This window comes from Shinella sp. M27 (genome assembly GCF_049199905.1).
GTDB lineage: Bacteria > Pseudomonadota > Alphaproteobacteria > Rhizobiales > Rhizobiaceae > Shinella.
Genome location: NZ_JBLZPK010000024.1, coordinates 1 through 44,311 on the forward strand (window position 1 = coordinate 1; position 44,311 = coordinate 44,311).

At 61.4% G+C, this 44,311-nt stretch carries 38 protein-coding genes and 3 pseudogenes; 23 read left to right on the forward strand and 18 right to left on the reverse strand.

Translation table 11 applies throughout. From position 1 onward, the window contains the following. Positions 1-123 precede the first annotated feature (123 nt). Positions 124-424 (forward strand): annotated as a pseudogene (locus ACOZK4_RS08940) (aldehyde dehydrogenase family protein); the annotation flags it as partial. 374 nt (positions 425-798) lie between these two features. Here ACOZK4_RS08940 and ACOZK4_RS08945 read toward each other — a convergent pair. Together ACOZK4_RS08945 and ACOZK4_RS08950 are read right to left on the reverse strand one after the other, a co-directional pair. After that, positions 799-2,481, reverse strand: a complete 1,683-nt coding sequence (locus ACOZK4_RS08945) for a caspase family protein (RefSeq protein ID WP_421591585.1) — start codon at positions 2,479-2,481, stop codon at positions 799-801. A gap of 53 nt (positions 2,482-2,534) precedes the next feature. Next, positions 2,535-2,750, reverse strand: a complete 216-nt coding sequence (locus ACOZK4_RS08950) for a hypothetical protein (protein ID WP_421591586.1) — start codon at positions 2,748-2,750, stop codon at positions 2,535-2,537. A gap of 388 nt (positions 2,751-3,138) precedes the next feature. On the opposite strand from ACOZK4_RS08950, the gene ACOZK4_RS08955 reads away from it, so the two are divergent. The 4 genes from ACOZK4_RS08955 to ACOZK4_RS08970 all read left to right on the forward strand — a co-directional run bounded on the left by ACOZK4_RS08955 (position 3,139) and on the right by ACOZK4_RS08970 (position 8,550). Then, complete coding sequence (locus ACOZK4_RS08955) at positions 3,139-4,851, forward strand: heparinase II/III domain-containing protein (protein WP_421591587.1); 1,713 nt, start codon at positions 3,139-3,141, stop codon at positions 4,849-4,851. Between the two features lie 35 nt (positions 4,852-4,886). Then, positions 4,887-5,309 (forward strand): hypothetical protein, encoded by a 423-nt coding sequence (locus tag ACOZK4_RS08960; protein WP_421591588.1) that lies wholly within the window; start codon positions 4,887-4,889, stop codon positions 5,307-5,309. Further along, positions 5,297-6,418, forward strand: coding sequence for a hypothetical protein (locus ACOZK4_RS08965; protein WP_421591589.1), 1,122 nt, complete (start codon positions 5,297-5,299; stop codon positions 6,416-6,418). The genes ACOZK4_RS08960 and ACOZK4_RS08965 overlap by 13 nt, the downstream gene beginning before the upstream one ends. Before the next feature lie 86 nt (positions 6,419-6,504). Then, entirely contained in the window at positions 6,505-8,550 is a 2,046-nt protein-coding gene (locus tag ACOZK4_RS08970; RefSeq protein ID WP_421591590.1) for a caspase family protein, read from the forward strand. A gap of 39 nt (positions 8,551-8,589) precedes the next feature. Here ACOZK4_RS08970 and ACOZK4_RS08975 read toward each other — a convergent pair whose 3' ends face one another. The 6 genes and pseudogenes from ACOZK4_RS08975 to ACOZK4_RS09000 all read right to left on the reverse strand — a co-directional run bounded on the left by ACOZK4_RS08975 (position 8,590) and on the right by ACOZK4_RS09000 (position 16,860). Next, on the reverse strand, positions 8,590-9,897 hold the full coding sequence (locus tag ACOZK4_RS08975; protein ID WP_421591591.1) for a twitch domain-containing radical SAM protein: 1,308 nt from the start codon (positions 9,895-9,897) through the stop codon (positions 8,590-8,592). 106 nt (positions 9,898-10,003) lie between these two features. Beyond that, complete coding sequence (locus ACOZK4_RS08980; protein ID WP_421591592.1) at positions 10,004-10,672, reverse strand: methyltransferase domain-containing protein; 669 nt, start codon at positions 10,670-10,672, stop codon at positions 10,004-10,006. Positions 10,673-10,700: 28 nt separating this feature from the next. After that, entirely contained in the window at positions 10,701-12,953 is a 2,253-nt protein-coding gene (locus tag ACOZK4_RS08985) for a glycosyltransferase (RefSeq protein WP_421591593.1), read from the reverse strand. Then, positions 12,950-13,540: a hypothetical protein gene (locus ACOZK4_RS08990; RefSeq protein ID WP_421591594.1), complete on the reverse strand. Its 591-nt coding sequence runs from the start codon at positions 13,538-13,540 to the stop codon at positions 12,950-12,952. The genes ACOZK4_RS08985 and ACOZK4_RS08990 overlap by 4 nt, the downstream gene beginning before the upstream one ends. 448 nt (positions 13,541-13,988) lie before the next feature. Then, positions 13,989-14,396: pseudogene (locus ACOZK4_RS08995) on the reverse strand (electron transfer flavoprotein subunit beta/FixA family protein); the annotation flags it as partial. 22 nt (positions 14,397-14,418) lie between these two features. Continuing rightward, a complete protein-coding gene (locus ACOZK4_RS09000; protein ID WP_421591595.1) occupies positions 14,419-16,860 on the reverse strand; it encodes a GcvT family protein in 2,442 nt (813 codons plus the stop codon). Between the two features lie 94 nt (positions 16,861-16,954). Here ACOZK4_RS09000 and ACOZK4_RS09005 point away from each other — a divergent pair, with 94 nt between their 5' ends. Further along, positions 16,955-17,890 (forward strand): LysR substrate-binding domain-containing protein, encoded by a 936-nt coding sequence (locus tag ACOZK4_RS09005; protein WP_421591596.1) that lies wholly within the window; start codon positions 16,955-16,957, stop codon positions 17,888-17,890. Between the two features lie 6 nt (positions 17,891-17,896). Here ACOZK4_RS09005 and ACOZK4_RS09010 read toward each other — a convergent pair whose 3' ends face one another. The 7 genes from ACOZK4_RS09010 to ACOZK4_RS09040 all read right to left on the reverse strand — a co-directional run bounded on the left by ACOZK4_RS09010 (position 17,897) and on the right by ACOZK4_RS09040 (position 24,107). After that, positions 17,897-19,180 carry an NAD(P)/FAD-dependent oxidoreductase gene (locus tag ACOZK4_RS09010; RefSeq protein ID WP_421591597.1) on the reverse strand — a complete coding sequence of 428 codons (1,284 nt, stop codon included), beginning with the start codon at positions 19,178-19,180 and terminating at the stop codon, positions 17,897-17,899. A gap of 21 nt (positions 19,181-19,201) precedes the next feature. Beyond that, positions 19,202-20,341 carry an aldo/keto reductase gene (locus ACOZK4_RS09015; protein ID WP_421591598.1) on the reverse strand — a complete coding sequence of 380 codons (1,140 nt, stop codon included), beginning with the start codon at positions 20,339-20,341 and terminating at the stop codon, positions 19,202-19,204. 34 nt (positions 20,342-20,375) lie between these two features. Continuing rightward, a complete protein-coding gene (locus ACOZK4_RS09020; protein WP_421591599.1) occupies positions 20,376-21,110 on the reverse strand; it encodes an aspartate/glutamate racemase family protein in 735 nt (244 codons plus the stop codon). A 66-nt stretch (positions 21,111-21,176) separates the two neighbouring features. Then, a complete protein-coding gene (locus ACOZK4_RS09025) occupies positions 21,177-22,016 on the reverse strand; it encodes a substrate-binding periplasmic protein (RefSeq protein ID WP_421591600.1) in 840 nt (279 codons plus the stop codon). Between the two features lie 23 nt (positions 22,017-22,039). Further along, on the reverse strand, positions 22,040-22,702 hold the full coding sequence (locus ACOZK4_RS09030) for an amino acid ABC transporter permease (protein WP_421591601.1): 663 nt from the start codon (positions 22,700-22,702) through the stop codon (positions 22,040-22,042). Continuing rightward, a complete protein-coding gene (locus tag ACOZK4_RS09035) occupies positions 22,702-23,346 on the reverse strand; it encodes an amino acid ABC transporter permease (RefSeq protein WP_421591602.1) in 645 nt (214 codons plus the stop codon). The genes ACOZK4_RS09030 and ACOZK4_RS09035 overlap by 1 nt, the downstream gene beginning before the upstream one ends. Further along, complete coding sequence (locus ACOZK4_RS09040) at positions 23,343-24,107, reverse strand: amino acid ABC transporter ATP-binding protein (RefSeq protein WP_421591715.1); 765 nt, start codon at positions 24,105-24,107, stop codon at positions 23,343-23,345. Before ACOZK4_RS09040 ends, ACOZK4_RS09035 begins: the two co-directional genes overlap by 4 nt. Positions 24,108-24,441: 334 nt before the next feature. Here ACOZK4_RS09040 and ACOZK4_RS09045 point away from each other — a divergent pair. The 4 genes and pseudogenes from ACOZK4_RS09045 to ACOZK4_RS09060 all read left to right on the forward strand — a co-directional run. Further along, positions 24,442-24,675: pseudogene (locus ACOZK4_RS09045) on the forward strand (TonB-dependent receptor plug domain-containing protein); the annotation flags it as partial. A gap of 210 nt (positions 24,676-24,885) precedes the next feature. Continuing rightward, positions 24,886-26,232 carry a TonB-dependent receptor domain-containing protein gene (locus ACOZK4_RS09050; RefSeq protein WP_421591716.1) on the forward strand — a complete coding sequence of 449 codons (1,347 nt, stop codon included), beginning with the start codon at positions 24,886-24,888 and terminating at the stop codon, positions 26,230-26,232. Between the two features lie 62 nt (positions 26,233-26,294). After that, positions 26,295-26,582 (forward strand): DUF2218 domain-containing protein, encoded by a 288-nt coding sequence (locus ACOZK4_RS09055; protein ID WP_421591603.1) that lies wholly within the window; start codon positions 26,295-26,297, stop codon positions 26,580-26,582. A 207-nt stretch (positions 26,583-26,789) separates the two neighbouring features. After that, positions 26,790-27,692, forward strand: coding sequence for a siderophore ABC transporter substrate-binding protein (locus tag ACOZK4_RS09060; protein ID WP_421591604.1), 903 nt, complete (start codon positions 26,790-26,792; stop codon positions 27,690-27,692). A gap of 42 nt (positions 27,693-27,734) precedes the next feature. Here the strand turns inward: ACOZK4_RS09060 and ACOZK4_RS09065 are convergent, their stop codons facing one another. Next, positions 27,735-28,349: a TetR family transcriptional regulator C-terminal domain-containing protein gene (locus tag ACOZK4_RS09065; protein WP_421591605.1), complete on the reverse strand. Its 615-nt coding sequence runs from the start codon at positions 28,347-28,349 to the stop codon at positions 27,735-27,737. Between the two features lie 125 nt (positions 28,350-28,474). On the opposite strand from ACOZK4_RS09065, the gene ACOZK4_RS09070 reads away from it, so the two are divergent. The 9 genes from ACOZK4_RS09070 to ACOZK4_RS09110 all read left to right on the forward strand — a co-directional run bounded on the left by ACOZK4_RS09070 (position 28,475) and on the right by ACOZK4_RS09110 (position 39,039). Beyond that, complete coding sequence (locus ACOZK4_RS09070; protein WP_421591606.1) at positions 28,475-30,526, forward strand: FAD-dependent oxidoreductase; 2,052 nt, start codon at positions 28,475-28,477, stop codon at positions 30,524-30,526. 97 nt (positions 30,527-30,623) lie between these two features. Then, positions 30,624-31,241 (forward strand): helix-turn-helix domain-containing protein, encoded by a 618-nt coding sequence (locus ACOZK4_RS09075; protein WP_421591607.1) that lies wholly within the window; start codon positions 30,624-30,626, stop codon positions 31,239-31,241. 45 nt (positions 31,242-31,286) lie between these two features. After that, a complete protein-coding gene (locus tag ACOZK4_RS09080) occupies positions 31,287-32,357 on the forward strand; it encodes an extracellular solute-binding protein (RefSeq protein WP_421591608.1) in 1,071 nt (356 codons plus the stop codon). A 60-nt stretch (positions 32,358-32,417) separates the two neighbouring features. Then, complete coding sequence (locus tag ACOZK4_RS09085) at positions 32,418-33,320, forward strand: ABC transporter permease (protein ID WP_421591609.1); 903 nt, start codon at positions 32,418-32,420, stop codon at positions 33,318-33,320. 3 nt (positions 33,321-33,323) lie between these two features. Next, positions 33,324-34,109: an ABC transporter permease gene (locus tag ACOZK4_RS09090; RefSeq protein WP_421591610.1), complete on the forward strand. Its 786-nt coding sequence runs from the start codon at positions 33,324-33,326 to the stop codon at positions 34,107-34,109. A 2-nt stretch (positions 34,110-34,111) separates the two neighbouring features. Beyond that, on the forward strand, positions 34,112-35,227 hold the full coding sequence (locus tag ACOZK4_RS09095; protein WP_421591611.1) for an ABC transporter ATP-binding protein: 1,116 nt from the start codon (positions 34,112-34,114) through the stop codon (positions 35,225-35,227). 18 nt (positions 35,228-35,245) lie between these two features. Continuing rightward, on the forward strand, positions 35,246-36,631 hold the full coding sequence (locus ACOZK4_RS09100) for an NAD(P)/FAD-dependent oxidoreductase (protein WP_421591612.1): 1,386 nt from the start codon (positions 35,246-35,248) through the stop codon (positions 36,629-36,631). Positions 36,632-36,652: 21 nt separating this feature from the next. Then, on the forward strand, positions 36,653-37,012 hold the full coding sequence (locus tag ACOZK4_RS09105) for a cupin domain-containing protein (protein ID WP_421591613.1): 360 nt from the start codon (positions 36,653-36,655) through the stop codon (positions 37,010-37,012). Between the two features lie 32 nt (positions 37,013-37,044). After that, the gene (locus ACOZK4_RS09110; RefSeq protein WP_421591614.1) at positions 37,045-39,039 is read left to right on the forward strand and encodes an FAD-dependent oxidoreductase; all 1,995 of its coding nucleotides are present in this window, start codon (positions 37,045-37,047) and stop codon (positions 39,037-39,039) included. Between the two features lie 6 nt (positions 39,040-39,045). Here the strand turns inward: ACOZK4_RS09110 and ACOZK4_RS09115 are convergent, their stop codons facing one another. Then, complete coding sequence (locus tag ACOZK4_RS09115) at positions 39,046-39,207, reverse strand: hypothetical protein (protein ID WP_313523166.1); 162 nt, start codon at positions 39,205-39,207, stop codon at positions 39,046-39,048. A gap of 86 nt (positions 39,208-39,293) precedes the next feature. Beyond that, entirely contained in the window at positions 39,294-39,980 is a 687-nt protein-coding gene (locus ACOZK4_RS09120; protein ID WP_313523167.1) for a GntR family transcriptional regulator, read from the reverse strand. Positions 39,981-40,237: 257 nt separating this feature from the next. Here ACOZK4_RS09120 and ACOZK4_RS09125 point away from each other — a divergent pair, with 257 nt between their 5' ends. From ACOZK4_RS09125 to ACOZK4_RS09140, 4 genes are read left to right on the forward strand one after another with little or no spacing between them, the layout of a single operon-like run. Next, positions 40,238-41,335, forward strand: a complete 1,098-nt coding sequence (locus ACOZK4_RS09125) for an ABC transporter ATP-binding protein (RefSeq protein ID WP_313523169.1) — start codon at positions 40,238-40,240, stop codon at positions 41,333-41,335. Positions 41,336-41,337: 2 nt separating this feature from the next. Then, positions 41,338-42,264, forward strand: coding sequence for an ABC transporter permease (locus tag ACOZK4_RS09130; protein ID WP_313523171.1), 927 nt, complete (start codon positions 41,338-41,340; stop codon positions 42,262-42,264). Next, positions 42,257-43,069 (forward strand): ABC transporter permease, encoded by an 813-nt coding sequence (locus ACOZK4_RS09135; RefSeq protein ID WP_313523172.1) that lies wholly within the window; start codon positions 42,257-42,259, stop codon positions 43,067-43,069. Before ACOZK4_RS09130 ends, ACOZK4_RS09135 begins: the two co-directional genes overlap by 8 nt. Positions 43,070-43,086: 17 nt before the next feature. Continuing rightward, on the forward strand, positions 43,087-44,121 hold the full coding sequence (locus ACOZK4_RS09140) for an extracellular solute-binding protein (protein WP_421591615.1): 1,035 nt from the start codon (positions 43,087-43,089) through the stop codon (positions 44,119-44,121). Positions 44,122-44,311: the final 190 nt, after the last annotated feature.

Consider the following 44,311-nt stretch of genomic DNA (forward strand, 5'->3'; position numbering starts at 1 on the left):
TTCTTTCGTTAAAACAGGGGGCGATCCGAAGACCGCCCGTTCAAAAGATCGCGGATTTGATTACTTGGCCAGATGCCAAACGCCCCCGTCTTGTAGCCAAGGTACTTGCGGCGTGTCGTGTTCATGCGGATCGCTCGTGAAGAGATATTCCCCGGTTCTTTGCGTGATCCTCTATCGGGACGCCGCCGAGACAATCGCGATTGCCAACGACACCGACTATGGGCTCACCAGCTATATCCAGTCGTCCGATCTCGAACGGGCAAAGTGCGTCGCCGGCCAGATCGATGCCGGCCGGGGTCACGATCAACGGGGCACGTCACGAACTGCTCGCCCCCTGCGGCGGCTTCGAGCAATCTGGCCGCCCCGGGAGTTCGGTGCATTCGGGCTGGGATCGCTTCTGGAACCCCGGGCGATCCTGTCCTAGTATTTGGTTCGCCCGAGACACGAGATCATCTCAGACGAGGAACGGCAGCGGCGACGCAGCAAGCGCAGGCCGATCACAAACCTTACCCGACAGCAACTCGACGTTGGGTTAAGGTACTCTAGGCGAAGCGGCAGTGGCTCTTGAAACGGCGCGAACGCAGCTATCTCGTTTCCATTAGTTGACTGCAGACCTCAGGGGTTGAGCCTCAAACCCCACAGGAGAGTTTAATCACATTCCGGTCGTAGAAAAAAAACTGAACTATCCGATCAGCCGGATCGTTGACATCAAGCCGCTGAATGCATGTGATAATGGCTTATACCGGGCTCCGGGCAGCGCAATCTGATAGCGGCGCAGGCGGTTACTCTCCTCGAAATTTACCCGAACTTCTGGCGCGTCCAGTCGTCCAGCCGCTCGGTGAGCTGTTGGCGCTCGTCTTCAGAGAGCGAAGCGAGAATGACCTGAAGCTGCTTCAAGGCCTCCTCACGCCCCTCGCGCGAGGCGAGAGTGTACCAGAACGCCGCCTCCATCGGGTCCGGCTTCACGCCCTTCCCTTCATTGTAGATATTCCCGAGATTCATATAGGCCGCAACGGCCCCGAGACGGGCAGCGCGGGTGAAGATATCGCGTGCGATCGCGTTGTCCTGTTTGACGCCGTTGCCCTGCATGTAAAGCGTGGCCAGATTGACCATGGCGTTGCGGTCGCCCAGATTGGCCCCTCGCTGGAAAAAGTCGAGGGCTTTGGCGACGTCGGCCTTTGTTCCGAAACCGTTTAGATAGAGGAGGCCCATCTTGTCCAGCGCCGGCGCCCAGTTCTGGTCCCCCGCCATTGCCAGCCATTTCATCGCCTGCTTGTAGTCCTGCTTCACGCCTTGGCCCTGCATATACATGTACCCGACGTTGCCCTGGTCTTCCATATGACCGAGCTCCGCGGCATGTAGATACAGTGCGAACGCTTTCGATACGTCTTTTTCGACACCAAGGCCCTTGCGGTAGAGATTGCCCATGTTGTGGTAGCCGGCAAGATTGCCCGCCTTCATCGCAACCTCGTTAAGCGCGCGCGCTTCATCGCCACGCCCCGCCTTGTCGAGTGCCCGCGCCAACAATGTCTTGAACCGCATGGTCGACGGAGATTGCTTGATCGCCGCTTCGCATGCCGGGATCGCGACGTTGGGATCAAGATTGGCGTAATCGACGCTCGGCCCAATCCGCTCAGGATCGGAGGGGTGCGCGGCTGCCAGATCGCAAGGTGTTGCTTCAATGATCGCTTTTCCACCGGCTTGCGGCTGCAATACGATATCGGTGACCAGCGACGAATTTTCCCAAGGAAGCTGCTTGCCTTGCGTCGTCTTCACGACTTGCGCGCGGGCGCGCTTGAAAACAGATTCGATTGACTGTCCCGGTTCAAGCAGCGCTGTCGCAAGTGCTTTTGTATAAGGGCTATTCTTACCATCGCCATCCTGTGCCACCGAGCCCGGTGACGTCGAAAAGGCGATCAATGTTCCGATCTTGTTGCTGTCGATCCGCGCAAGGCCACGCGTCGGTGCGCCGCCAATCGACCGGCTGGCCGTCTGGAAGGGATTGTCCCTGCAGGCGTCCAGAATGAAGATCAACGAGCCGGCCTGCGAGGACTCGAACTGCCGGACCACTTCGTTTGCCGCAATTGCGAACCAGGGCAGGTCATCGGCCGATTTCACGGCAGCATCGACAGGAATGAGGTAGTTTTCCTCATTCGCCTGCACGCCGTGACCCGCAAAGTAGATCAATACGATATCGTCTGGCTGAATCTGGCCGCGAAAGGCGGCCATTGCACGGCCCAACGCAGTCTTGTCTGCATCGACAACCCGCGTCACTTCGAATCCCACTTTCCGCAAGGCGCCGGATATCAGTTCGGCGTCTGCGATCGAGTTCTTCAAAGCTGGTAACGATTTGTAGTCCTTGTTGCCGATGACCAACGCGATCTTTCGAACCGGTTTATCGCTTTCTGCAGCGAGGACACTGGTGCAAAGAACGATAAGGACCACCAGAACGGACGATATCAGCAGCCTGACGAGCTTCACTGGATGACCTCTTCACTTGGGCCCGCCGTCTGAAGACGCGCCTGAGAGACACATCAATAGTTGGACCGGCCAGTCTCCTTGGCAGCGACATGTTTCTTCGTCTGCCGATGCGGCTTGGGCTTCGGCTCCACACAGCGCTGGTTCACGACGCCCGCGTCCGTCTTGCAGATTTCAGGCTTGCCGGCCGAAGTCTCACATCCGCTCAAAACGGAGGTCCCTGCCAGCAGAGCGGCCAAGGCAGTGATTTTTCCTGTCAGAAACTTCGTCATAACGCCCCGAGCAATGTGAGGGAGAATAAATACGGAATTCAGAACAAATTGCGCATTCTCTAATAGATTGTGCTGAGCAAAACGAATTCTGTCAATCGGAAATAGACCAGCGACCGGATGCGTGGTTGGCCGAAAATGGGTGGAAATTGCAGGTCTATGCTGCGGAACGCAAGCACAGACGGCGCGTCGTCCGCGTCAAGGATTCAACTTGTTTCCCCCCGCCAGGCTTGCGTCGATCGATTTTTTCGCTATCGCCCGACCGCAAGGAACGACATCATCGCGAGGCGGGCTCCTCTTCAAGCCGTCATGCGCCCACCGCTCGGTCTGGATTGTGGAGTTACCGATCCATCTATAGTTTCGCTTAGGCGGGAAAATTCTGGAGGACAGCGTGCTGCTTCTAACGGGCAATGATGCCGGCGCGCTTCGCCGACGTATCGTGCATGATCCGCATGCCGCAGCCTTGGCGCAAACCTTTCTGGACAAGGCGCAAGGAATTCTTTCCGAACCACTTATGGAACGCCGTTTTGAAACGGGACGCCGCGTCATGCTTCCGACATCGAGACTGATGTCAGATCGTGTTTTCCTTCTGGGCATCGCGTTTTTCCTCACCGGCGGACAGATATACCGGCGGCGGCTGATCGACGAGATGCTGGCGGTCTCGGCTTTCCCTGATTGGAACGAGATCCATTTTCTCGACACCGCCGAGATGCTCACCGCGGTCGCCATCGGCTACGACTGGTGCGCATCGCTGCTGACTGACAGCGAAAAGCGCGTCATAGGTACCGCAATCATGGAATTTGCCATGATTCCGGGCCTGCACGCGCTGATCGACAATTCAAAATGGACGCGGATCCCTACCAATTGGAACGTCGTATGCTCCGCTAGCCTCATCATCGGAGCGCTCGCCGTTGAGAAGTCGAGCGGGGACATCAGTGCGGAGGTGATTGAAAAGGCCAGTAAAGCCATTCGGGTGGGCCTTTCCGCATATGACGGAGACGGCGGGTGGCCGGAGGGTATCAGCTACTGGGAGTATGCCACCCGCTTTGCCGTCTTGGCACTTGCCGCACTGGAGAGCAGGGACTGTACCTTGTTGACGATCAACGACTTTCCGGCGCTCCTCAAAACCTGGCGTTTCGGACGGGCGCTGACTGCGCCGTCCGGCACGGCCTTCGATTCAGGCGACAGCGTCGCCGTCACACGCCGTCTGCCGGTCTATGGTTGGCTCGCGCAGAAATGCGGCGATGTCGACGCCGCCGATTGGCAATGGCGGGCGCCGGGAGACCTGCATCCGCTCGACCTGTTGTGGTTCGCGCCCGTTCCAATCAACCATGTGGACACACGGCCCCGTGTCGAAAAATTTCATGGTGCCGGTTACGCGACCGTGACGTCACGGCAGGGCGATACCTATCTGGCGATCCGTGGCGGGTCGAACAGTACCAACCACGCCCATCTCGACCTCGGTACCTTCATTCTTGAATACGAAGGCATCAGGTTCGTCAGTGATCTGGGCCGTGAAGATTACGCTGCTCCCGGCTACTTCAAGGCCGAGACGCGATTCACCTACTTCCTCACGCAAACCCGCGCACATAACACGATACATTTTGCCGGACACAGTCAGTCGCTCGACGCCAGTGCTGATTTCGTGGAACGTGACAATGCCAGGCAGATTGCTTGCCTTATCCGGGATCACGACGCCCCCTTCGATCATGTTCGCGCCTTCAGCCTCTCGCGCGACAATTCCGCCATCGTCGTCGATCGCCTTTCGCCCGCAAAAAAGATTGCTGCGCCCGTCGAAGTCATATGGAACCTTCACACGCAGGCGGAGGTAAGCATTTGCGAAACAGGGCTCAAACTGACGCTGGGCGGCACGACGATACAACTTGCAATCAGCCATCCGCCAAACGCCACATTGACTGTCAGTCCGGTTTGCGAGTTGGCTTCCTCCAAGCCTGCCTTCAACCGCATATCGCTAAAGCTAGATGCAATGAGCGAAGTAACGATTGCCGCGGTCTTTTCGACAAAACCGGATCATGATGCGGCCAGCGACATAGCCAGCCTGGAGCGATGGCTTGAAGAATTGATGCAGCCGGCCTTACTATAGACGCGTGTCGGGTGCGTTCATAAAGGAAGCTTTGAGTGCGACTTTTCGGTTGGTTATTCAAGGCCGCCCGTCAGCACAGGGAATCCCTGGAAGTTGATAGGCCACTATCCGCCCCTCCCGCCGAGCGGCAGGTGCTGCTGGTGACCATGTTGGGTGTGGAGCAGGCGAGCATTGCCGACATCGTCGACAGGACATCGGCGGCCGGCATCAAGGTTGTCTACTTGACGGACACACTCGATTTCGCAGTTTTTCGACACCGAAAAGCGACCTTCGAATATATTCCACCGCTTTCCGAACAAAGCCGGCATGCGGGAGCCATGAACTGGCCTCGGTATCTAAGGCGTCGCTGGGCACTCATCGAAGCGAAGTGGGCGCCGACGCAGTTACATGCTTACGGAATGAACTTTGACCGTTTTCTGACCGCTGCCGAACGAGCGGACGCTTCTTGCAAACCCTAGAGCATTTCCAGCCATCACAGATGATCATGCGCCCGGACAACATCCTTTTCGTCTCTTCCAACGGTATCGGCCTCGGCCATCTGGCTCGCCAGATGGCTGTTGCGGATAGGATAGCGAAGGGGCAACGCAGTGTCTTCCTGACCATGTCTTATGCGGCGGCGACATTGAAGCAGGCGGGTTATCTCTGCCTGATGACATCCCACCACCGCAACAACGGTATGGAAGTCGACGCCTGGAACCTCGCGCTGGAGCAGGAATATCTGGTGACGATCGAGGAATTGCGACCGAAAGCCCTCATCTACGACGCGACCGCCGTCTTCGGCGGCGTGGCAGAAATGCTTTATCGCGTCCCGGACCTGACGTCGATCTGGATCAGGCGGCCGATGTGGCGCCCGATCCATGCGCCTTTTCTGGAGCATTCCTCCCGATTCACCCTCGTCATCGAGCCTGGTGAGTTGGCCGACGAGCTGGACGACGGACCGACGAAAGCGGTGCAGTCAGAAACCATGCGGGTCCAGCCCATCCTTCATACCGATCCATGCGACCGCCTGACCCGTGAGGCGGCACGGCAGGCTCTTGGTCTGCCTCTCGATGCAACAGTCGTCTGCGTGCAGATGTTCAACGGTGGCGAGTACGATCTCGGCAGCGTCCGCGCAGCTGTCATCGAACGGCTGCTGGCCCGGGACAATGTCTATGTCATCGAGTTTCATTCCGCGCTCGTGCCGGCAGCCCGGGCCACCGACAGCCCCCGGCATCTGACGATGAATCTATTTCCGACCTTTCGCTATAGCAACGCGTGGGATGCGGCGGTATCGGCAGCCGGCTATAACAGCTTTCATGAAAACGTAATCGGCGCCGTACCGACACTCTTCGTGCCCAACGAAGGCGACGAGATGGACATGCAGAAAACGCGGGCAAGGTGGGCGCTGGAGAAGGGATGCGGATTGATGATGTGCCGCGACGATGCCGGGCAATTGAATGGCATCCTAGAGAGATTGCTCGATAACGCCGAACGCGAATCGATTGCGCGCCGCTGCCAGGCGATTGACTGGACCAACGGCGCAATCGCCGTCGCCCGTCATATCGACGCCCTGCCCTCGGTGGCATGACGGAGCCTCCGCGACGGGCGGAAAACAACGAGCCTTTATAAGAGAGTGACATGGTAATCTCGAGAATTGCTCTGGCCCTGTTTTCATTGCTGCTGGCGGCGACTGCCGCGACGGCAGGGGATAGCGCAAGGGTTGCCCTGATCATCGGCAATTCGGCCTACAAGTCGCTGCCACAGCTCCCGAATCCCTCCCGCGATGCGCGCGTGATGGACGATGCGCTGAAAGCAGTGGGCTTCGAAACGATAACCGTCATAGACGCAACTCGAGAGGACGTCGTCAAAGCGATGAAGACGCTCACGTCGAAGATAAGGCCTGACAGCAGTGTCGTTATCTTCTACGCCGGCCATGGCATACAGTTCGACGACGAAAACTATCTAATCCCCGTCGACAGCGAATTGTCGGACGAGGCCAGCCTGCCCTTCGAAGCGTTCAGCCTGAAACTCGTCACCGACCAGATCGACCGGGTGAAGCCGAAGATCGCCATTTTCATTCTTGACGCGTGCCGCAACAATCCTCTGGAAAAGAAGAGCCGGTCGGCCGGTGCCGGCGGCATGGTGCGTGGGCTGGCGCGCGCCACCGGCCCGCTCGGCACCTTCATCGCCTTCGCGACAGCACCGGGAGAAGTGGCGACCGACGGCCAGGGCAAAAACAGCCCTTTCAGCCGCGCGCTGGCGCAGGTCATTGCGACGCCGGGCCTACCGATCGAACAGGTGTTCAAACGGACACGCGAACGGGTCGTCAAAGAGACCGGCGGCGCGCAGGTTCCATGGGACAATTCCTCTTTGATCGATGATTTCTTCTTCAAGGCGGCCTTGTCGGACGAACCGCAATTTTCAGCGCAAGCGGCGCAAGACGCGCAAGCATGGCAGATCGCATCAACGACCGACACCCAGGCAGCCTACGGCACATATCTCGGAGCGTTTCCACAAGGCCTCTTTGCGGACATAGCCTCGACGCGATTGACGACGGCCAATCACAAACCCATGGAAGAAACGGAGGATGTCGCCGCGCTCTCGCTTGCTCCCAACCGAACCACGGACGCCACGACCGATCTCCTGACCTGGAATGCAATTTCGACGTCTGACGATCCGGTACAATACAACGACTATCTCGCCAAATACCCGGAAGGACTTTTCGCCAATCTTGCTCGCTTGCGGTTGGCCGATCTGTCCAAGGGCAGCGTCGCGGAGGTCACCAATCTGAAGAAGAAACTCTCGCCGCGCTTCGCCGAATTCGAGGAAACGCCGCTCTATCCCGAAATCACCGAATGCGATCGACTGGCAGGACATGTCCAGGAAATCGCCGATCCGTCCGTCGGCGTTTATTTCAGGGAGATCGTGCCGGAAAAAGCCATTCCTGCTTGCCTCGGCGCACTCAAGCAGTTTCCCGACAGCCTGCGCATCCTCGTCAACTACGCGCGGGCAATCGACGCCGCCGGACGCCACGACGAGGCGCGTGAGATTTATCGCATGGGCGCCGAGAAAGGATTTCCCATTGCACTGCGTTCGCTTGGTGACGTCTACCGTGATGGCCGCGGTGTCGACAAGGATCTCACCGAAGCTCGATACTGGTATGTTCGCGGCGCGGCCAAGAACAACGTCTTTGCCGAATACAATCTCGCGCTCATCTTCCTTGAGGGGAAAGGCGTCGCGCAGAACAAGGAGAAGGCTGTTTTCTGGTTCTGGCGTGCTGCCCGCCAAGGTTTTGGGCCGGCCATGCAGCGCCTCGCCAATTTCTACATATCCGGCGATGTGGTAAAGAAGGACGAGCAGCAAGGGCGGATCTTGCTGCAGGGCGCCGCCGAAATGGGGGTGAACGCGGCAAAGCTGCGCTACGGCGAATTGCTGCTCGACGGGATCGGCGGCGAAAAGGATGTCGAGAGCGGCAGGCAATGGATCGAGAACGCCGCGCATTCCGGCGATGGGTCAGCACAGGCAAAACTCGGCACGATCTACAAGGACGGCATCGGCGGTAAACGCGACCTGCAACAAGCTCTGAACTGGCTCGTTCTCGCAGAGAAGTCCGGGGCGTCCTACGCCAAGGATGCCGCGTTGCCGCTGGAGATGGAACTCGGACAGGCTGGTTTGAAGAAGGCACGGAAATTCGCCGAAAGCTTCACGCCGAAGTCTTAAACCCGACGCGCAACAGGGCAAGATTAACCTCGATTAGGCTCACGGAGAGTGTTGCGCCAAGGCAATGTTTTGCTCGCGCCCCGCGGTTTCCGCTATCGGCAGAAAATTCACCAGCCGGTCGTCGACTTCAAGCAGTTTCCTGTACGTGTGCTGATCGCCGCGGGTTTTTTCGAAGACGGTGATGGAGCCGGCGCCTGCGGCAACGGTAGCCGCGTCGAAGGACCGCCGACGCAACGCAATGTCGAGAGTGTCATAGAGCGCATCCAGCAGCTTTTCATGGTCGTTGCGGATGATCCAGTCCATCCATCGGCGACACCAGTCGTCCTTGACTGCCTGCGGGAGAAATTCGACGGCCATGAAATTCGTCACCTTCCGCGGGAACATCAGTTTCGACGTCACTCCAAGGCGCCGGTCGACGGCAAACTGCAGGAGATCGCCGAGATGCAGGAGACCGAGCGACGTGAGAGTGACATCCAGCACGATGGCGATCGTCGGCGACTGCTGCGCCATTGCGGCCAGCGCATCCATATTTTCGGAGAAATGTGCCGTGCTAAAACCGCTCCGGATATATTCACCCGCCGCGCCGACCCCGTCGATCGACGCCTGCACCGTAACATGCGGAAAATGCGGCCAGATGTCGGCGACCGTCTGACCCTTGAACTTCAGCATGGTCAGGTTTGTGTTGTAGACGACATCGACATGCCGGGCATTTCCGGTCCTGACGAGTTCATTCATGACAGACCAGTGGGTCTCGTCGAAAAGCGGCTCTCCCCCGGCCCAATAGAGATGGCGGATCGTTCCCGCCCGTGCGGCCGCCAAAAGCTCGTCGCGCGCGATGGACTGCGCGCTGCTTCGCGCTTCCATATAGCCTTTGCCCCATAGCATCGGATCGGGATCGAATTGCTGCAGTTCCGGGTTGCGGCGTATTTCCATTTCCAATGTGGTGGAATAACGCGGACCGCAGATCCGGCATTTCAGATTGCAGGTCGAGGAGCGATAATCGAACGTAAACGGCTCAAGACTTGTGGAACCATCTGCGCTCGTCGCAGCTATAGCAGGGCCAATCCAGTCGTGCCAGCGCGCCAGCATCTGATCGCGATATGTCACGGCCCGAATGGGGTGCTGGCTGCAATTGTTGCAACGTTGAAGCAGCTCGCCAGCCAGCATCTGCCGGCGCACCTGCTTCATCTCCTGGGAGTTCCAATAGTCCTTCAGATTGCTATCGGCGGAAACCGGCGCATCACCAAGATTGATCGAATCGACGCAACAGAGCTTACGGCGCCCTTGCGCCGTCACATGCGCATGAATCCAGGGAATGAGGCAGAAACCTCTTGGGACGTCATACATCCTTTGCTCCGCTGTCACTCGCCCAGGCATCCATCTGTTGAAGTAGAATGATCTGCCAAAAGTATGTCAGCGCGAAAAATCAAGTCAACGTGCTGCTGACGGCCTTTCAATCGACGCTGCGCTGTAAGAAAAAAACGGAATTGTTGTTAAACCCCCGCCACGTACTCTCCGGCATGTTCATCGCCCTCAATCGATCCGGCGGGAGAAGTTGCGTCGCGTCATAACTCTCGGGCAGCGGCATGACAGCGCCAAGCGTGTCCTGAAGGTCGTCAGGCGAGAAGACGCGCCGATGATCCCACTGTCCGCAATTGGCAATGCACCAGTCCTCGCCGTCCTCGGGCGAGGCCTCCCGATATCCTCCCGGCATGAACGGAATGGAGAAAATATGCCAACCGCCGGGCTTGACCAGCATATCAAGCTTCCGAAGCACCGGGCGATAGTCGCAAAGCACGTGTTCGATTACATGATTATGGATGACGAGATCGAAGGAAGCATCAGCGAACTTATCCAGGTCATGGCAAAGATCCAGCTCCATTGCGCCACGATCGCTGTAGTGACCGACATGCTTGTCGCCATGAATGTAATTTTTCCCGAAGCGGGCTCTGAGGATCAGCGCCAGACAAGGTTCAGGCGCGATATGCAGGATGCGCCTGTTGCCACTAAGCAGCCCCCTATCCTTGAGAAAGGCAAAAATCAGCCGATGGCGTTCGAGCGACCGGCAGTTTTCGCAAACGACACCCTTGCGCACGAAGATGCTTCGATCCGTCTGGCGCATGTCGACGAAGGTTCCGTGACCACAGATGTTACACGTCGCCTGCATCAACTTTCGCGAAACCCGCCTCTACCGCTCGCCCCGTTATGTCCCAATCGGTCCTCACCAGCCGCGCGTGATCCTCGATGTATTGTGCAATCTCTCTCGCACCGTTCTTCCATTCTATAGCCCGGCACCGCGTAGAGATTCGCGCCCGCTCCACCGGGTCGAGCAATTGATCGATATGTGTGCGGACATGGGCAAGATCGTAGTCGCGGCGCATCAGCAGCCCGTGGCCCGTCAGCTCCGCCCAGCGGGCACGGTTCAGCTGCAAATCCATCTCTTCGGCCTCGTTCGGCACGAAGAGCGTAGGGATCGCGCCGAGCACCTGTTCATGAAAGGCATTATAGCCTGCAGCGGTCACGGCCGCATCGAAAGCCCGGCTGTGACGAAAGCTCGGGAAGAGTTCGACGACGCGATGGCGCGGATGTCTCGGCGTCATCGCCTCGGCCGCGGCAGCAATTGGCGAACGCAGGTCGAGAAGCAGCGTGTCGGGGCGCTCCAAAACCGCCTCAATCACCGCCTGGCGCACCGGCGCCATATCGAAATTCGCACCCGAACCGAGTTGCAAGGCAACGACCAGCAAGTCTTCCGGCAGATCGAGAGCCGCACGCGCCGCGGCCCGGCTCATGCGCTCATCCGGTTCGACATGCAGCACCGGCTGCACAAGCAGCACTCTGTCGCGCTCCGCCGCAGTCGGTCCGTGGTCGAAATCCTGCGCCAGTTCGGCCGGCTCGATAATGGCGTCGAAATGATGCGACATCGCGAGGAAAGGTCGATGGACTTCTCGCCACATTGGCCGTCGCACCCATACGGAAAAAGTATTCGGGAACATTTTCAAAGCCTGCACAACGCCGTCGAAAACAGCGGTCGCGTCGTACGCGAAAACCGATGGTCGCAAATGCGACAGGAGATCGAAAATCTCTTCGGCAAGCGTACGGTTCCAGTCGTCCGAATCCGCATCCAGGTGGCGATGATAGGTAAGGAAATGCGCCTGGTACCCCTCCTGCACAGCAGCCTTCATCGAGTAGGACATGGTTGCGAAGACGGAGCGCAGATCCATCGGCAGATGCCGCGCGATTGCAAGCTGTTGGGCCAGATGCCCGACACCGATGCCATTTGACGAGGCAAACAGAACGTTTCGTATCGGCAAGGGTGCGGTAATTGAGCTGGGCTGCGGCTCCGGAACACCAAAGGCGTCGCGCAGGCGCGCAACGCGTCCGGAATAGATGTCGGCAGAGCACATATTGGTCGCAAAACTGCGCGCTTTGCTGCATTGAGAGCGATAGGCCTCGGGATCTGCAACGAAGCGATCGATGACCTTTTCGACATGCGCTGGCACGGCGTAAACGGCGGCTGCCCCGAATATCCTTTCGAAATGCGGCGGCAGGATCACCACAAGTCCCACCGCGAGCGCTTCGAGAATGGTCCGGCCAAAGGCTTCTGACCACCTCTCGTCATGATAGTAGACATAGAAATCCAGGGTCGACAGGAAATCCGCCACTCCGGTCCAGGCAAAGGGAACGAGTTCCCAGTTGGTGGGAATCTCGCCGTACATCTCGTGCAGATAGTCGCCAGCGCCGAGAACGCGGACATGGTACCGTCCTCCATCCGGCGGATAGGCCCAGAGCGCTTCCTGCCTGGTCGGCCATTTCAGTTTGTCCGGACGCGAATGCCGGCCGATCACGATTGGCTTGCCGATTAGCCGTGCGCCGCGCTCGGGCCAGTCATCGAGGTCGATCAGGTTCATCCAATCCTCGTCGAGAACGGACATCTGCGCCTGCATGGCACGCGGCAGGCTGTCGCGGACGACACCGCTGACCGGCGCGAATGCCGGCGCGAGGCCGAAAGCGTCCTGGCAATGACGGCCAATCGCTGCGAGATCGTACTGTTGCGTGCCCTTCCGATCGTACATCGGGTGATGCAGCACAACGACCAAAGCACCAGTCTGGACACGTATGACATCCGTCGGGCGGTTCGCCATGATCGTTGGATGGTGGATCAGAACGATTCCGGCACGTGTCGGCACCAAAGGGTCCACACGCTCGATCACCCCATCCTCCAGCAGCCGGCGTATATCCGGGTGCATCGGAAAGGGAAGGCCGAGCAGCGGGCCCTTGACGGTCATCAGTCCACAGCGCATGCCGGCGCGCGCCGCCGCTCGCATCTCCACTGCGACCGCGGTTGATGTGCCACCCTCGAACCGCGCATCGGCCACAAACAGAATATCGAAATCAGCGCTCATGACAGGGGGCTCCCCGCGAGGCCGGTCGTTGTCGACGCGAGATAGGTGTCTGCATTTTGACCATAGGCCAGAACATGCGTCGGTTGCCACTTGGTCAGCAGCAGCTTCCATCTGCCCCTGAGATAGCTGTGCCAGTTCATGCTTTCGGCATGCATGCGCTGCTCATGTACTGGCGGGAGATATTCGAACATGACGCCTTGATGGCGGAAGCGCATGAAATCGAGAGTGTCCGTGACGTAAACAAGACGATGGCCGCTCGAGAACCTGGCCTTTGTCACGGTGATAATTTCATCGATATGAACAGGATCCACACCGAGAACTGTAATCATCACCACGGAAATCCCGGGGCGCGATGCATAGATATACAGAGATCCCGGCTCCAACTCATCATGCTTCGATTCTGCTTCTTTTCCAAATCGAAAGAGCCATTCAGAAATCATGCTTACTTCCCGCGCCCAACAAAAAAGCTCTGGAGGTTTAGACCATGCATGTTGAAAGCAGTAAACTGCATATTGTGGAATCCTGGTCATCGCCGCGACAATGACATGTAAGCACCTCTGCCAGATGATCGCCGCGAGCACGATCATCTGGCAATTCGAACAATGCGCTCATTCGAAACTGAATGCTCCAAGGTCTTGAATGAACACAAACCGTCGCTTGCTCACCGAACGCTGAGCGAGACAACGACTTGATCGACTGGGCATGAAGTGTCCTGCGCAGTCGGCCATGAGGTCGCGTGTGCCGGAGAGGTGGACGAAGGTGACTATTCCTTTGCCTCGGCGCGGATCTGATCGCGGTGGAGGCGCTTGAGGGCCGAGAATGATTATACCATCCGGTTCGGCGAGCCTCTGGCCGACAAGTATGAGCCATGGCCGGCGGTCATCGTCGGTGAGTGGTTCGCCTTAGCTCATCTTTGGCGACGTTTATCGGCGGATGCAGGTCGTCGCCGTCGATACAGGTCGCGCCGATGCTGGCAGCGAGCGCTGCGCCGACGGCGGACTTGCCGCAGCCGGCGACTCCCGTAAGGACGATGCGGCCGAGCAGCGCCGACAGCATCTGGTCGGTCTGGTTCGAGTCGTCGTCGATCGCCTGCTTGCCGACGATGATCAGGCCCGGCTGTTCGGCTTCCGCGACGCCCTTGAGGATCTTGGCGACCGCCAGCGGCTCGACGCAATCGTCCGTCTCGACCAGCACGGCGCGGTCGGCGCCCATGGCGAGCGCGGCGCTCAGCGTCTCTTCGGCCTTCGCAGGACCGATCGACACGACGACCACTTCCTCAGCCTTGCCGGCTTCCTTTAGCCGAAGCGCTTCCTCGACCGAAATCTCGTCGAACGGGTTCAGCTACATCTTCACGTTCGCAAGTTCGACACCAGATTCATCCGACTTAACGCGGATCTTCACGTTGTAGTCAACAACGCGTTTGACTGGGACCAAGATCTTCATCGGGAAACTCCTCTCGGGTTCGTTACATGCGGCCGCGCAGGGCTTCCGGATCGTAGGGCGATTCCGCGATCACCCGTGCCTTGCGGCGCTCGCCGAGGATCGGCACCTCCAGTTCCGTTCCAGGTGTGCCGAGTTCGACCGGCAGCAGCGCGAAGGCGATGTCATAGCCGACCGTGTAAGCATAGCTGCCGGAGGTGATGCGCCCGACGAGTTTGCCGTCGTGATAGACGCCCTCATGGATAAGCGAGCTTGCATCCTCCGTATCGATGGCAATCGTCACCGAGCGCTGTTTCACGCCTTCCTGCTGCTGACGCACCAACGCTGCCTTGCCGATGAAGTCGCCCTTGTCGAGGCGGATGAAGCGGTCGAGGCTACTCTCCCAAGCCGTCAATTCAGGGTTCATATCGCGATACATGGCGCGGTAGGACTTTTCGAGACGAAGCGATTCCAGCGCGTGATAGCCGACAAGGCGCAGGCCGTGCGGCTCGCCGGCTGCTAGGATCGCCTGCAGCAGCTGGCGCTGGTAAGGCAGCGGATGATAGAGTTCCCAGCCAAGCTCGCCTTCATAGTTGATGCGCAGCATCCGCACGTCGGTCGCAAGGCCGACCGTGCCGGACTTGACGCCGAACCACGGGAAGGCCTCGTTTGAAAGGTCCATCTCGGTAAGGCCTTGCAGCACCTCGCGGGCCTTGGGACCGACGACGGTGAAGCAGCCGCGCTCGTTGGTGACATTGCGCAACTGTACGCTGCCGTCCTTCGGTAGGAGTTTCGACAGATCGTCGAAATTCCAGCGCTCGGCGCGCGGCGTCGAGATCAGGTAAAAGCTGCCGTCATCGAGGCGAGCCACCACATATTCGGCTTGCACGCCACCATTCTTCGTCAGGTGATGGCTGAGATTGACGCGGCCGGCCTTTGGCAGGCGATTGGCAAGGATTCCATCGAGCCAGGCTTCCGCACCGGGGCCAGAGACTTCGAACTTCGTCATCGGCGTCATCTCGACGAGGCCGACGGCGGTGCGCACCGCCTTCACCTCTTCGGCGACGTAATGGCCCTTCTGCGTCCAGCGCCAACTGTACTGGTCCCTGGCCTCCACGCCATCAGGCGCAAACCAGTTCGGCACTTCCCAACCGTTCAGAACGCCCCAGACGGCACCGCGTTGCGACAGGATATCGTAGGACGGCGCAGTCTTCTGCGGGCGGGCGGCGGGCATGTCCTGGCCGGGATAGTGCAGCTCGGCATGGGTGCCCCAGCTTTCGCGCACCTTCTGGCGCGTCCATTCCTTGTTGGCGTAGGCACCGAAACGACGCGGGTCCAATTCGGATGTATCGAGGCTGTTGGCGCCCTCGACGATGCGCTCGGAGAGATAATAGCCGATGGCGCCGCCCCACAGGATACCGCCCGGCACGCCTTCGGCGATCCAGACATTCTCCAGCCCCCAGGCCGGACCAACAAGCGGCAGCTCGTCGGCGGTCATCTGGAAAGGGCCGCGGACATTCGCCTTGATGCCGACGCGTCCGAGTGCGGGAACCATCTCCATCGCGGCTTCCCAGTTCCAGGCGACCGCATCGAAATCCTCTTCGACGAGGTCGGCGCCAAACCACTCCGGCACGCCGTTTTCAGCGAAGAGCTTGAGGTGTTCGGTCTTTTCGTAGGGGCCGAACATCAGGCCATCACCCTCTTCGCGCAGATAGCCCTCAAAACCTTCGTCGCGCAGGATCGGCATTTCGGGCAGGCCCTGGCGCTTGCGCTCGATGATCTCCGGAACAGCATCGGTGATCCAGTATTGATGCAGGATCGGGATGGCCGGGATTTCGAGGCCGAGCATCGCGCCGGTCTGGCGGGCGTAATTGCCGGTCGCCGAGATGATGTGCTCACAGATGATTTCGCCATTGTTGGTGATGATCTTCCATTCGCCGCCGGCAAGACGCTCGAAACCCTTCACCTCGGTGTTGAGATAGATCTTCGCACCGCGGTCTCGTGCGCCCTTGGCCATTGCCTGCGTCACGTCAGCGGGGGCGATATGGCCATCGTCAGGATGATAGAGTGCGGCGAGCATATCCTTGTTGTTTTCGAGCAGCGGCCAGAGATCGCGCGCCTCCTGAGGAGTCACCAGTTCGGCGCGGATGCCCTGCACAGCGGCGACGCTCATGTAGCTCTTGTATTCGTCGAGACGGTCGCGGGTGTTGGCGATGCGCAGCTGTCCGCATTTGTGCCAGCCGACATGCTGGCCGGTTTCCGCCTCAAGGCCCTCGTAGATCTCGATCGTCTTAGCGATCATGCGGCCGATATTGATGCTGCGGGCATAGGAGGGAATGAGGCCGGCGGCGTGCCAGGTGGATCCGGCGGTGAGCTGCGTGCGTTCCAGAAGCGCGACATCCGTCCAGCCGCGCTTGGTGAGACCGTAGAGAATGGCGGCGCCGACACAACCGCCGCCGATGACAACGGCGCGAGCATGAGTTTGCATGTGAATGTTCCCTCGAATTGATTTTCAGCACCGTACAAAGGGCCTGGGAGGCTGTAATCTTGCTAAAAATTGTCGAGGGGCATAACTTCAAATTATGCACAGACTCCGCTCCCTGATCCCCTCCGCCAATTACCTCTTCTGCTTCGAGGCTGCCGCCCGCAGGCGCAGCTTCACCGCGGCCGCCCAGGAACTGAACGTCAGCCAGCCGGCCGTCAGCAAGACGATCCGGCTGCTGGAGGAGGCAACAGGTCTGAAGCTTTTCCGCCGCGATCACACGCGGCTGGAGCTGACAGCGGATGGCCAGCGGCTCTACAAGGAAACGCAGGAGGCCTTCGACCATCTGCACATGGTGATTTCCTCGCTCCAGAAGAAGCATTCGCAGGATATTGTGCGGGTCTCATTTTCCGCGGCTTTCGTGCAGCTCTGGCTTCTTCCACGGCTCGGGGACTTCAAGGCCAAACATCCGGACGTATCGCTGCGCATCGAGGAAAGCAGCCGCGACGACCAGGACCTGGTCGAGGAGGACATCGACCTTTCCGCCCGCCTCGGCAACGGTAAGTGGCCGGGTATCCATTCCTGGCACTTCGTGACGGAAGAGGTGCTGCCGGTGTGCAGCCCGGACTATCTGAAGGAGCATGGGCCGATCCACGCGCCGGCGAATCTGCTTCAGCACACACTGCTGAATTTCGAGGAACGGCACCGCACGCGCCTGGGCTGGCGCGAATGGCTGGAGCGTCAGGCCGTCCCCGTGGCGAAGCTGAAGCAGGATTTCGTCTTCACCGATGCGCTCGGCTCCATCGAGGCGGCGGTACGCGGCCAGGGCATTGCGCTTGGCTGGAAGCATCTGGTGAACGAGCACCTGCAAGCCGGACGGTTGGTCGCCCCGCTGAAGGAGACCTATCACTCGGGTCTGGCGGTCCACATCATCATGCCGGCGCAACGCCCCCCGAAACGCGGCACCGAACTCTTCCGCGACTGGCTGATGGAACAGAACGCCGACGACTGCATCGCCTCAGACAATGCGGAGTGAGCGCCCTTAGAACCGTTCGCCCGCAAAGTGCGCAATCTGCGCGCCAGCCTCATAATAGAGTTCCTTGAGTGGCCGAAAGGCTGGTGCCTTCGGATCTGTCAGCGGCAACGGCAGATCCGCCGCACCAATGTCGCCAAGGACCAGCTGCGCCAACGTGCGGCCGAAAACCGTGCCCGGCGCGATGCCGCGGCCATTGTAGCCGGAGAAACCGACGACATTTTCGGCGAAACGATGAAAGCGCGGCAGGGCATTGTCGGTCATGCCGATCTTGCCGAACCACTCGCATTCGAATTCAACAGGCCCGAGCACGGGGGAAAGACGCTTCAACGCCCGCTTGACCCAGGCGACATGGACGGCGCGGCCTGTGTTGCGCAATGCACCGACGCTGCCGAAAACCAGCCTGCCCACCCGGTCCATGCGGAACGACGAAAGAATCTCCTTCGTATCCCAGACACCCTCGCGCCCCGGGAGGATCGCGGACAGGAGATGGGGTGAGAGCGGTCGCGTTGCCAGGTTGAAGTAGGGCAGATGCACCTGCTCGCGGCGCACGCTTTCCCAGGGACCTGTGCTGTAGGCATCCGTCGATACGATCACCCAGGGCGCCGTGACGGAGCCGCCGTCGGTGCGCACGGTCCACTGCGAACCGGAGCGCGTGTAGTCCGTAACCCGAGACGCCGTATGGATGGTTGCGCCGGCGGCGATCGCGGCCTTCGCCAGGCCGCGCACATAGGCGAGCGGCTGCAGGGTGCCTGCCCGCATGTCGAGAAGCGATCCGGTGTAGGCGGCGGTACCGGTGCGCTTTGCCGTCTCGACCGCATCGAGCAGCGTCACCGGCGCACCGCGCCGCTGCCACTGGCCTGCCCGTTCCGTGATTTCCTTCAAACCCGCCTCGCCGACAGCGCAGTGCAAGGTGCCATTGCGCTCCAGTTCGCAGGCGATGCCATGTCGTTCGATAAGCTCCATGACGAGCCGCGGTGCGTTGCCGAGCATGTCGAGCAGGCGCTCGCCATGGACGTCGCCGAGTTCCCCGGGAAGATCATCGGGCATGACCCACATGCCGGCATTGATCAGCCCGACATTGCGGCCGGCGCCGCCGAAACCGATCTCCGCGCCTTCGAGCACGACCGCGCGCCGCCCCGCTTCCGCAAGATGAAGAGCAGCCGAAATGCCTGTGAAGCCACCGCCGACGATCACGACATCCGCACGTACGTTTCCGTCAAGCGCAAGCGTCTCCGGCGCAGCTGGCGCTGTTTTTTCCCAAAGCCCGTGGGAGCGACAATTGTTCAGCATGCGGTCGGTTCTTCCAGTCGCCTATGATTTCTGGTTTTTCGGCTGGCCGAAGACGTAGTCCGTCACCTTCGGTAGGAAGATGTCGGAACGATACGTCCGCGGTTTCTCGCCGACAGAGCTGCCGGTGTTCAGGATGCCCGCCTGATAGTCGTCGGCAAACAGGCTGTAGGGATAGGGCGCATCGATGGCGCTGGCCGCATCGAGGGCGGCGCGCTGGTCGGCGGCCAGCTCGAAATCGAGAGAAGCGAGATTGTCGTCCAGCTGTTCGAGCCGGCTCGCACCGATGATCGCCGCGGCAACGCCTGGACGGTTGACGACCCAGTTGAGCGCCACCTGCGCCATGCTGCGCCCGACCTGCGCAGCTGTTTCCTCAAGAGCGGCGACGATACTGGCGTTGCGCTCGTTGAACAGTCCCAGGCCCGTGCCGGAGGCATCGAGCGCAAGGCGCCCCGCCTGCGCGCCGGAGCGATACTTGCCGGACAGAAGCCCCATGGCAAGCGGGCTCCAGGCGGTAATGCCGAGCCCGAGCGTTTCGGCGAGTGGAACGAACTCGTGCTCGATGCTGCGTTCGACCAGCGAATAGGGAAGCTGCAGGCTGATCGGCAGCGACAGCGCATGGGCCTCCGCCCAGGTCTGCGCCCGTGCGGCATACCAGCCGGGCACATCGGAAAGGCCCGCATGCCGTATCTTTCCCGCACGCACGAGGTCATCAAGCGTGCGCATCACCTCCTCCACCGGGGTTATGCGATCCCAGGTGTGCAGGAGATAGAGATCGATATAATCCGTCTTCAGGCGTTTCAGCGAGGCATCGACCGCGCGTAGGATGTTCTTGCGCCCGTTGCCGCCGGCATTCGGATTGCCCGGCGAGACATTGTTCGAAAACTTCGTGGCGATGACCAGATGGTCGCGAAGCCCGGCTTCGGCGACGAAGCTGCCGACGAGGCTCTCGCTCATACCACCGGCATAGGAATCCGCCGTGTCGATGAAATTGCCGCCGGCCTCGACATAGCGATGGAAGATCGCGCGGGCGGTCGCCTCGTCACTGCCCCAGGAGCCGCCGATACCGCGGATGCCCGCATTGCCGAAGGTCATGGTGCCGAGCGCAAGCCGGCTCACCCGCAATCCGGAACGGCCGAGGAGGTAATAGTGATCAAGCGACATCGTCGGTCCTTGCATTCTGCCAGAAGCGCCCGGGCTACATGCCGCCGGTATAGGGGCGACGCGCGGTACTCTGCTGCACGTAATTGATCATGGTAATGAAGTCGAAGACCGGCCGGCCGGTCGCCACCTGCACGGCATGGGCATAGGGCGGCAGATCGCTGCACTCAAGGAGGATCGAGCGGACATCGGGATTATCCTCCACCAGACGCCGCGCAACCTCCGTCACTTCCCGCTCGATCGCGGCGGAATCCAGTGTTCCGCGCTCTTCCAGAATGGCCTCGCGAAACTCCGTCTGCCCCTCCATGCCGGCAATGGCCAGCGGCACATGGCCCGCGACATTGCAGGCCGCGAAGTGACGCGGGGTCAGCCGCGCGGCATTCGCCGTGATGACACCGACCCGCCCGCCGCACAGAGCATGCATGAAGGGGATCTGCATCAGACTGGAAAGGAAGACCGGAACCTCGACCGCTGCCGCAACTTCCTCCTGGAAATAGGCCATGAAGCCGCAGGCCCCCGTGATCGCCTTGACACCGCGGTTCTGGAGTTCGACGGCAGCCTCGATGAAGACCTCTTTCAAGGCGGGGTCGCGCTGGTTGAGCAGACGGTCGATCGACGCGCCGCGCACCTCCTGGAAGCGCACGGGATAATCATATGTCGTCGCGTTGCCGACATTGCCGGGTACGCAGGGATAGGCGGCATCGAGGATCAGGATGCCGATCTGTTCGCCATACCACGACTGCGTCTTTCGCGTGACCGTATAGACAGTCATCGTTATCGTCTCCGATTTCCATGTCAGGGGAAGGCGGGAGAGTGCCCTCTCCCGCCTCTTGGTTTGTTACTCGACGAGGCGCGGCGCACCCGTATCCGCCGCGGTGCCATCCAGGCCGTAGGACTTGAGAATGGTGACGACCGTGCCGTCCGCATGCATTTCGGCTATAGAGGCGTCCAGCGCGACGCCCAGTTCCTTCGCATTCAGCGAATAGGGGAAAGCCGCCTGCGCCGCCTCCTTGGTTGCCTTCACGCGTTCGTCGGGAGCGGCCACGTTGACCTTGACATCGCCCAGCGCGCCCTTCTGTTCGGCCACGACGCCGGTCGAATAGCCATCGACCGCAACATCGATGCGGCCGGAGTTCAGATCCTGCTGCATGTTGACGGAGTTCGGATAGAGCTTCAGCGATCCGCCGAGCATTGCCTTGAGGTCGGCGACCCAGAGATATCCCTGTACCGTGCCGACCTGCTTACCTTCGAGATCGGCGACGGTCTTGAAGCCTTGCTTCGAGTAAATGCCCATCTGGTCGGTGTAGAGCGGAGCGGAAAGGCTCATGACCTTAGCGCGCTCAGCCGTGCGATACCAGTCACCGGTGGTGATATCAGCCTGGCCTGAGAGCACGTACTGGATGGCGGCCGCAGGGTCGACGGCGATCGCCTTTACCTTCAGGCATTCGCGCTTGGCGAATTCGGCGGCGATGTCGCCGTCGATACCCTTCATGTTGCCGCTGTCATCAACGAAGGAATGGGGAACATAGGTCGTGACTGCGACCGTCAGCGTACCGGCTTCAACCGTGGTGAACTGATGCTTCGGCGTGCAATCCTGCGCGGACGCGATCCCGGCCGAGAGCGCGAGACCGGCAATGCCGGCGAGAAGGAACTGCGTCGTGATCTTCATTCGGGGCATGCGGGCATCCTTTCAGGTTGGATTCAACGGTGGGCGTAGAGGCCCGCACGCTTCTCGACGTGGTTGACGAGCAGGGCGGCGGGTATAGAGATGCTGGCGTAGAGCACGCCGGCACAGAGCAGTGCCGGGAAGTAGCGGAAGGTCGTCGAGCCGATCTCGTAGGCGCGGCTCACCAGCTCGGGCAGCGCAATGGTGAAGCAGAGCGAGGTGCCTTGGAAAATCAGGATCGAGAAGCCGAGCAGTGCCGGAAGGGCAACGCGGAGCCCCTGCGGCAGGAGAACATACCGCAGCTCGTCAAGGCGGTTGAGGCCGAGTGCGACCGCCGCTTCGCGCTGGCCATGGGCGACCGATTGCAGGCTGGCGCGGATGATCTCGCTGGTGTAAGCGCCGGTGTTCCAGGCGAGCGCGATCACGGCGGCCGTATAGGAACCAAGCGTCAATCCGGTCGTCGGCAGGCCGAAATAGATGAATTGCAGAAGCACCAGCGCCGGTGCGCCGCGGCCGATCTCGACCAAGAACAGGCTGAGACCTTTCACGGCGCGGTTGTTCGCCAGCACACCAAGCGCCAGGAGGAGGCCGAAGGGAATGCCGATGAGAAGGCTGAGGGCCGTCACCTGGAGGCTGATCGACAGTCCGCCGAGAAGGTCCGGCAGCCACGCGGAGATTTCGTCGTAGCTCGGAAACATCAGCGCGCCACCTTGGTCTGGAGATAAGCGTCGGCGACGCGCGAGAGCCATGCGATCGGAAGGCTGAGGAGCACGTAGAACAGTCCCACCAGCGCAAAAACCTCAAGGCCGCGATAGGTCAGCTGCGACAGCTGATTGCCCTGGTAGGCAAGCTCCGCCACGCCGATGGTCGAGGCGACCGCGGTCTCCTTCATGAGGCCGATGAGATAGCTTGCCGCCGAAGGCAGCGCGACGCGGAAGGCCTGCGGCGCGACGATGTCGCGCAAGGTCGACCAGCGGCCGAGATCGAGCGCGGCGGAGGCCTCGAACTGGCCGTGGTGGATCGATGCGACCGCACCACGGTAGATTTCCGCCATGTTCGCAGCCGCGATCAGCCCGAGGCCGACCAGCGCGGCGTTGAACGGGCTAATGGGCATTACGCCCATGCCGAGGCCGAAGAAGATGATGAAGAGCCAGAGGATCGGCGGGATCGCGCGCACGATCTGGATGATGACCATGGCGAGGAAGCGCAACGGCGGCAGCCGGCTCTGGCGGGCTGCGAGCAGCGGTACGCCGAGCACGGCGCCAATGAGGAACGCGCCGGCCGTGAGCGCGATCGTCCAGGTGAGGCCGCGCAGGAGGGGCAACAGGTCCGTCAGGCTCATCGATCGTGCACCGCGCGAAGGAAGCGTTTCGTCCGCTCTTGCTGCGGATTGCGCATCACGTCCTTGGACGGCCCCTTCTCGACGATATGGCCGTCGGCCATGATCATGACCGTATCGGAGACGTTCTCGGCAAAGCCCATTTCATGGGTGACGACGATCATGGTCATGCCGCTTTCGGCAAGCTCTCGCATGACGGCGAGAACCTCAAGGCCGAGCTCCGGATCGAGCGCCGAGGTCGGCTCGTCAAACAGCATGATATCCGGATCAAGCGCCAGCGAGCGGGCAATGGCGATGCGCTGCTGCTGGCCGCCCGAACACCGCACAGGATATTGCCCGGCCTTGTCATCGAGGCCGACCCGTTTGAGGAGCTGCATGGAGCGCTCGTCGGCCTCCTTGCGGCTACGGCCGAGGACACGCTCCTGGGCAAGGCTGACATTGCGCAGCACGGACATATGCGGAAAGAGATTGAAGGACTGGAACACCATGCCAACCCGCCGGCGCAGGCCGGAGAGTTCGGTCCGTGCAACGGCGCGCGCCGCATCGATCGTCGCCGATCCAATCGAGATCGTCCCGCCGTCCGGCCGCTCGAGATAGTTGATGCAGCGCAGGAGCGTGCTCTTGCCCGAACCGCTTGGCCCTATGATGGCGAGCACCTCGCCCGAACGCACCTCGAGGTCAATGCCGTCAAGGACGGTGTGGGTTCCATAGTGCTTGCTCAGGGACTTGAGACGAATGAGCACGTTGTCCGACGCGGCAGTCATCTCGGGCTGCACCTCGCGCGATCCGGCACGAGGTCGATCTTCACCTCCGATGTAGAGGATGGCACCGTCCATATCATCTGATCCCCCATGCAACAGTAATCCGCGCGCCGCTTTGCGGGCTGGTTGTTCGCGTGAACCGCTTCTTGTGAGTTGGCCGTCGGAGTTTCCGTTTCCGGCCGCGTTCCCGTTGTTATTTCGAGGAATGTTAACATTCTGCTCCGCACTGAGCAGGGCGAAAAAATTGCCGACACGCCAAACCTGAAGTTATGGCGGTGTCAAAAAACGGGCAGCGAAGACCATCGCTTCGGCGCTCTAGCGCAAGAACCCGGCGAACCTTCAGGACGTCTTCCGCGAGGAGCCGAGCGTCAAGGTTGGCTCGTCCCTCCCGATGTCGCAGAAGGTCTACGTGAACGGCATCGAGGAAACCAACCTCGCCGTGACCATCGACGGCAGCCGGCAGAACAATAAGGTGTTTCACCACAATACCACGACGCTCATCGATCCCGCCCTTCTGAAGGCCGTCAGCGTCGACGAGGGTGTCGCCCCGGCCGATGCCGGTCCGGGCGCGCTTGCCGGTGCTATCGCCTATGAGACGAAGGATGCGCGCGACCTGCTCGACGGCGATGGTTTCGGCGGCTTCGTCAACTCGACCTACAATTCGAATGGCGGCGTCTTCGGGACCGGCGTTTCCGCCTATGGCCTTCACCAGGGTTTCGAATATCTCGGCTACTTCAATTTCAGCAAGGGCAGCGAATTCTCCGACGGCAATGGCGACAAGATGCCGGGCACCCGTTCGAACCTCCTGAGCGGCCTGGGCAAGGTCGCCTATGAGTTCGAAAGCGGCGACCGTATCGAATTCAGCCATGAAAGCATCAAGGATGCCGCGCCGCGTCCTTTCCGCGCCAACATGCTCAACACCGACGGTGCCAAGCCCTGGGAGCCGGTGATCCGCGATTACCGCCTCGACCGGAACAACACCGTCTTCACCTATACGGACGAGACACTCGAGGGGTGGTGGGATCCGAAGCTTGTGCTTGCCTATGGCACGACCGACGTCGCAACGACGGTTTACCCGAAGCCCGGCACCGGCCCGGTCTCCTACGAAATCGAGGAGCTGACCTCAACGTTCAACGGCAAGTTCGAAAACCGTTTCCATACCGGCATCGGGACGGTGACCGCCGGCGTCGATTTCTACAGCGACCGCGCCGAGCTCGACGATCTCTACGAGCCGGGTACGGAAAAGGCGCAGAATGTCGGCGCCTATGTGCAGGCCCGCCTCGAGCCGTTCGACCGTACGCGTCTTTCCTTCGGTGGCCGCGCGGACCAGCAGTGGTTCACCGGCACCGGCGGACAGGAATTCGACAATGCCGGCCTCAGCGGCAATATCTCGGGCGAATATGACATTATCGAGAGTTTCCTGACGGCCAAGGCAGGGTATTCGCATGTCTGGTCGGGCATTCCGCTGGCGGAAAACTTCATCATGAACCCGGCCTGGACCTATGATCCGAAGCCGGAGCCGACGACCTCCAACAATTACAATGTGGGTCTTGCGGCCACCTATAACGGGTTCACGCTGGAGGGCTCGATCTTCCGTACGGACATGGAGAACGCGCGCTACGCCCGTTACGCCAATGCCTATACGGCGCACGAAGTAGAGTCGGAAGGTTACTCGATCGCCGCCGGCTACGAGTGGACCGATGGCTTCGTCCGCGTGAAATATGTCGACATCGATACGCTGATCGACGGCCAGCCGGCCGATTCAGATACCGGCACCTATCTCACCACCCCGGTCGGCAAGATCATCACGCTCACCGCTGCCCACACCTTTGCCGACTATGGCCTGACCGTCGGCGGCGACATCGAGTTCGCGCCGAAATACGACAAGCTGCCGAAGGCGCCTGCCGGAGAGCCGGACTACAAGCCCTATGAGGCCTACAAGGTGGTCAACGCCTATGTCGAGTACAAGCCGGAAAGCCACAAGAACCTGACGCTGCGTGCCGACGTGAAGAACATCTTCAACGAGGTCTATTCGGATCACGCGACCTACGGCCAGGAATTCGGCGTGGTCGACCCGCTTCACCAGCCCGGCCGCTCGTTCATCGTCAGTCTGCGTGCCACCTTCTAAAGCCATCGTTCCCGGCGGCGCGGTGCCGCCGGGAACGGACCATCGGAAAGAGGAGGACCCCCATGGAAGCCACCACCCGATTTGAAACCGAAAACAGCGCAAAGTATCTGCAACAGCTCTGCAAGCATTTCGCGCACAAGGTCGATGTCGCCCTTGGCGATACCAGCGGTGAATGCCGCTTCTCCTGCGGCACCTCGGTGCTGATCGTCAGGGATAACGGCCTCGACATCCACGTTGCCGCCGCGGATGCGGACGGTCTCCGCGAGACCAAGGCCGTCATCGAAGATCATCTCCTGCGCTTCGCCTTCCGCGAGGCCCCGCCGCCCTTCACGTGGCGCGCCGTCACCTGAACGTATACTGACAAGCCAACGTCGCATGCTTCGCGGAGAGATTTCCTTCCGTTCTTTGCGGAGCGCTTCATTTCGGCAGGATACGGAGACGTCCGGCTGTCGCCCCGCAAGTGAATATCGTCGAGCGGATCGGCCGCTGCTCGGAACCGTGAGCTGAACACCTTGAACAATATGATGCCGCACGCCTTGCTGCCGAGAAAGATTTCCATGCGCAAACTCTTCACCGTTCTTGCCCTGCTTCTGTTTAGCGCGGCTGCCGCGTGCGCCGCCGAGCTGGAGATTGCGACGGCCACCGGCCCTCAAAAGGTGGTCATGCCGGTCCGCACGGTGGCCGTCTTCGACATTGCGGCCGTCGACACGCTTGACCGGCTGGGCATCAGCATGGCGGGCCTGCCCGCCAATCTCTATCTGCCGGAGCTTGCCGGTTTGAAAGGAAAATCCACTGTTGTCGGGGATATTTTCGAGCCGGATTTGGAGGCGCTGAGCGCGCTCGCACCCGATCTCATCATCCTCGGTGGCCGTTCCTCCACCAAGGTTGATGCCGCAGCGCATGTTGCCCGGACCATCGACATGACGATGGACGGCGACGATCTGCTGGAACAGGCGCGGGTGCGCATCGAGACCTATGGAAAACTCTTCGCCAGGGAGGCGACAGCGGCAGAGGCCCGCGCCGAGCTGGATAAGGCGGCGGGTGCGGCCCGCGCTGCGGTGGCCGGCAAGGGCAAGGCGCTGATCGTCATGACCAACGGCCCGAAGATTTCGGCCTATGGTCCGGGATCGCGCTTCGGCTGGCTGCACCGCTCGCTGGACTTGCCGGCAGCCATCGAGGATGTCGAGGCTGCAACGCATGGCGAGGCAGTCTCCTTCGAATTCATCCGCAAGGCTAATCCGGACTGGCTGATCGTGCTCGACCGCGCCGCGGCCATCGGCTCGGGTGAGCAGAACGCCAAGGTGACGTTGGACAACGAACTCGTGGCTGCAACGACGGCCTGGCAGAAGGGACAGGTCGTTTATCTGCCCTCCGGTGATTTTTACATCGCTGCCGGCGGTGCGCAGGCTATGGTGCGGGTGTTCGAGGCGATCGCTAAGGCTTTTGGCGAGGCGGATTGACGCCGCGTTCTGTCATTTCCGCAGGCGACGTCTCTGAATTTTCTAGAGCCGGATATCCAGCAATTTCTCAATGGAGCGAACCCCGAGCGCGATCAGCCGCTCCACGCCATCGGGAGACTGGCTGAGGCCGGCCTCGATCCAGAGGCCGTCGAGCATCGCGTGAACGGTCACCGTGGTGTGCTCCACCTCTTCTGCGGAGAGCGGCCGCCCCTCGGCGGCGAGGACGGCGGCGATCAGCGGTTCGGTGGCGCGGCGCAGCGCTAGGTAGCTTTCCTCACGCACGGCGGCGATTTGTGGATCAACGCGGCTTTGGCTGATGAAGGTCGCCCAGAGCGACAGCAGGCGTGTATTCGAGGCGGGCGTGTCGAGTGTCGCGAAGATGAAACGGCGCAGCCGCGTGTGCGGTGTTCCCTCGGTCGAGTTCAGTTCGCGCATTGAATTGGTGGTGATCAACGCGATGGTGCGGCGGTAGGCGGCGAGGATGAGGTTCGCCTTGGCATCGAAGTGGTGTCGGATGAGGCCGTTCGATACCCCTGCCCTCGCCGCAACGGCACGGACGGACGTGCCCTGGATGCCAAGCTCGGCAATGCATTCCAGCGTCGCCTCGATGAGATCGCGCTGTTTTCCGCTATCGGGCATGTCGTCGCCGCCTGTCATGGCCAAACTCCCTGTATCGATGCCTCTTAGCCCAGAACCACCGCGCTCTCCAAATTTCCGGCTATACACTTGCATAGCGCTATGCAAGTGTATAGCCGGAATGCAGAGGCAAGGGGAGGAAGACCATGCGCGATCCACGTTACGATATCCTGTTCGAGCCGGTCCGCATCGGCCCGCTTACCACGCGCAACCGTTTCTATCAGGTGCCGCACTGTAGCGGCATGGGTCACCGCTATCCCGAGGCGGACTTGGCGCTTCGCCGCATGAAGGCCGAGGGCGGCTGGGGCGTGGTTTCGACGCAGGAAACCGAAATCCACCCCTCCTCCGACATTTCGCCCTCCAACCAGCAGCGCATCTGGGACGATCACGATATCGGCCGGCTGACGCAGCTGACGGAGGCCGTACACGCGCATGGCAGCCTTGCGGCGATCCAGCTCGTGCACAACGGCATCCACACCGCCAACCGCCTGACCCGCATCGCGCCCTATGGTCCCTCGGACATGGTAGTTGACGTGGAGGATCCGGTGCAGGCGCGCGCCATGGACAAGGCCGACATCGCCGCCTTCCGTAAGTGGCACCGCGATGCGGCACTCCGGGCAAAGCGTGCCGGGTTCGACATTGTCTATGTCTATGCCGGCCACGACATGACGCTGCTCCAGCACTTCCTGCTGCAACGGCACAATTCCCGCACCGATGAATATGGCGGCAGCTTCGAAAACCGCCTGCGGTTGTTCCGCGAGGTGCTGGCGGACACGCGCGATGCCGTCGGCGATCGCTGCGCCATCGCCGTGCGCTTCGCCGTCGAGGAATTGCTGGGCGCCGATGGCCTGCAGCATGATGGTGAGGGCCGTGATGTCGTCGCGGCGCTGGCCGAAGAGCCCGACCTCTGGGACGTCAATCTCTCCAACTGGTCGAACGACAGCCAGACCGCCCGCTTCTCGCAGGAGGGGTTCCAGGAGGCCTATACCGCCTTCGTGAAGACGGTGACGACGAAGCCCGTCGTCGGCGTCGGCCGCTATACCTCGCCGGATGCCATGGTGCGGGCGATCCGCACCGGGGTGCTCGATCTTATCGGTGCCGCCCGCCCCTCTATTGCCGATCCCTTCCTGCCGAAGAAGATCGAAGAGGGCCGCATCGACGATATCAGGGAATGCATCGGCTGCAATATCTGTACGGCCGGCGACAACACGGTCGTGCCGATGCGCTGCACGCAGAACCCGACAGTGGGCGAAGAGGCCCGCAAGGGCTGGCATCCGGAAATCATCCCGTCGCTTGCAAAGCCGCAAGCCGTGCTCGTCATCGGCGGTGGCCCGGCGGGGCTCGAGGCCGCGCGCGCCCTTGCCCAGCGTGGCGCGGATGTCACGGTCGCGGAGGCCGGGCGCGAATGGGGCGGTCGCGTCACCAGGGAGGCGAAGCTGCCGGGGCTTGCGACCTGGGCGCGGGTGCGCGACTGGCGCATGACCCAGCTCCGCCAGGCCCCGAATGTCGAGCTCTATCTCGATAGCCCCCTCACCGCCGAGGATGTGCTGTCCTACGGCGTCCAACATGTGGCGATTGCCACCGGAGCCCGCTGGCGCGCGGACGGTGTCGGCAGGACGCATCGAAAACCCCTGCCCTTCCTGTCGGACAGTGCTGTCGTCGGTGTCGATGCGCTTCTCGAGCGCGGGGTGGCGACCCTTCCCAATGATGGTCCCGTCGTGGTCTTCGATGACGACCGCTACTACATGGCAAGCGTGCTCGCCGAAATGATCGCGCAGTCGGGCCGCAAGGTGACCTTCGTCACGCCGGCCGCCATCGTCGCGCCCTTCACAGATCACACGCTGGAACAGCGCCGGGTGCACACCCGCCTGATCGAGCTCGGCATCGATATCGTTCTGCTGCACCAGCTCGGTGATTTCAGGCCGGATGTCCTGAGCGTCGAATGCACCTATTCCGGCAGGCGGCGCGAGATTGCCTGTTCTAATCTGGTTCCGGTGACGGCGCGCCTGCCGGTCGCAACGCTCTGGCATGACCTGTTGGCGTCTTCGGGCGCCTGGGCCGATCATGGCATCGAAAGCGTGGAACGGATCGGCGACTGTCTTGCGCCGGGCATCATCGCCGCCGCAAACTATGCCGGCCATTTCTACGCCCGCAAGCTCGCCGGCACGGAGGCTGACGATTACAGCGCCTATCGCTGATGGACCCGCCGCCCCACAAAAAAATCTGCGCCGCAGTCCATTTCGTGATTGCTAATCCTCGCTCCACTTAATATGTTGTTAAGTGAGGAGTGAGGCTATGGACGACATCGCGGTGTTGACGAAGAATCAGGCCGTCATCGGCGAGAAGGTCAAGGCTTTTCGCATGGCCCGACGCATGTCGCTCAGGGCGCTGGGCGATGCGACGGGCACGACTGCAAGCTTCCTCAGCCAGCTCGAGCGCGGTCTCAGCGGCGTCAATATCAGCACCCTGATGCGCATTGCCGGCGCGCTCGGCATCAGCCTTACCGACCTGTTCGACGACGGTTCGCCGCCGGTCGGCCGTGTGCTGCGCAAGAACGAGCGCCCGGCTCTGCCGCCGGCGGAGGGCTATCGCAAGATGCTTCTGTCGCGGCGCCCGATCCGCGACATGGAAGTCTATATCGGCGAGTTCGATCCGGGCGGCTCGACGGGTGAAAAGCCCTATAGCCACGGGGATTCGCACGAACTCTTCTTCGTGATCCGCGGCGAGGTGGAGCTCACCCTCGGCGAGGAAAGCCATGTGCTGTCATCCGGTGACAGCATCGAATATCCAAGCTCGGTTCCGCACAAGACCGTCAATATCGGCACGGAAACCGCTGAAGTCATCTGGATGATCGCGCCGCCGACCAGCGTCGCGGATGATCTCGACAAATACCTGCCTCGGCCCGGCTCGTAACCCCGGCAGGAACAACTGAACGCGAGCGCTACTGGGAGTATCAACATGAAGAAATTTGCGAGGGCTTTGGCCCTGACGATGACGTGCGCCCTGGCGTTGCCGGCATTCGCACAGGACAAGCCGGTCGCCGGCGAGGTGAAAGAAGGCTCGCTCAAGGGCAAGACGCTAACCTTCGTCTCCTATGGCGGCATCTATCAGGACGGCCAGGTCGCCGCCCTTAAGGAATTCGTCGACAAGTCCGGCGTGACACTCCTGAACGACGGCCCGACCGAAATCGCCAAGCTGAAGGCGCAGGTCGATGCCGGCAACGTCACCTGGGATGTCGTCGATACGGCCGACCTGCCGCCTTATGTGCATTGCGGCACGCTCTTCCAGAAGCTCGACCTTTCCAAGCTCGATGTTTCGAAAATCCCGCCCGGTCAGGTCGGCGAGTGCTCCGTGCCGGCGATGAACTACGGCGTCGTGCTGATGTACAAGAACGAGACCTACAAGGATAATCCGCCGAAGAACTGGGTCGATTTCTTCGATACGGAAAAGTTCCCCGGCTCGCGCGCCATCGATGGTTCGGGTGACCCGACCGGTGGCCTGATCGAGCAGGCCTTCAAGGCGACGGGCGGCGATCCGAAGGCGATGATGCCTGATGATATTGAGAAGGGCATCCAGAAGCTGCGCGATCTCGGCCCCGACACGATCTACTGGAAGACCGGCGCGGAAAGCCAGCAGCTCGCCGAATCCGGCGAAGCCGACATGATCATGATGTGGACCGGCCGCGCGATGACCGCCGTGAAGAACGGCGCCGCCTATACGCCGGTCTGGCAGGATTGGCTGGTCGTGATGGACCAGATGACGATTCCGGTCGGCGTCAAGGATACGGATGCGGCCTATGCGCTGCTCAACGCCTATCTCGGCGCGAACGCCCAGGCGGTGCTGACCGAAAAGACCTCCTACACGCCGATCAATTCGGATGCCAAGCCGAAGGTCGACGATGCGACGGCGGCCTTCCTCACCTCGACGCCTGAGCGGAATGCGCAGGGCTATCAGCAGAACATTCCGTTCTGGGTGAAGAACTTCGATCTCGCCGCCGAGAAGTGGAACGCGCTTCTCTCGGGCAACTGAGCCGTTGAGTGACCGCAGGCCCGGTCTCGGCCGGGTCTGCTTCAACCCAGGGAGATGTCCATGACCGCCACATCAGATGAAGGCACGCGGAGCGGCCCCGCTGCCGGCGCCGACCAGCCCGCCTTCCTGTCCCGTTTCCGGCCGCGTGGCGCGGTCTGGCTTGCCGCACCCGCCGTGCTGGTGCTGCTCGTCGTGCTCGCCTATCCGCTCGGCATCGTCGTGTGGCGTTCCTTCACCGATCCCGCCGTCGGCATCGACAATTACGTCTGGTTCTTCCAGTCCGCCGTGAACCGCACGGTGCTGCAACGCACCTTCGTCGTCGCCGCCTGGGTCACGCTCGTCTCCCTCGTCTGCGCCTACCCCTACGCCTATGCCATGACCATCGTCGGCAAGAATGTGCGCCTTGCGCTTATCCTCTGCGTGCTCGTGCCCTTCTGGCTGAGCGGAGTCGTGCGAACCCTTGCCTGGGTGATCCTGTTGCAGGATTCCGGCGTCATCAATTCCATCCTGCGTGGCCTTGGACTGTCGCCGGTCAAGCTTATCCGCACGCTGCCGGGCGTCGTCATCGGCATGACGCAGGTGCTGCTGCCCTTCATGATCCTGCCGATCTATTCCGTGATGAAGGGCATCGATACGCGCCTGCTGCAAGCCGCCCGCAGCCTTGGTGCAAAGCCCTGGAAGGCCTTTCTGCAGATCTACGTGCCGCTGTCGCTGCCCGGCGTCTATGCCGGCGCGATCATCGTGTTCATCCTGTCGCTCGGCTTCTACATCACACCCGCCCTGCTCGGTGGTCCGCGTAGCATTCTGCTCTCCTCGCTGGTGCAGAACCAAGTGCTGAGCCTGCTCAACTGGGGCCGTGGCGGCGCCATGGGCGTGGTGCTGCTCGTCGCAACCTTCGTACTTCTCGCCATCGCCGCCCCGCTGATGCGCCAGAAGCACGCGGCCTCGCGCAGGGAGGCGTAACCGATGCCATCGTTCTCCCGCATTCTCCTCGGTCTCTTCTGCCTGCTCGTTGCGATCCTGCTTCTGGCGCCGACGCTGGTCGTGATCCCGATGTCGTTCAATGGCAACAAGTCGCTCGCCTTCCCGCCGGTCGGTTTCAGCTGGCAATGGTACGAGAACTTCTTCAGCAATCCGGACTGGACGACGAGCTTTTCCAACTCGCTGATCGTCGCGGTGATCGTCGCCGTGGTGGCGACTGTTGTCGGCACGCTCGCCGCCTTCGGCGTCAGCCGCGCGGCGGCGCGTACCGGCGGGTTGCTGCGCGCGCTGCTGATCACGCCGATGGTCGTGCCGGGCGTGGTGCTGGCGATCGGCATCTATGCGGTCTATCTCGATACGCATCTCGTCGGCACCGTCACCGGCTTTGTGCTGGCCCATACCATGCTCGCCATTCCCTTCGTGCTGATCGCTGTGCAGGCGAGCCTCGAAGTGTTCGACCGCCGGCTGGAAACGGCGGCATCGAGCCTTGGCGCGGGCCGCCTGACGGTGTTCCGCACGGTGACGCTGCCGCTGATCCTGCCCGGCGTTCTCTCCGGCGCGCTTTTCGCCTTCATCACCTCGTTCGACGAGATCATCGTCGCGCTGTTCATCACCAGCCCCTATCTCAAGACGCTGCCGGTGCAGATCTACACGTCGATCACGCGCGATGCCGATCCGACCGTCGCGGCCGTCGGCACGCTGCTCTTCATCGCCACGTCGCTCATCATCATCGCCGGCCTGCTCCTGGGCATGCGCCGCGGAAGGACCTGACCATGCACGCTCCCCAACGCTCCGCCGGTGCCGCGATCGAAATCCGCAAGGCCTCCAAACGCTACGGCGCCTTCACGGCCCTCAACGACATCGACCTGCATATCCGCCCCGGCGAATTCATGACGCTGCTCGGCCCCTCGGGCTCGGGCAAGACGACGACGCTGAACCTGATCGCCGGCTTCACCGACATCAGCTCCGGCAAGCTGGAGATCGGCGGCAAAAGCGTCACCGGCCTGCCCTCGCACAAGCGCAATATCGGCGTCGTCTTCCAGCATTATGCCCTCTTCCCGCATATGACGGTCGGCAAGAACGTCGCCTATCCGCTGACGCTGCGCGGCATCACGGGCGATGATCGCGAGAAGCGGGTCAAGCGCGCGCTCGACATGGTGAAGATGGCGGACTTCGCCCATCGCTATCCGAACGAACTCTCCGGCGGCCAGCAGCAGCGCGTGGCGCTCGCCCGTGCGCTGGTCTTCGATCCGCCGCTGCTCCTGATGGACGAGCCGCTCGGCGCGCTCGACAAGAAGCTGCGCGAATGGCTGCAACTCGAGATCAAGCGCATCCATCGCGAGCTGGGAACCACCTTCGTCTATGTGACGCACGACCAGGAAGAGGCGCTCGTGCTCTCCGACCGCATCGCCGTCTTCAATGGCGGCCGTATCGAGCAGATCGGCACGGGACGTGAACTCTACGATAGCCCAGCAACGCTCTTCGTCGGCCGTTTCATCGGTGAATCCACGGTGTTGCGCGGATCGGCCGAGGTTTCAGGCGATGAAACGGTGATGACCATCGGTGGACAGAAGATCACGGCCCACGGTCGCCTTGCCGGCGATGCTCGTCCGGTCATTCTGCTACGCCCCGAGCGTGTGGCCTTGAAACGCCCCGGTGCGGATGCGGCTCCAGGCGAAAACCGCCTCACCGGCACGATTGCGGAAGCAATCTATCTCGGTTCGGGTTCGAAATACGAGGTGCGGCTGACGGATGGCACGATCGCCGTCGTGCGAAGCCCGCTCGGCGCTGTCGATTTTGCGATCGGCGATGCCGTCGACATCGCCTTCCTGCCCTCCGATCTCATCCTCCTCCCTGACGATGCCAGCGCCGACGTGACGCTGACCTGAACTTGAAAGCCCCCTGCCATGGACGTCAAGACCAACGGTAACATCTCCTTCTGGTATGCCGATATCGGCGGCGTGCCGCAGAAGCGCCCTGCGCTGCCCGGTGATCGCGAAGCCGATGTCTGCATCATTGGTGCCGGCTATACGGGCCTGTGGACGGCTTACTACCTGAAGAAGGCCGATCCCTCGCTCAACATCGTGATCGTCGAGCGTGAATTCGCCGGCTTCGGCGGTTCCGGCCGCAATGGCGGCTGGCTGTCGGGCGGTTTCAGCTGGTCGCGCGAAAAATATCTCAAGACCTCCAGCCGCGGCGCCGTCGTCGACATGCAGCGCGCCATGGCCGGCACCGTCGACGAGGTGATCCGCGTCACGGAGGCCGAAGGTATCGACGCGGATATCCTGCGCGTCGACAACATCACTTTCGCAACCAACAAGGCCCAGCTCGAGCGCGCCCGCGAGGAGTACCAGTTCTATCTCGACTGGGAGATGCCGTCGGAGCGCATCGAAATGTTGTCCGCCGAGGCGGCGGCGAAGCGCATCCGTGTCGCCAATGTTCTCGGTGCCTTCGTCATCCGCGACATGGCGCGTGTCCAGCCAGCCAAGCTGGTGCGTGGTCTTGCGAAAGTGGTGGAGGGGCTCGGCGTCTCGATCTTCGAGGGCACGGCCGTCACCCGCTTTGAAAAGGGCCGCGTCGAGACCGATCGCGGCACGGTGCGTGCACCTGTGATCATCCGCGCGACGGAAGGGTTTACCGCCGGCCTGCCCGGCCACGAGCGCACCTGGCTGCCGCTCAACAGCGCACAGATCGTCACCGAGCCGGTGCCGGAGGCGTTGTGGAAGGAGATCGGCTGGGAAGGCCATGAACTGCTCGGCGATGCCGCGCATGCCTATTGTTATGCCCAGCGCACCCGCGAAGGGCGCATCACCATGGGCGGCCGCGGCGTGCCCTATCGCTTCGGCTCGGTGACCGACGTCAACGGCCGCACGCAGCAGGCGACCATTGATGCGCTTCACACTATCCTGACGCGGCTGTTGCCGCAGACGAAATCTCTGAAGATCGACCACGCCTGGTGCGGTGTGCTCGGCGTGCCGCGCGACTGGTGCACGACGGCAGGTTTCGACCGCGACAGCGGCATCGGCTGGGCTGGCGGCTATGTCGGGCTCGGCGTGTCCAGCACGAACCTCGCCGGCCGCACGCTGGCCGATCTCGTTCTTCGCCGCGATACCGAGCTGACCGGACTGCCCTGGGTGAACCGCACGGTGCGCAAATGGGAGCCGGAGCCGTTCCGCTGGCTCGGCGTGCATTCCATGTACCAGCTTTACCGCATGGCCGACGAACGCGAATTCGCCGGTCTCGACCATACCTCCAAACTCGCTGGCCTCGCGGACAGCATTACCGGCCACTGACCCCTTTCAAAGGATATTTCCATGATCAGTTTTGAGAATTTCGGCGACCTCCTGAAGCTCGATATCGGCGCCTTCGCGGCAAAGCCCACCTCCATCGAGGGCGACCAGAAGGAGGCGACGCGCGTGCTCTGGACGAGCGCGAACGAGAAAATGGAAACCGGCATCTGGGAATGCACGCCCGGCCGCTTCACCGCCGACCGTACGCAGAACGCCGAGGTCTGCCACCTGCTCACCGGTCGCGTGACGCTGCACAACAGCGACGGCACCTCGCAGGATATCGGTGCGGGCGAGATGTTCGCGCTGCCGCTTGGCTGGCGCGGCGAATGGACGATCCACGAACAGACGCGAAAAATCTACACGATGGTCGCCACCGGCGTCTGACACTGCCTGATGGGTTTTGGAGGAGGATCCCGATGACGCAAGCCGAACGTTCCGACGGCGCTGTGGCGGCGGCGCCATCGGCGTTTCCGCAGCTGTTCCAGCCGCTGAAAATTCGCGGTGTGGTGCTGAAGAACCGTATCATGTCGACCGGCCACGACACGACGCTGCCGACGGACGGGCTGGTCAACGAGGCGCTGCTTGCCTATCACGCTGCCCGCGCCAAGGGCGGCGTCGGCCTTATCGTCAGCCAGGTGGCGGGCGTGCATGAGACGGCGCGCTACACCTCGCATATGCTGATGGCGACGGAGGACGACTGCATCGACGGTTATCGCCGTCTTGCCGAGCTCTGTCATGCCGAGGGTTGCATGCTGTTCTCGCAGCTCTTTCATCCCGGACGCGAGATCATGGAGGGCGGTGACGGCCTTTTGACCGTCGCCTATGCGCCATCCGTCTCGCCGAACGAACGTTTCCGCGTCATGCCGCGGGCGCTCGACAAGCGCATGATCGACGAGATCGTCGCCGGTTATGCATCGGCGGCCGGGCGCATGCATGCGGCGGGCGTCGATGGCGCGGAATTCGTCGCAAGCCACGGCTATCTGCCGGCGCAGTTCTTCAATCCGCGCGTCAATCGCCGGGAGGACGACTACGGCGGCTCACTGGAAAACCGGCTGCGCTTTACCGAGGAGGCGCTTGCGGCGATGCGAGCCGCGACGTCGGAGGATTTCGTCATTGGCATGCGCATCAGTGCCGGCGAGCGTGATGAAGAGGGGCTGGCCAATGACGAGGCATTGGAAATCTGTCGCCGGCTAGAGCCCTTGCTGGATTATGTGAGCATCACGACGGGCACTTCCGCCTCGCTCGGTGGTGCCGTGCATATCGTGCCGCCGATGGCGTATCGCGCAGCCTATCTGGCGGGCGACGCGGCGCGGTTTCGCAAGGCGCTCGGCATTCCCGTCTTCGTGACGGGCCGCATCAACCAGCCGCAGGAGGCCGAGGCGGTGGTCGCCAATGGTTCGGCGGATGTTCGCGGCATGACGCGGGCGATGATCTGCGACCCAGAAATGCCCGGCAAGGCGATGAAGGGACGCATGGACGATATCCGTGCCTGCATCGCCTGCAACCAGGCGTGCATCGGCCACTTCCATCGCGGCGTGCCGATCTCCTGCATTCAGCATCCCGAAACCGGCCGCGAGTTGAAATTCGGAACATTAGAACCAGCCGCCAAGCCGAAATCCGTCATGGTGGTCGGTGGTGGGCCGGCCGGCTTGAAGGCTGCCTCCGTCGCTGCGGCGCGCGGCCACAAGGTGACCCTTTACGAGGCGGCGAGCCAGTTGGGTGGGCAGGCGCAACTGGCCCAGCTTCTGCCGCGGCGCTCGGAGTTCGGCGGCATCGTCACCAATCTTTCGAGAGAGGTGGAGCTTGCCAATGTGCGTGTGCAGCGCGGCGTGCGGGTCGACAGGGCGCTTGTCGAAGCGGAACGGCCGGACGCCGTCATTCTCGCCACTGGCGCGAAACCTTATCGGCCGGAGCTGCCGCTCGACGACAGCGTTCAGGTCGTCGATGCCTGGCAGGTGCTGCGCAAGGAGGTGAAGACCGGCAGCCGCGTCGTCGTGGTCGACTGGCGCTGCGACTGGATCGGCCCCGGCATCGCCGAGCGTCTCGTCGCCGACGGTTGCAGCGTCGATCTCGCCGTCAACGGCACGCATCCCGGCGAATTGCTGCCACTCTATGTGCGCGACAACATCGCCGCGGAATTGCACCGCATCGGCGTGCGGGTAACGCCCTATGCGCGTCTCTACGGCTGCGATGGCGGCACGGTCTATATGCAGCACACGACGAGCGACCAGCCGATCCTCTTCGAGGATGTCGATACGCTGGTTCTCTGTCTCGGGCACGCGCCGGTCGATGATCTCTCAAACATCCTGCACGATCTCGTGCCGGAAGTGCATGTCATTGGCGACAGTCTGGCGCCGCGCACGGCGGAAGAGGCCGTTTACGAGGGCCTGAAAGTGGCCGCGACGCTATGAAGGCGCTTACAGGCTCGCCGGTGCGACGAACTGATAATAGGCCCAGACAAGGGCGATCACGACGACAACGGCGAGCCAGACCAGTCCCTTTTTCGGTCCCGGCGCGACAGGCTTGTTTTCCTGCTTCGGTTTGCGGGGTTCGAATTTCAGAACATTGTTGTCGTTCAAGGCGTCCTCCGTCGCGCTGCTGTTCGGCAAGAGACTTAGCGGTGATGCGGGGCCGACTGCAAGCATTCGGCCACCGAAAAGATCGTTCAGCCCGGATTGCCGAGCGCCCCGATCCGTTCGAAATGACCGCGGCCCAGATGGCCGGTGCCGTCCCGGATATCGGCGGCGATCGCAGCCTTGAGCGCTTCGGCATCGCGCTTGACGATGGCGACAAGGGCCTCGGCGTGGCGGTCGACCTGATAGGTCTGCGACAGGGTCTCTCCCGCGCGCCGCATGAAAGGGGCAAGCCGCAGCCAGAGACTTTCGATGAGCGGCAGCATGATAGTGCCCGGTCGCGCTTCGTAGAGACAGCGGTGGAAGTCGAAATTTGCTTCCACCAGCCGCTTGAAATTGCCGACCGCAAGCGCCTGATCGGCCTGCTGGTCGAAGGCCTTGAGGCGGGCCAGCCTGACCTCGTCGATGAAGGGCATGGCGCGTTCGGCCGCGCGGGTCTCCAACGCGATACGAGCCTCCAGCACCTCCTCGAAGCGCTGTGGATCGAGATCCGGCACGCGGACGCGGCGGTTGTCGAGAAGCTCCAGCGCGCCATCGGCGACGAGCCGGTGCAGCGCCTCGCGCACCGGCATGGCGCTGACGCCGAGCGCGTCGGCGAGGCCGTTGATCGTCACCGGCTCCCCCGGCTCGAACTGCCCCGTCATGATGTTCCGCCGCAGCACGCGGTAGACCCATTGTTTGGCGGATTCGGACGCTTCCCTCCCGGCTGCGACCAGCATGCTGATATCCTCCCGTCTGTCGGACCCGGCAGCGCCGGTTATCGTCTCTGGGCTGAACTCTCTGGGCTTTGCACGCAAAACTGATAATCTCGCAAAGCTCAAAATGACCCTTTACAGATTTGATCAAATTATGGTTTGTTGTGATCATAAGCAAGACAAGCCTATCACATAAGAGCCGTTATTAGCGGCCGGACAGAGGACAGCCGGCGGTTTGGGCAGAGGACGCTCGGGGACGCCGGTTCACAAACGGGGAACCGATGACTGACACCCGAACGACCGCAGCCCATGGCGGCGCCATAGGCCTGCATGGCATCAAGAAATGGTTCGGCACCTTCCAGGCCGTCGACAATGTGTCGCTGGATATCCGCTCGAACGAATTCTTCACTCTTCTCGGCCCCTCGGGCTGCGGGAAGACCACGCTCCTTCGCATGATCGCCGGCTTCGAGCTGCCGACCGAAGGTCAGGTCCTGCTCGACGGCGTGGACATTTCCCGCCTCCTGCCGAACCAGCGGCCGGTCAACACCGTCTTCCAGAACTACGCGCTGTTCCCGCATCTGACGGTGGCCGAGAACATCGGTTTCGGCCTCAAGATGCTCGGCAAGCCGAAGTCGGAAGTCGACAGCGTCGTCAAGGACATGCTGAAGCTCGTTCACCTTGAGGGGCGTGGCAACAATCCCGTCACGCAGCTTTCCGGCGGCCAGCAACAACGCGTGGCGCTGGCCCGCGCTCTGGCGCCGCGGCCGAAGGTGCTTCTGCTCGACGAGCCGCTTTCGGCACTCGATCTCAAGCTGCGCAAGTCCATGCAGATGGAACTGAAGCGCCTTCAGCTGGAAACCGGCATCACCTTCGTCTTCGTCACGCACGACCAGGAGGAAGCGCTGACCATGTCCGACCGCATCGCCGTCATGTCGACGGGCACGGTCCGCCAGGTCGGTTCACCCTGGGATATCTACGATCGTCCGGCCGAACGCTTCGTCGCCGACTTCATCGGCGAGACCAATTTCCTCGAAGCGGAGGTCATCTCGGTCTCCGGCGAGAAGGCCCGCGTGCGCCTTTCCTCCGGCGCGGAAATCAATGCGACCTACCCGGAAGGCATCACGCCGAAGGGTAAGGTCACCATCGTCGTGCGCCCGGAACATGCGCGCCTCGGCCCGGCCGGTTCGGGCATGCTGGAAGGCGTGCTGGACGATATCGTCTATCTCGGCACGGACAATCATTTCCACGTCAAGGTCGATGGCGGCAGCACGTTCATCGTGCGTCAGCAGAATGCCAAGAGCGGTCATTGCGGCTTCTCCGAGCAGGAGCGCGTCAGCATCGCCATCAATGACGACGTCGCCCAGATCTTGAGGGATTAGCCATGACGGTCAGCCCCCAAGAGGTCAGCGAACAGCGGCAAAACAAAGAAATCCGGGATCGCTGGTTCCTCAGCGCCCCTGCCCTCATTCTCATCTTGGCGGCCAGTGTCGGCCCCCTTGTCATCGTGTTGCTCTATTCCTTCCTTGCGCCCGGCAGCTATGGTGACGTGAAGTGGGAATTCTCGACGGAGGGCTGGTTCAACGTCCTCTTCACCCGGGATATCTTCGACGACACGGTGTCGCTGGCGGATGCGCATTTCTCGATCTTCTGGCGCAGCGTCAAGCTTGCCTTCGCCACAACGGTGTTCTGCCTGATCTTCGGTTTCCCGACAGCCTATTTCATCGCCACGCGTGCGCCGCATAATCGGTCGCTCTGGCTCTTCCTGATCACCATCCCCTTCTGGACGAATATGCTCATCCGCACCTTCGCCATCCAGGAAGTGATCCGCTCGGAAGGCATCATCAACACGCTGCTGATGAAGATCGGCATCATCTCGGCACCGATCCAGATGATGTTCACCGACTTCGCCATCATGCTCGGCATGACCTATGTCTTCCTGCCGCTGATGGTTCTGCCGCTTTATGCGAGCCTTGAAAAGCTGGATTTCCGGCTGATCGAGGCGGGCTACGACCTCTATGCCTCGCGCTTTGGCGTGCTCTGGCGGATCGTCATTCCGCTGGTGAAGCCGGGCATCATCGCCGGCTCCATCCTCGTCTTCGTGCCGGCGCTGTCATCCTATGTGGTGCCGCGCGTTCTCGGCGGCGGCAAGAACCTGATGGTCGGCAACCTGATCGAACTGCAATTCGGGCAGGGACGAAACTGGCCGCTCGGGGCGTCACTGTCCGTCACGCTCGTGATTATCGTACTCTTTGCGATGCTCTACTACGTCCGCAATGCATCGAAGTCCGGAGGCAGCGCCCATGGCTAAATCCTTCTCGATCAAGCGCCAGCCGGGCTTCGCGACCATTGCGATGTTCTGCTTCTTCCTGCTCTACCTGCCGATCGCGACGCTCGTCGTCTATTCCTTCAATTCCGGCATGTCGATCGCCACCTGGGAGGGGTTTTCGTTCCGGTGGTTCGAAAGCGCCTGGAACAACCAGCAGGTCGTCGAAGCCTCGTGGCGTTCGTTGCAGATCGCAGCCGTCGCTGCGGTCATCGCCACGGCTTGCGCGACCCTGGCGGCCATCGCCACGACGCGCACAGCGCCCTATCGCGGCCTGACGTTCAAGTATTCCGTCATCAACATGCCGCTGCTGGTGCCGGAAATCGTGACGGCGGTCGCGCTGCTCATCCTCTTCTCGCGCATCAAGGTGTGGACGGGCTATTCCGGTCTCGGCTATCTCATCATCGCGCATTCGGCCTTCTGCGTGCCCTTCGCCTATATGCCGATCCGGGCGCGTCTCGAGAGCATGGACCTGTCGCTGGAGAAGGCGGCCGCCGATCTCTACGCCTCGTCCTTCCAGACCTTCCGCTATGTCACGCTGCCGTTGCTCTGGCCGGGCATTCTCGCCGGCATGATGCTCGCCTTCGTCATCTCGCTTGACGATGTCGTGATCACGGAATTTGTGAAATCCGGCGGACAGGACACGCTGCCGACCTATATGCTGGGCCAGTTGCGGCGTGTCGTGACACCGGAGATGAACGCCATATCGACAGTCTTCCTTGTGCTGTCATTGGCGATCGTCACCCTCTTCTTCTTCCTGAGCCGTGAGCCTCAGAAGAACAACGAATAGAAAAAGGAGAACAGCTGATGAAAATGAAACTGGGTTTGATGGCGCTTGCCGCCGGCATGATGGCCTCCACCGCCATTGCGCATGCCGAAGGCGAACTGAACATCTTCAACTGGGGCAACTATACCAGCCCCGAAATGATCAAGAAGTTCGAGGAGAAGTTCAAGGTCAAGGTGACGATCACCGACTATGACTCGAACGACACCGCGCTTGCCAAGGTCCGCCAGGGCGGCCATGGCTTCGACATCGTCGTTCCCTCGGCCAGCGTTATGCCGATCTGGATCTCGGAAGGCCTGCTTCTGCAGTCCGAGCCGAACCAGATGGAGAACTTCAAGAACGTCGACGAGCAGTGGGTGAAGGTTCCCTTCGATGAAGGCCGCCACTATTCTGTTCCGTGGCTGTGGGGCACGACGGGCGTAACCGTCAACAAGGGCGTCTATGCCGGCGACATCAACACATCGGCGATCTTCCTTGACCCGCCGGCTGAACTCGTTGGCAAGGTCAACGTCATCCCGGAAATGTCTGACGTCATGCACATGGTCGTGACCTATGCGGGCGGCGAGCCCTGCACGGGCGACCTGACGATCCTGAAGAAAGCCCGCGACATCCTCACGGCCGCAAAGCCGAAGTGGATCTCCATGGACTACGGCAATATCGAGAAATACTCGAAGGAAGACTTGGCTGCCGGTGTGAACTGGAATGGCGCCTCCTTCCGTGCGCGCCTGCAGAACGACAAGGTCACCTACGGCTATCCGAAGGAAGGCTACCCGGTCTGGATGGACAACGCGGCTATCCTGAAGGACGCAAAGAACGTCGAGAACGCTAAGCTGTTCCTGAACTTCATCATGGATCCTGAAAACGCTGCCATGCTCTCGGCCTTCGGCCGCTATGCGAACGGCATCAAGGGCTCCGAGCCGTTCATGCCGGCCGACATGAAGGATGCGCCGGAAATCAAGATCCCGGACGAACTGAAGGCTGCCGGCAAGTTCAACCTCGCCTGCCCGCCGGACGTGCAGGAACTCTACACCAAGATCTGGACCGAACTGCAGAAGTAAGCGGTTTTACCGCACAACGAGGACAGTCCAAGCGGGAAGGCCAAGCGCCTTCCCGCGCCTTGGCTGGGTTTTTTCATGATCAAGACATTTCAAGACAGGCACGGCTTTGCCCGTGCCGATGTTACGCTCGCCAATTGGCGCTCATCCCCCTACAGCCGCTGGACCTTTCAGAACGTACGCGATTTCGTGC

Excerpts from the sequence above, each read along its gene's own strand:
- ACOZK4_RS09000 (WP_421591595.1), bottom strand. The coding sequence starts at position 16,860 with ATGCAAACTCATGCTCGCGCCGTTGTCATCGGCGGCGGTTGTGTCGGC.
- ACOZK4_RS09030 (WP_421591601.1), bottom strand. The coding sequence starts at position 22,702 with ATGTTTCCGAGCTACGACGAAATCTCCGCGTGGCTGCCGGACCTTCTC.
- ACOZK4_RS09095 (WP_421591611.1), top strand. The coding sequence starts at position 34,112 with ATGCACGCTCCCCAACGCTCCGCCGGTGCCGCGATCGAAATCCGCAAG.
- ACOZK4_RS09050 (WP_421591716.1), top strand. The coding sequence starts at position 24,886 with ATGCCGGGCACCCGTTCGAACCTCCTGAGCGGCCTGGGCAAGGTCGCC.
- ACOZK4_RS09085 (WP_421591609.1), top strand. The coding sequence starts at position 32,418 with ATGACCGCCACATCAGATGAAGGCACGCGGAGCGGCCCCGCTGCCGGC.
- ACOZK4_RS09070 (WP_421591606.1), top strand. The coding sequence starts at position 28,475 with ATGCGCGATCCACGTTACGATATCCTGTTCGAGCCGGTCCGCATCGGC.
- ACOZK4_RS09130 (WP_313523171.1), top strand. The coding sequence starts at position 41,338 with ATGACGGTCAGCCCCCAAGAGGTCAGCGAACAGCGGCAAAACAAAGAA.
- ACOZK4_RS08950 (WP_421591586.1), bottom strand. The coding sequence starts at position 2,750 with ATGACGAAGTTTCTGACAGGAAAAATCACTGCCTTGGCCGCTCTGCTG.
- ACOZK4_RS09090 (WP_421591610.1), top strand. The coding sequence starts at position 33,324 with ATGCCATCGTTCTCCCGCATTCTCCTCGGTCTCTTCTGCCTGCTCGTT.
- ACOZK4_RS09105 (WP_421591613.1), top strand. The coding sequence starts at position 36,653 with ATGATCAGTTTTGAGAATTTCGGCGACCTCCTGAAGCTCGATATCGGC.
- ACOZK4_RS09065 (WP_421591605.1), bottom strand. The coding sequence starts at position 28,349 with ATGACAGGCGGCGACGACATGCCCGATAGCGGAAAACAGCGCGATCTC.
- ACOZK4_RS09125 (WP_313523169.1), top strand. The coding sequence starts at position 40,238 with ATGACTGACACCCGAACGACCGCAGCCCATGGCGGCGCCATAGGCCTG.
- ACOZK4_RS09005 (WP_421591596.1), top strand. The coding sequence starts at position 16,955 with ATGCACAGACTCCGCTCCCTGATCCCCTCCGCCAATTACCTCTTCTGC.
- ACOZK4_RS09100 (WP_421591612.1), top strand. The coding sequence starts at position 35,246 with ATGGACGTCAAGACCAACGGTAACATCTCCTTCTGGTATGCCGATATC.
- ACOZK4_RS09075 (WP_421591607.1), top strand. The coding sequence starts at position 30,624 with ATGGACGACATCGCGGTGTTGACGAAGAATCAGGCCGTCATCGGCGAG.
- ACOZK4_RS08975 (WP_421591591.1), bottom strand. The coding sequence starts at position 9,897 with ATGTATGACGTCCCAAGAGGTTTCTGCCTCATTCCCTGGATTCATGCG.
- ACOZK4_RS09055 (WP_421591603.1), top strand. The coding sequence starts at position 26,295 with ATGGAAGCCACCACCCGATTTGAAACCGAAAACAGCGCAAAGTATCTG.
- ACOZK4_RS09010 (WP_421591597.1), bottom strand. The coding sequence starts at position 19,180 with ATGCTGAACAATTGTCGCTCCCACGGGCTTTGGGAAAAAACAGCGCCA.
- ACOZK4_RS08990 (WP_421591594.1), bottom strand. The coding sequence starts at position 13,540 with ATGATCGTGCTCGCGGCGATCATCTGGCAGAGGTGCTTACATGTCATT.
- ACOZK4_RS09015 (WP_421591598.1), bottom strand. The coding sequence starts at position 20,341 with ATGTCGCTTGATCACTATTACCTCCTCGGCCGTTCCGGATTGCGGGTG.
- ACOZK4_RS09110 (WP_421591614.1), top strand. The coding sequence starts at position 37,045 with ATGACGCAAGCCGAACGTTCCGACGGCGCTGTGGCGGCGGCGCCATCG.
- ACOZK4_RS09140 (WP_421591615.1), top strand. The coding sequence starts at position 43,087 with ATGAAAATGAAACTGGGTTTGATGGCGCTTGCCGCCGGCATGATGGCC.
- ACOZK4_RS08980 (WP_421591592.1), bottom strand. The coding sequence starts at position 10,672 with ATGCGCCAGACGGATCGAAGCATCTTCGTGCGCAAGGGTGTCGTTTGC.
- ACOZK4_RS08985 (WP_421591593.1), bottom strand. The coding sequence starts at position 12,953 with ATGAGCGCTGATTTCGATATTCTGTTTGTGGCCGATGCGCGGTTCGAG.
- ACOZK4_RS09020 (WP_421591599.1), bottom strand. The coding sequence starts at position 21,110 with ATGACTGTCTATACGGTCACGCGAAAGACGCAGTCGTGGTATGGCGAA.
- ACOZK4_RS09080 (WP_421591608.1), top strand. The coding sequence starts at position 31,287 with ATGAAGAAATTTGCGAGGGCTTTGGCCCTGACGATGACGTGCGCCCTG.
- ACOZK4_RS09060 (WP_421591604.1), top strand. The coding sequence starts at position 26,790 with ATGCGCAAACTCTTCACCGTTCTTGCCCTGCTTCTGTTTAGCGCGGCT.
- ACOZK4_RS09025 (WP_421591600.1), bottom strand. The coding sequence starts at position 22,016 with ATGCCCCGAATGAAGATCACGACGCAGTTCCTTCTCGCCGGCATTGCC.
- ACOZK4_RS09035 (WP_421591602.1), bottom strand. The coding sequence starts at position 23,346 with ATGAGCCTGACGGACCTGTTGCCCCTCCTGCGCGGCCTCACCTGGACG.
- ACOZK4_RS09120 (WP_313523167.1), bottom strand. The coding sequence starts at position 39,980 with ATGCTGGTCGCAGCCGGGAGGGAAGCGTCCGAATCCGCCAAACAATGG.
- ACOZK4_RS09040 (WP_421591715.1), bottom strand. The coding sequence starts at position 24,107 with ATGACTGCCGCGTCGGACAACGTGCTCATTCGTCTCAAGTCCCTGAGC.
- ACOZK4_RS09135 (WP_313523172.1), top strand. The coding sequence starts at position 42,257 with ATGGCTAAATCCTTCTCGATCAAGCGCCAGCCGGGCTTCGCGACCATT.